This is a genomic window from Nonomuraea sp. NPDC059007 (assembly GCF_042740555.1).
In the GTDB taxonomy this organism is placed as follows: domain Bacteria; phylum Actinomycetota; class Actinomycetes; order Streptosporangiales; family Streptosporangiaceae; genus Nonomuraea.
Window position 1 is genome coordinate 1 of the sequence record NZ_JBHYJD010000065.1, and the last position, 53,090, is coordinate 53,090.

57 protein-coding genes and 1 pseudogene are annotated in these 53,090 nt (G+C 70.4%); 25 read left to right on the plus strand and 33 right to left on the minus strand.

Annotated elements, in window-relative coordinates; all coding sequences use genetic code 11:
* Positions 1-78 precede the first annotated feature (78 nt).
* Genes ACFWY5_RS51700 through ACFWY5_RS51730 form a run of 7 tightly spaced genes read right to left on the minus strand, consistent with a single transcriptional unit; the run spans position 79 to position 5,887 of the window.
* Complete coding sequence (locus ACFWY5_RS51700; protein WP_379639449.1) at positions 79-1,014, minus strand: hypothetical protein; 936 nt, start codon at positions 1,012-1,014, stop codon at positions 79-81.
* Positions 1,011-1,952, minus strand: coding sequence for an NADH-quinone oxidoreductase subunit H (locus ACFWY5_RS51705; RefSeq protein WP_379615338.1), 942 nt, complete (start codon positions 1,950-1,952; stop codon positions 1,011-1,013). Before ACFWY5_RS51705 ends, ACFWY5_RS51700 begins: the two co-directional genes overlap by 4 nt.
* 5 nt (positions 1,953-1,957) lie before the next feature.
* Positions 1,958-2,479, minus strand: coding sequence for an NADH-quinone oxidoreductase subunit C (locus ACFWY5_RS51710; protein ID WP_379615340.1), 522 nt, complete (start codon positions 2,477-2,479; stop codon positions 1,958-1,960).
* Positions 2,476-2,985 (minus strand): NADH-quinone oxidoreductase subunit B, encoded by a 510-nt coding sequence (locus tag ACFWY5_RS51715; protein ID WP_379615455.1) that lies wholly within the window; start codon positions 2,983-2,985, stop codon positions 2,476-2,478. The genes ACFWY5_RS51710 and ACFWY5_RS51715 overlap by 4 nt, the downstream gene beginning before the upstream one ends.
* 57 nt (positions 2,986-3,042) lie before the next feature.
* Positions 3,043-4,131: a M48 family metallopeptidase gene (locus ACFWY5_RS51720; protein WP_379639450.1), complete on the minus strand. Its 1,089-nt coding sequence runs from the start codon at positions 4,129-4,131 to the stop codon at positions 3,043-3,045.
* 18 nt (positions 4,132-4,149) lie between these two features.
* A complete protein-coding gene (locus ACFWY5_RS51725) occupies positions 4,150-4,521 on the minus strand; it encodes an NADH-quinone oxidoreductase subunit A (RefSeq protein WP_379615344.1) in 372 nt (123 codons plus the stop codon).
* Positions 4,522-4,540: 19 nt separating this feature from the next.
* Positions 4,541-5,887, minus strand: a complete 1,347-nt coding sequence (locus tag ACFWY5_RS51730; RefSeq protein ID WP_379639452.1) for a glutamate-1-semialdehyde 2,1-aminomutase — start codon at positions 5,885-5,887, stop codon at positions 4,541-4,543.
* A gap of 112 nt (positions 5,888-5,999) precedes the next feature.
* Between ACFWY5_RS51730 and ACFWY5_RS51735 the strand changes: the two genes are divergently transcribed.
* The 5 genes from ACFWY5_RS51735 (at position 6,000) to ACFWY5_RS51755 (ending at position 12,030) form a co-directional block, all read left to right on the plus strand.
* Complete coding sequence (locus ACFWY5_RS51735) at positions 6,000-7,460, plus strand: polysaccharide deacetylase family protein (RefSeq protein WP_379639453.1); 1,461 nt, start codon at positions 6,000-6,002, stop codon at positions 7,458-7,460.
* A gap of 33 nt (positions 7,461-7,493) precedes the next feature.
* Positions 7,494-7,568, plus strand: a complete 75-nt coding sequence (locus ACFWY5_RS51740; protein ID WP_376773454.1) for a putative leader peptide — start codon at positions 7,494-7,496, stop codon at positions 7,566-7,568.
* Between the two features lie 195 nt (positions 7,569-7,763).
* Complete coding sequence (locus ACFWY5_RS51745; RefSeq protein ID WP_379615350.1) at positions 7,764-9,599, plus strand: 2-oxoacid:acceptor oxidoreductase subunit alpha; 1,836 nt, start codon at positions 7,764-7,766, stop codon at positions 9,597-9,599.
* The gene (locus tag ACFWY5_RS51750) at positions 9,596-10,642 is read left to right on the plus strand and encodes a 2-oxoacid:ferredoxin oxidoreductase subunit beta (protein ID WP_379615353.1); all 1,047 of its coding nucleotides are present in this window, start codon (positions 9,596-9,598) and stop codon (positions 10,640-10,642) included. Before ACFWY5_RS51745 ends, ACFWY5_RS51750 begins: the two co-directional genes overlap by 4 nt.
* Before the next feature lie 506 nt (positions 10,643-11,148).
* Positions 11,149-12,030, plus strand: a complete 882-nt coding sequence (locus ACFWY5_RS51755) for an NAD-dependent epimerase/dehydratase family protein (protein WP_379639454.1) — start codon at positions 11,149-11,151, stop codon at positions 12,028-12,030.
* Between the two features lie 38 nt (positions 12,031-12,068).
* Here the strand turns inward: ACFWY5_RS51755 and ACFWY5_RS51760 are convergent, their stop codons facing one another.
* Positions 12,069-12,476 (minus strand): hypothetical protein, encoded by a 408-nt coding sequence (locus ACFWY5_RS51760; protein ID WP_379615358.1) that lies wholly within the window; start codon positions 12,474-12,476, stop codon positions 12,069-12,071.
* Positions 12,477-12,575: 99 nt separating this feature from the next.
* Between ACFWY5_RS51760 and ACFWY5_RS51765 the strand changes: the two genes are divergently transcribed.
* Genes ACFWY5_RS51765 through ACFWY5_RS51790 form a run of 6 tightly spaced genes read left to right on the plus strand, consistent with a single transcriptional unit; the run spans position 12,576 to position 17,202 of the window.
* Entirely contained in the window at positions 12,576-13,085 is a 510-nt protein-coding gene (locus tag ACFWY5_RS51765) for a carboxymuconolactone decarboxylase family protein (RefSeq protein ID WP_379615360.1), read from the plus strand.
* Entirely contained in the window at positions 13,069-13,776 is a 708-nt protein-coding gene (locus tag ACFWY5_RS51770) for a hypothetical protein (RefSeq protein ID WP_379615362.1), read from the plus strand. Before ACFWY5_RS51765 ends, ACFWY5_RS51770 begins: the two co-directional genes overlap by 17 nt.
* On the plus strand, positions 13,773-14,618 hold the full coding sequence (locus ACFWY5_RS51775) for a Gfo/Idh/MocA family protein (protein ID WP_379639455.1): 846 nt from the start codon (positions 13,773-13,775) through the stop codon (positions 14,616-14,618). Before ACFWY5_RS51770 ends, ACFWY5_RS51775 begins: the two co-directional genes overlap by 4 nt.
* A gap of 48 nt (positions 14,619-14,666) precedes the next feature.
* Positions 14,667-15,323 (plus strand): polysaccharide deacetylase family protein, encoded by a 657-nt coding sequence (locus tag ACFWY5_RS51780; RefSeq protein ID WP_379639456.1) that lies wholly within the window; start codon positions 14,667-14,669, stop codon positions 15,321-15,323.
* Complete coding sequence (locus ACFWY5_RS51785) at positions 15,320-16,213, plus strand: glycosyltransferase family 2 protein (protein WP_379615368.1); 894 nt, start codon at positions 15,320-15,322, stop codon at positions 16,211-16,213. The genes ACFWY5_RS51780 and ACFWY5_RS51785 overlap by 4 nt, the downstream gene beginning before the upstream one ends.
* Positions 16,210-17,202 carry a GNAT family N-acetyltransferase gene (locus tag ACFWY5_RS51790; protein ID WP_379639457.1) on the plus strand — a complete coding sequence of 331 codons (993 nt, stop codon included), beginning with the start codon at positions 16,210-16,212 and terminating at the stop codon, positions 17,200-17,202. Before ACFWY5_RS51785 ends, ACFWY5_RS51790 begins: the two co-directional genes overlap by 4 nt.
* Here ACFWY5_RS51790 and ACFWY5_RS51795 read toward each other — a convergent pair.
* On the minus strand, positions 17,194-18,243 hold the full coding sequence (locus tag ACFWY5_RS51795) for an acyltransferase family protein (protein WP_379615372.1): 1,050 nt from the start codon (positions 18,241-18,243) through the stop codon (positions 17,194-17,196). The two genes, ACFWY5_RS51790 and ACFWY5_RS51795, sit on opposite strands and share 9 nt — an antisense overlap.
* A 108-nt stretch (positions 18,244-18,351) precedes the next feature.
* On the opposite strand from ACFWY5_RS51795, the gene ACFWY5_RS51800 reads away from it, so the two are divergent.
* Together ACFWY5_RS51800 and ACFWY5_RS51805 are read left to right on the plus strand one after the other, a co-directional pair.
* A complete protein-coding gene (locus ACFWY5_RS51800; protein WP_379639458.1) occupies positions 18,352-19,665 on the plus strand; it encodes a nucleotide sugar dehydrogenase in 1,314 nt (437 codons plus the stop codon).
* A 37-nt stretch (positions 19,666-19,702) separates the two neighbouring features.
* Positions 19,703-20,845 carry a glycosyltransferase family 4 protein gene (locus tag ACFWY5_RS51805; RefSeq protein WP_379639459.1) on the plus strand — a complete coding sequence of 381 codons (1,143 nt, stop codon included), beginning with the start codon at positions 19,703-19,705 and terminating at the stop codon, positions 20,843-20,845.
* A 2-nt stretch (positions 20,846-20,847) separates the two neighbouring features.
* Here ACFWY5_RS51805 and ACFWY5_RS51810 read toward each other — a convergent pair whose 3' ends face one another.
* The gene (locus ACFWY5_RS51810) at positions 20,848-21,678 is read right to left on the minus strand and encodes a glycosyltransferase (protein ID WP_379639461.1); all 831 of its coding nucleotides are present in this window, start codon (positions 21,676-21,678) and stop codon (positions 20,848-20,850) included.
* 26 nt (positions 21,679-21,704) lie between these two features.
* On the opposite strand from ACFWY5_RS51810, the gene ACFWY5_RS51815 reads away from it, so the two are divergent.
* Positions 21,705-22,250, plus strand: coding sequence for a dTDP-4-dehydrorhamnose 3,5-epimerase family protein (locus ACFWY5_RS51815; protein ID WP_379615381.1), 546 nt, complete (start codon positions 21,705-21,707; stop codon positions 22,248-22,250).
* 13 nt (positions 22,251-22,263) lie between these two features.
* Positions 22,264-23,304, plus strand: a complete 1,041-nt coding sequence (locus ACFWY5_RS51820; RefSeq protein WP_379615383.1) for a hypothetical protein — start codon at positions 22,264-22,266, stop codon at positions 23,302-23,304.
* Here the strand turns inward: ACFWY5_RS51820 and ACFWY5_RS51825 are convergent.
* The 12 genes from ACFWY5_RS51825 to ACFWY5_RS51880 form a co-directional block, all read right to left on the minus strand.
* Positions 23,259-24,653 (minus strand): O-antigen ligase family protein, encoded by a 1,395-nt coding sequence (locus ACFWY5_RS51825; RefSeq protein WP_379639462.1) that lies wholly within the window; start codon positions 24,651-24,653, stop codon positions 23,259-23,261. The two genes, ACFWY5_RS51820 and ACFWY5_RS51825, sit on opposite strands and share 46 nt — an antisense overlap.
* Positions 24,654-24,655: 2 nt before the next feature.
* Positions 24,656-25,360: a hypothetical protein gene (locus ACFWY5_RS51830; protein WP_379615387.1), complete on the minus strand. Its 705-nt coding sequence runs from the start codon at positions 25,358-25,360 to the stop codon at positions 24,656-24,658.
* Between the two features lie 10 nt (positions 25,361-25,370).
* Entirely contained in the window at positions 25,371-26,240 is an 870-nt protein-coding gene (locus ACFWY5_RS51835) for a hypothetical protein (RefSeq protein ID WP_379639463.1), read from the minus strand.
* A 72-nt stretch (positions 26,241-26,312) separates the two neighbouring features.
* A complete protein-coding gene (locus tag ACFWY5_RS51840; RefSeq protein WP_379639464.1) occupies positions 26,313-27,179 on the minus strand; it encodes a hypothetical protein in 867 nt (288 codons plus the stop codon).
* 68 nt (positions 27,180-27,247) lie between these two features.
* Positions 27,248-28,108, minus strand: a complete 861-nt coding sequence (locus ACFWY5_RS51845) for a glycosyltransferase family 2 protein (protein WP_379615393.1) — start codon at positions 28,106-28,108, stop codon at positions 27,248-27,250.
* Positions 28,105-29,541 carry a lipopolysaccharide biosynthesis protein gene (locus ACFWY5_RS51850; protein WP_379615395.1) on the minus strand — a complete coding sequence of 479 codons (1,437 nt, stop codon included), beginning with the start codon at positions 29,539-29,541 and terminating at the stop codon, positions 28,105-28,107. The genes ACFWY5_RS51845 and ACFWY5_RS51850 overlap by 4 nt, the downstream gene beginning before the upstream one ends.
* Positions 29,538-30,500: a hypothetical protein gene (locus ACFWY5_RS51855; RefSeq protein WP_379615458.1), complete on the minus strand. Its 963-nt coding sequence runs from the start codon at positions 30,498-30,500 to the stop codon at positions 29,538-29,540. The genes ACFWY5_RS51850 and ACFWY5_RS51855 overlap by 4 nt, the downstream gene beginning before the upstream one ends.
* Positions 30,500-31,738 (minus strand): DUF4910 domain-containing protein, encoded by a 1,239-nt coding sequence (locus ACFWY5_RS51860; protein WP_379639466.1) that lies wholly within the window; start codon positions 31,736-31,738, stop codon positions 30,500-30,502. The genes ACFWY5_RS51855 and ACFWY5_RS51860 overlap by 1 nt, the downstream gene beginning before the upstream one ends.
* Positions 31,735-32,754, minus strand: a complete 1,020-nt coding sequence (locus ACFWY5_RS51865) for an NAD-dependent epimerase/dehydratase family protein (RefSeq protein ID WP_379639467.1) — start codon at positions 32,752-32,754, stop codon at positions 31,735-31,737. The genes ACFWY5_RS51860 and ACFWY5_RS51865 overlap by 4 nt, the downstream gene beginning before the upstream one ends.
* Position 32,755: 1 nt before the next feature.
* Positions 32,756-33,394, minus strand: coding sequence for a PIG-L deacetylase family protein (locus ACFWY5_RS51870; protein WP_379639468.1), 639 nt, complete (start codon positions 33,392-33,394; stop codon positions 32,756-32,758).
* Positions 33,391-34,152 (minus strand): glucose-1-phosphate cytidylyltransferase, encoded by a 762-nt coding sequence (locus tag ACFWY5_RS51875; protein WP_379639470.1) that lies wholly within the window; start codon positions 34,150-34,152, stop codon positions 33,391-33,393. Before ACFWY5_RS51875 ends, ACFWY5_RS51870 begins: the two co-directional genes overlap by 4 nt.
* Entirely contained in the window at positions 34,149-35,354 is a 1,206-nt protein-coding gene (locus ACFWY5_RS51880; protein WP_379639471.1) for a methyltransferase domain-containing protein, read from the minus strand. The genes ACFWY5_RS51875 and ACFWY5_RS51880 overlap by 4 nt, the downstream gene beginning before the upstream one ends.
* A 123-nt stretch (positions 35,355-35,477) precedes the next feature.
* Between ACFWY5_RS51880 and ACFWY5_RS51885 the strand changes: the two genes are divergently transcribed.
* Positions 35,478-36,053: a dTDP-4-dehydrorhamnose 3,5-epimerase family protein gene (locus tag ACFWY5_RS51885; RefSeq protein WP_379639472.1), complete on the plus strand. Its 576-nt coding sequence runs from the start codon at positions 35,478-35,480 to the stop codon at positions 36,051-36,053.
* Here ACFWY5_RS51885 and rfbD read toward each other — a convergent pair.
* The 6 genes from rfbD to ACFWY5_RS51915 form a co-directional block, all read right to left on the minus strand.
* Entirely contained in the window at positions 36,035-36,886 is an 852-nt protein-coding gene (gene rfbD, locus ACFWY5_RS51890) for a dTDP-4-dehydrorhamnose reductase (protein ID WP_379639473.1), read from the minus strand. The two genes, ACFWY5_RS51885 and rfbD, sit on opposite strands and share 19 nt — an antisense overlap.
* Entirely contained in the window at positions 36,886-37,815 is a 930-nt protein-coding gene (rfbB, locus tag ACFWY5_RS51895) for a dTDP-glucose 4,6-dehydratase (protein ID WP_379615411.1), read from the minus strand. The genes rfbD and rfbB overlap by 1 nt, the downstream gene beginning before the upstream one ends.
* A 54-nt stretch (positions 37,816-37,869) precedes the next feature.
* Positions 37,870-38,955, minus strand: coding sequence for a glucose-1-phosphate thymidylyltransferase (locus tag ACFWY5_RS51900; protein ID WP_379639474.1), 1,086 nt, complete (start codon positions 38,953-38,955; stop codon positions 37,870-37,872).
* Between the two features lie 2 nt (positions 38,956-38,957).
* On the minus strand, positions 38,958-40,412 hold the full coding sequence (locus ACFWY5_RS51905) for a sugar transferase (protein WP_379615415.1): 1,455 nt from the start codon (positions 40,410-40,412) through the stop codon (positions 38,958-38,960).
* Between the two features lie 269 nt (positions 40,413-40,681).
* Entirely contained in the window at positions 40,682-41,032 is a 351-nt protein-coding gene (locus ACFWY5_RS51910; protein WP_379615417.1) for a hypothetical protein, read from the minus strand.
* 89 nt (positions 41,033-41,121) lie between these two features.
* Positions 41,122-41,484, minus strand: a complete 363-nt coding sequence (locus ACFWY5_RS51915; protein WP_379615419.1) for an MmcQ/YjbR family DNA-binding protein — start codon at positions 41,482-41,484, stop codon at positions 41,122-41,124.
* Positions 41,485-41,569: 85 nt separating this feature from the next.
* Between ACFWY5_RS51915 and ACFWY5_RS51920 the strand changes: the two genes are divergently transcribed.
* Genes ACFWY5_RS51920 through ACFWY5_RS51930 form a run of 3 tightly spaced genes read left to right on the plus strand, consistent with a single transcriptional unit; the run spans position 41,570 to position 43,227 of the window.
* The gene (locus ACFWY5_RS51920; protein ID WP_379639475.1) at positions 41,570-42,394 is read left to right on the plus strand and encodes a YbaB/EbfC family nucleoid-associated protein; all 825 of its coding nucleotides are present in this window, start codon (positions 41,570-41,572) and stop codon (positions 42,392-42,394) included.
* Between the two features lie 9 nt (positions 42,395-42,403).
* Positions 42,404-42,727, plus strand: coding sequence for a hypothetical protein (locus ACFWY5_RS51925; protein WP_379639476.1), 324 nt, complete (start codon positions 42,404-42,406; stop codon positions 42,725-42,727).
* A gap of 5 nt (positions 42,728-42,732) precedes the next feature.
* Entirely contained in the window at positions 42,733-43,227 is a 495-nt protein-coding gene (locus ACFWY5_RS51930; RefSeq protein WP_379615425.1) for a hypothetical protein, read from the plus strand.
* A gap of 3 nt (positions 43,228-43,230) precedes the next feature.
* Here the strand turns inward: ACFWY5_RS51930 and ACFWY5_RS51935 are convergent, their stop codons facing one another.
* Both ACFWY5_RS51935 and ACFWY5_RS51940 read right to left on the minus strand, forming a co-directional pair.
* Complete coding sequence (locus ACFWY5_RS51935) at positions 43,231-43,527, minus strand: YrhB domain-containing protein (RefSeq protein ID WP_379639477.1); 297 nt, start codon at positions 43,525-43,527, stop codon at positions 43,231-43,233.
* A 14-nt stretch (positions 43,528-43,541) separates the two neighbouring features.
* Positions 43,542-44,240, minus strand: a complete 699-nt coding sequence (locus ACFWY5_RS51940; RefSeq protein WP_379615429.1) for a toxin glutamine deamidase domain-containing protein — start codon at positions 44,238-44,240, stop codon at positions 43,542-43,544.
* Between the two features lie 32 nt (positions 44,241-44,272).
* On the opposite strand from ACFWY5_RS51940, the gene ACFWY5_RS51945 reads away from it, so the two are divergent.
* Both ACFWY5_RS51945 and ACFWY5_RS51950 read left to right on the plus strand, forming a co-directional pair.
* The gene (locus ACFWY5_RS51945; RefSeq protein WP_379639478.1) at positions 44,273-47,314 is read left to right on the plus strand and encodes a BTAD domain-containing putative transcriptional regulator; all 3,042 of its coding nucleotides are present in this window, start codon (positions 44,273-44,275) and stop codon (positions 47,312-47,314) included.
* 52 nt (positions 47,315-47,366) lie between these two features.
* Positions 47,367-48,611: an FAD-dependent monooxygenase gene (locus tag ACFWY5_RS51950; protein ID WP_379639479.1), complete on the plus strand. Its 1,245-nt coding sequence runs from the start codon at positions 47,367-47,369 to the stop codon at positions 48,609-48,611.
* On the opposite strand, the gene ACFWY5_RS51955 is transcribed toward ACFWY5_RS51950, so the two are convergent.
* Both ACFWY5_RS51955 and ACFWY5_RS51960 read right to left on the minus strand, forming a co-directional pair.
* Positions 48,497-49,306, minus strand: a complete 810-nt coding sequence (locus ACFWY5_RS51955; protein WP_379639480.1) for an aminoglycoside adenylyltransferase domain-containing protein — start codon at positions 49,304-49,306, stop codon at positions 48,497-48,499. The genes ACFWY5_RS51950 and ACFWY5_RS51955 overlap by 115 nt on opposite strands.
* Positions 49,303-49,938 (minus strand): TetR/AcrR family transcriptional regulator, encoded by a 636-nt coding sequence (locus tag ACFWY5_RS51960; RefSeq protein ID WP_379615437.1) that lies wholly within the window; start codon positions 49,936-49,938, stop codon positions 49,303-49,305. Before ACFWY5_RS51960 ends, ACFWY5_RS51955 begins: the two co-directional genes overlap by 4 nt.
* 106 nt (positions 49,939-50,044) lie before the next feature.
* On the opposite strand from ACFWY5_RS51960, the gene ACFWY5_RS51965 reads away from it, so the two are divergent.
* Complete coding sequence (locus ACFWY5_RS51965; protein WP_379615439.1) at positions 50,045-50,530, plus strand: GNAT family N-acetyltransferase; 486 nt, start codon at positions 50,045-50,047, stop codon at positions 50,528-50,530.
* On the opposite strand, the gene ACFWY5_RS51970 is transcribed toward ACFWY5_RS51965, so the two are convergent.
* Positions 50,527-50,904 carry a hypothetical protein gene (locus ACFWY5_RS51970; RefSeq protein ID WP_379615441.1) on the minus strand — a complete coding sequence of 126 codons (378 nt, stop codon included), beginning with the start codon at positions 50,902-50,904 and terminating at the stop codon, positions 50,527-50,529. The two genes, ACFWY5_RS51965 and ACFWY5_RS51970, sit on opposite strands and share 4 nt — an antisense overlap.
* A gap of 81 nt (positions 50,905-50,985) precedes the next feature.
* Between ACFWY5_RS51970 and ACFWY5_RS51975 the strand changes: the two genes are divergently transcribed.
* The 3 genes and pseudogenes from ACFWY5_RS51975 to ACFWY5_RS51985 all read left to right on the plus strand — a co-directional run.
* Complete coding sequence (locus ACFWY5_RS51975) at positions 50,986-51,846, plus strand: DMT family transporter (protein ID WP_379639481.1); 861 nt, start codon at positions 50,986-50,988, stop codon at positions 51,844-51,846.
* Positions 51,847-51,855: 9 nt separating this feature from the next.
* Positions 51,856-52,470, plus strand: coding sequence for a GntR family transcriptional regulator (locus ACFWY5_RS51980; protein ID WP_379639482.1), 615 nt, complete (start codon positions 51,856-51,858; stop codon positions 52,468-52,470).
* Positions 52,471-52,728: 258 nt separating this feature from the next.
* Positions 52,729-53,090, plus strand: a pseudogene (locus tag ACFWY5_RS51985) (hypothetical protein); the annotation flags it as partial.

A 53,090-nucleotide genomic window follows, 5' to 3' on the forward strand; every position in this document is an offset into this window, starting at 1 on the left:
CGCCGCCATCTGGCACAACTGGAACACCGGCGCACCCGTAAAACGGTCCCTGACCGCCTACGACCACTAACCCGAATTTCACATCAGCGATCTAGTGGGTGTCAGGGCGGCGGCCGGAGAAGGTAGCGGGTCTGCAGACGCAGGGGAAGCGGGCGCGGACACGGACGGCGCGGGAGGGGACGGCGCGGACACCGACGGCGCGGGGGTGGAGGGTGCAGACGTGGAGGGTGCGGGCGGCGCGGGTGGGGGCGGCGTGGAGGGTGCGGGTGGGGGCGGTGGGGCAGAAGTGGGGGAAGTCGAGGGTGGGGCGAGGGGTGGGTGGGGGGTTACGGGGAGGGCGGTCAGGGTTTGGGGGCCGCGGTTGATGAACAGGATGCCGGACGTCAGCCTGAGGTGCAGGCCGCCCACCGACCCCACCATCACCCCCTTACGCACACTCCGCCGCGTAAGGCGCTCACGCACAGGCGCCAGAAACAACAACAACGGACTGAACAAGAAGATCAGCCACTTGACCTCGACCACATCGATCAGCAGCCGCCCGATCGCCGAGAACCCCCGCCACACGTACCAGAACCCGTTCGACGTCAGGTAGATCATGATCCCGAGGGCCGCCACCCCCAGCCCGATCGCCACCGGCTTACGCCAGCGCGCGGCCGGTGCGGGCGGAACGCCGACGATGCGCCTCCACCCAGGCGCGCGGGCGGCCAGCGCAGCCCGGACCCGGGCGGCGGGAGCGTCGAGCGCCGCGTGCAGCGGAACACCGCCCGCCTGCGCGAAGGCCAGGACGTCTTCCCATTCGCCGGGCAGGTCGGCGAGGACGAGCCCGTCCTGGTCGAGCACCGCCAGCCCGCTCACGGTCCGCTCGTACGCGGGCAGGCCGTCGGCGCCGACGGTCGTCTGCTCGTAGCGGTAGTGGAGGAGGGCGGCGGGCGTGAGCCGTACCGGAGAAGGGGAGATGAGCAGTTCGCCCGCGGACCAGGACAGGACCGTCAGACCGGAGCGCAACTCGCTCAAAGCAGCACCTTCACGACACCCGTCAGCGCGAGCTGGACCAGGGCCAGCGGCACCAGTCCGACCCAGGCCAGCTTCTGCAGCTGGTCCTCGCGCAGCCGGGGGAAGCTGACGCGCAGCCAGATCACCACGAAGGCCAGCAGGAACACCTTGATCAGCGTCCAGATCCACCCGGCCAGGAGGGGGCCGTGCCAGCCGCCGAGGAACAACACGGTGGTCAGGAAGGAGAGCACGACGATGCCCGCGTACTCGGCGAGCATGAACAGGGCGAACCGCATCCCGGTGTACTCGGTCATCGGGCCCATGATGATCTCGGACTCGGCGATGGGCATGTCGAACGGCGGGCGGCGCAGCTCGGCGAGACCGGCGAGGAAGAAGACGACGCCGCCGATGGCCTGCCACGGCAGCCACCACCACTGCCACTGGTCCAGGATGCCGGGCAGCGAGAGGGTTCCGGCGGCCATGGCGACGGAGGAGGCGGCCAGCACGAGCGGCAGCTCGTACGACATGAGCTGGGCGGCCGAGCGCATGCCGCCGAGCACGGAGTATTTGTTGGCCGAGGCCCACCCGGCCATGATCGAGCCGAGCACGCCGATGCCCATGACGGCCAGCACGAAGAACAGGCCGAGGTCGAGGTTGACGCCGAAACCGTTCTTGTCGATGGGGATGACGATCAGCACGACCAGGTACGGCACCAGCGCCACACCAGGGGCGATCATGAAGACGCGGCGGTCGGCCGCGGCCGGGATGACGTCTTCCTTCTGGGCGAACTTGACCCCGTCGGCGATGAGCTGGGCCCAGCCGTGGAAACCCCCGGCGTACATGGGCCCGAGCCGTGACTGCATGTGCGCCATGACCTTGTGCTCGGTCTGTCCGATGATGAGCGGCAGGAGCAGGAACACCGCGAGGATGACGGCGAAGCGCAAGATCACATCAAGCATGTGGCCTAACCTCCAGTGCCCCAGTCGGCGGGTACTCCGGGTGGGAGGATCTTACGGCGGCCGGGCGAGGACTCGCCGGGTTCCTTGGCACCGGGCCAGGCCTTGGCCACGCGGGCGGCCAGGATGAAGTCCTTGCGCAGCGGGTGGCCCTCGAAGCCGTCGGGCAGGAGCAGCGGAACGAGGTAGGGATGGTCGTCGAAGGTGACGCCGAACATCTCGTACGTCTCGCGCTCGTGCCAGTTGGCGCCGCGGTAGACGCCGACGGCCGAGGCCAGCCGCGGCTCGGCGCGTGGCACCCAGGTGCGCAGCAGGAGCCGGGCGCGTTCGGCGGGGTTGTAGACGTGGGCGACGACGGTGAAGCCTTCCGGCGGGTCGTCGACGCCGGTCAGCCAGTCGAAGAACTCGTAGCCGAGTTCGTCGCGGGCGTAGGTGAGGGCCTCGGTCCAGTCGGCGGCGGCGACGTCGACGGTGTGCTCGCCGTACGACTCGCTGAGCTGGGCCCGCTCGCCCCAGGAAGAGAAGCTCACACGTCCTCCTTGTGGGCGCGCGACCAGATGTAGCGGTCGCTGAGCTTCTCCCCCGCGATCTTCTCCTGAAGCTTCATGATCCCGTAGAGCAGCGCCTCTGGCCTGGGCGGGCAGCCGGGCACGTAGACGTCGACGGGGATGATCTGGTCGACGCCGTTGGTGACGCAGTAGGAGTCCCAGTAGGGGCCGCCGGAGTTGGAGCAGGCGCCGAAGGAGATCACGTACTTGGGGTCGGGCATCTGCTCGTAGAGCCGCTTGACGGCGGGCGCCATCTTGTCGGTGACGGTGCCCGACACGATCATGAGGTCGGCCTGCCTGGGCCCGTTGGCGAATGGGATGACGCCGAACCTGATGAAGTCGTGGCGGCTGGTCGAGGTGGCGATGAACTCGATCGCGCAGCAGGCCAGGCCGAAGTTGAACACCCACAGCGAGTAGCGCCGCCCCCAGTTGAGGATGAACCGCATGGGTTTGGGTGCCAGCCGCGAGATCGGCCCCACGGTGGGCATCGGAAGATCGGCCATGTGACCATTCTCGCGCGGGTGGCGGCGGAAGAGTAGAGCCCCCTACATGTACAGCGCGGCGCGGGCGTTGTCGACGATCTCGCTCGCGATCCGCCGCGCGGCCTCGTCGAGCTCGCGGTCGATGGGCTCCATCCGTGGCGCGCGCACCATCGGTTCCGTGTACGGCCGGCCGGCCAGCAGGTCGCGGCGCAGGTGGGTGGGCGGATGGGTGGTGTCCACGCGCGCCTCCTGCCGCCGCGCGGCCAGGCGGCGCCGGTCGCGCTCGTCCTCGGGCATCTCGGCCACGTAGGCCCTGACCGCGTCCCACAGGTCCCCGCGTACCTGATGGGCCTGGGTGCCGAGGTAGTCGGCGAGGTGGGGCAGCGCCCAGAGCCCCTTGTCGATCGCGGCGAGCGCGGCCTCCGATCCGGCCACGCGCAGGGAGATGAGGTCGGCCCGGTATTCGGCACGCTGCGTGGCCCGGTAGGTGATGCGTTCGAGCGCCGTGTGGAACCCGCCGGCGACCAGCCGCAGCGGCGCCACGGCGATCTTGCCGAAGGTGAGGTGGTCGCCGTCCGTCCTGGTGGTCTCGTGCAGTTCGGCCAGCGCGCCCAGCGCGGAGCCGACGACGAACCCGTGCCGGGTGTCCTGGTTGACCGAGTGGGCGACCTCGTGCCCGAGCATCGCGATCCGCTCCTGCGGGGTCAGCGCGAGCCAGAACGGGTAGCCGAGTTCCAGGAAGCGCCTGCGCAGCGGGCCGTAGGTGCCGTAGGCGGCGTTGACCTCGCCGGAGACGACGATCATGTGGGGGCGGGGCGCGCGCAGCGCGGTGGCGATCTCGTCCACGAGCCGGAAGAGCTCGGGCGCGTCGGTACGGCCCAGCGCCACCCCGTCAGGCAGTTTCCCCGGCCGCGGCGCCATGAGCCAGGCCAGCCCGAGCGCCCCGGCGCCGAGGATGATCCCGATGAACCCGGGCCGCGTGATCAGCCAGATCCCGGCGGCGACGAGGGCGAGCGTCAGCAGGTGCACCAGCAGCGCGGCGGCGTAGGAGGCCAGTCGGGCGAGGCGGCCGCCGGTGGCGCAACCGTCGCCGACCTCGTCGGGGAGCTCTTCGGCCGGCCGCGTGCGCGGCCGGTCCCGCCATGAGGTCATGGGGCACTTTATCTGGGGCTAGGTCCAGGTCAGGACGCGCTTGCGCCAGGCGTACAGGATGCCGAGCGCGATGAAGCCGAGGAAGACGAACATCTCCACGAGCGTGGTCATGCCGTAGCCGGGGGCGGCGAAGACCGTGGCCCAGGGGAACAGGAAGACGGCGTCGACCGCGAAGACCACGTAGAGGTAGGTGAAGACGTAGTAGCGGATCTGGGACTGGGCCCAGCCGTCGCCCACCGGGTCCACTCCGCATTCGTAGGTGGTCAGCTTCTCCGCGGTCGGGCGGGTGGGGCGCAGGAGACGGTTGGCCATGAGCGCGCCGGCCACGATGGCCACGCCGATGAGCAGCAGCGCGGCGACCAGAGCGTAGTTGCCGTAGTAGCCGTCCATGGGCTGATCGTAACCTTCGTCAGCGCACCCGGCGAGGGGCGGCGCGGCTGCGGAGGGCGGGGGCCACCGGGGCTCCGTTGAGGAAGCGGCCGATGCCGTCCTCCAGGGCCTTGCCGTACACGAGCAGGGCGGCGCGCGCGGCCTCGACGGTGAGCTCGATGTCGTCGGGGGTGTGCGCGGCGGAGACCACGAACGACTGGCACAGGACGCCGTGCCGCAGGAGTTCTTGCAGGAAGAGCGTGCGGAACGGCTGTGACGGCTGCCCTTCGGCGTCCTTGGTGGTGAAGATCAGGCAGGAGGGGCGGCCGACGACCGCGACGTGGGCGGCGAGGCCGAGTTCGCGGGCGGCGGAGTTGACGCCGTCGGCGAGTGCGCGCCCGCGTTCCTCCATGACGCCGACAGGGTCGTGCTCGGTGTAGGCGCGGATGACCGCGCGCAGGGCGGTCAGCGACACCGTCTCCGCGCCGTGGGTGGACGACAGCAGGAAGACGCGGTCCCGGTCGGTACGCAGGCCGCCGAGCTCCATGACCTCGCGGCGGCCGGTCAGCGCGGAGACGGGGAAGCCGTTGCCGATGGCCTTGCCCCAGCAGGCGAGGTCGGGGCGGACGCCGTAGAACTCCTGGGCGCCGGGGTAGGCCCAGCGGTACCCGGTGATCATCTCGTCGAAGACGAGGAGCGCGCCGCGTTCCGTGCACAGGGCGCGTACGCCTTCGAGGAAGCCGGACTCGGGCTCGGCCAGGGCGGTGGCGGCCTCCATGATGACGCAGGCGATCTGCCCGGGGTGCCGGTCGAACAGCGCGCGCAGCGAGCCGAGGTCGTTGTAGGCGAAGCGGAGGGTCTGCTTCCTGGTCGACTCGGGCACGCCGGCGTTCATCTCCAGCGCGCCGACGAACCAGTCCTCGGTGGCGAAGAACGGCTGCGCGCAGACGGCGACCAGGTCGCGGCCGGTGTAGGCGCGGGACAGGCGAACGGCGCCGGAGGTGGCGTCGGAGCCGTTCTTGGCGAACTTCACCATGTCGGCGCCGGGCAGCGGGGCGAGGAAGTCCTCGGCGGCCCGCAGTTCGAGCTCGGTGGGGCGGCTGAAGCTCAGGCCCTGGTCGAGCACCTCGCGCACGGCGTCCAGCACCGGTTGATAGGCGTGCCCGAGCGTGACCGAGCGCAGGCCCATGCCGTACTCGACGAAGCAGTTGCCGTCGGCGTCCCACACCCGCGCGCCCGCGCCGCGTACGAGTACCGGCGCCATGCCCTCCGGGTACTGGTCGTCACCGCGCGCGTAGGTGTGCGCGCCGCCCGGCACCAGGTCATGGAGCTTGCGCTGAAGAAGGGTCGACTGGATGAACCCCGTAGACGGTCCTAGATCCCGCACCCATCACATCGTAGGCACGCAACTCCTTTACGTACATACCCCACTAAAGGCTCGACTCCAAGATTCCCAAGGGAAGGTAAAGCGCTCAAAGGGCACCCATAGCCTGGCCCGCATGCACAAAATGCGATTCTTCGGAGGAATCGCGCTGATTGCCGTATCCGTCGCCGGTTGCGGCATGACCACCGCCTCCCCCGAGGGCGACCATAAGGTCCCCGCCGAGCCGACGAAGATCGATTTCGTGACCCCGTCGGCAGTCAACGGGCTCGTCACCAAGACCCTCGGCGAGGGGGACGGCAGCGGCCGGTACGTGCACATCACCTACCCCGAGATCAAGGGAGCCGGCCCGCTCAACGACAAGGTCAGGCAGGAGGCGGAGCGCCAGCTGCGTGCCTTCCGCGAGTCCACCGTCAAGCACGGACCGGCCCCCCGGCCCGAGCTCAACGTGGACTGGCAACTGCCCGTCGCCTCCGACGCCGCCATCGCCGTACGGCTGCGCACGGGCGAGTTCTACGGCGCCAACTGGGGCAACGCCAACCGGACGTTCTGGTACGACGGCCGGACCAAGCAGGCCTTCCCCTCCACCGGGCTGCTCGACGGCGAGGCGGCGCTGGGCGGGCTGGCCGAGAAGGTGAGCCGGCGGCTGGAGGCCCGCGGGTCCGGCGGGGTGGGGGCGAATCCCGAACTGTTCGACTCGATGGCCTTCAACCGCGACGGGGATCTCGTGGTGGAGTTCGACGACTGCCAGGTCGGCGCCTGCTCCTTGGGGAGGGTGGCGGAAGCCGTACCGGCTGCCGAGGTGGAGCCGCTGCTGTCGGCGGCGGGACGGCGGGCGCGGGAGGCGGCCCGCGCGGCCGCGCCGCCGACGCCGGAGACCACGCCGAAGGTGACGCCCACGCACAGCCCGGAGGCGACCAGCAACCAGGCGGGCACGGTCGACTGCGCGAAGGCGAAGTGCGTCGCGCTCACCTTCGACGACGGGCCGGGGCCGCACACCGCGCTGCTGCTGGACACGTTGCGCGACGCGGGGGCGCGCGCGACGTTCTTCACGGTCGGCGTCAACGCCGCGGCCCGGCCGGACCTCCTGCGCCGGATGAGCGGCGAGGGACACCTGGTGGGCAGCCACAGCTGGGCGCACCGGGACCTGTCGAAGCTGTCGAGCAGCAAGATCGCCGACTCGCTGATCCGGACCGAGGACACGCTGACGGCCACGCTCGGTGAGCGGCCAACGCTGGTCCGGCCGCCGTACGGGGCGGTCAGCAAGGATGTGCTGGCGGTTGCGAAGGAGCTCGGGGTCTCGCTGGTCAACTGGGACGTCGACACCCGCGACTGGCGTGACAGGAAGGCGGGGGTCGTGGCCAAGCGGGCGGTCAAGGGCGCGCATCCTGGGGCGATCATCCTGATGCACGACATTCATCGCACGACCGTTGAGGCGGTTCCGGACATCCTCAAAAGACTGCGCGGGAAGGGTTACACCTTCGTCACCGTTCCAGAGTTGTACGGCTCTGCTGGGATGCAGGCCGGACGCCTGTACCTGTCGGGGGCGAGCGGTTCACGCAAGCAACCCCTGACGTAGCCTGAGCTTTGGGGGGACGTATAGTTGGCGCTCGTGACCCGAACCACCCTCTTCGCCCGCCTGCACGTCGATCTCGGCAGGCTCGCGTCCGGGCTGTGTCACCCTTAGTCGTTCTCCCCCGCCACCCCTAACTTTCAACGCGTTTACCCGCATTGTGCGGCGAGGAAACGTCTTGACCCTCCCGAGGATCTAGCATGGAAACAGAGACCGCGCCCGCTCCCGCGCAATGGCGCGTCGAGGAGGACTCGTGACCGAGCGTAGCGAGGGCACCCGCGAGCACACCGCGCCGACCAAGGAGGCGCCGTGACGAAGCAGGTTCAGCAACTCGACCGTGTGATCATCAGATTCGCCGGTGACTCCGGCGACGGCATGCAGCTCACCGGCGACCGCTTCACCGCGGGCACCGCGGAGTTCGGCAACGACCTGTCCACGTTGCCCAACTTCCCCGCCGAGATCCGCGCCCCCGCAGGAACGCTGCCGGGCGTGTCCAGCTTCCAGCTGCACTTCGCCGACCACGACATCCTCACGCCGGGGGACGCTCCGAACGTCCTGGTGGCGATGAACCCCGCCGCGCTCAAGGCCAACCTCGGCGATCTTCCCCGGGGCGCGGACATCATCGCCAACACCGACGAGTTCACCAAGCGCAACCTGCAGAAGGTCGGCTACGAGGGCAACCCCCTCGAGGACGACACGCTGTCGGAGTGGCGGGTGCACGCGGTGCCGCTGACCTCCCTCACGGTCAAGGCCCTGGAGGGCTTCGACCTGTCGAAGAAGGACGCCGAGCGCTCGAAGAACATGTTCGCGCTCGGCCTGCTGTCGTGGCTCTACCACCGGCCGACCGAGCACACGATCACGTTCCTGGAGCAGAAGTTCGCGAAGAAGCCCGAGATCGCCAAGGCGAACATCGCGGCCTTCCAGGCGGGCTGGAACTTCGGCGAGACGACCGAGTCGTTCTCGGTCTCCTACGAGATCAAGCCGGCCAAGCTGGCGCCGGGTGTCTACCGCAACATCTCCGGCAACCAGGCGCTCGCCTACGGCCTCATCGCCGCGAGTGTGCAGGCCAAGCTGCCGCTGTTCCTCGGCTCCTACCCGATCACCCCGGCCAGCGACATCCTGCACGAGCTGTCCAAGCACAAGAAGTTCGGCGTGCGGACGTTCCAGGCCGAGGACGAGATCGCCGGCGTCGGCGCCGCCCTGGGCGCGGCCTTCGGCGGCGCGCTGGGCGTGACCACCACGTCGGGTCCCGGCGTCGTGCTGAAGGGCGAGACGGTCGGCCTCGCGGTCATGACCGAACTGCCGCTCATCCTGGTGGACGTGCAGCGCGCGGGCCCCTCCACCGGCATGCCGACCAAGACCGAGCAGACCGACCTGCTGATGGCCATGTTCGGCCGCAACGGCGAGTCGCCGGTGCCGATCGTGGCGCCCAGTTCGCCGAGCGACTGCTTCGACGCGGCCATCGAGGCCGCGCGGATCGCGGTGAAGTACCGCACGCCGGTCTATCTGCTGTCCGACGGCTACCTGGCCAACGGCTCCGAGCCGTGGCGCCTGCCCGAGGTCTCCGACCTGCCGGACATCTCCACCGAGTTCGCGGTCAAGAACGGCGACGAGGAGTTCCTGCCCTACAAGCGGGACACCGAGACGCTCGCCCGCGCCTGGGCCATCCCCGGCACGCCGGGCCTGGAGCACCGCATCGGCGGCATCGAGAAGGCCGAGGGCAGCGGCAACATCTCCTACGACCCCAACAACCACGACCTCATGGTCCGGCTGCGCCAAGCCAAGATCGACGGGATCGACGTCCCCGATCTGGAGGTCGACGACGTCCACGACGGCACCAAGGTGCTGGTGCTGGGCTGGGGCTCGACGTACGGGCCCATCGCGGCGGCGGTGCGGCGGATCAGGAAGGCCGGCGGCAAGGTCGCCCAGGCCCACCTGCGCCACCTCAACCCGCTGCCCGCCAACGTCGGCGAGGTGCTCAAGAGCTACGACAAGGTGCTGCTGCCCGAGATCAACCTGGGACAGCTGGCCCTGCTCCTGCGCGCGAAGTTCCTGGTGGACATCATCAGCTACAACCGCGTACGCGGGCTTCCGTTCAAGGCCGAGGAGCTGGCCGGAGTCATTCAGGACGTGATTGAGAAATGACCGAGCTGGTCAACGGCAAGGGGCTGAACCTCATCCCCAAGACCGACGTGAAGCAGACACTCAAGGACTTCAAGTCCGACCAGGAGGTGCGCTGGTGCCCGGGTTGCGGTGACTACGCGATCCTGGCCGCGGTGCAGAGCTTCCTGCCGGAGCTGGGGCTCAAGCGGGAGAACATCGTCTTCGTCTCCGGCATCGGCTGCTCCTCGCGGTTCCCGTACTACCTCAACACCTACGGTTTCCACTCGATCCACGGCCGCGCGCCGGCGATCGCGACGGGGCTGGCGGCCAGCCGTCCCGACCTGTCGGTGTGGGTGATCACGGGCGACGGCGACGCGCTGTCGATCGGCGGCAACCACCTCATCCACGCGCTGCGCCGCAACGTCAACCTGAACGTCCTGCTGTTCAACAACAGGATCTACGGTCTGACCAAGGGCCAGTACTCGCCCACCTCCGAAGTCGGCAAGATCACCAAGTCGACGCCGATGGGTTCGCTGGACAAGCCGTTCAACCCGATCTCGCTGGCCATCGGCGCCGAGGCCTCGTTCGTGGCACGCACGATCGACTCCGACCGCAAGCACCTGCAGTCGGTACTGCGCGAGGCCACCGCGCACCGGGGCACGTCGCTGGTGGAGATCTACCAGAACTGCAACATCTTCAACGACAACGCCTTCGAGCCGCTCAAGGACCCCGAGGTCCGCGACGACATCACGCTGCGCATGGAGCACGACCAGCCGATCGTGAGCACCTCCAAGGCCGTGGTCAGGGCGGCCAACGGCGGCATCGAGGTGGTCGCGCGCGATTCGGTGAGCGAGGACCAGATCCTCGTCCACGACGCGCACAACCCGGACCCGTCGCTCGCGTTCGCGCTCAGCAGGCTCGACGAGCCCGCGTTCGAGCACGTGCCGATCGGCATCTTCCGGCAGGTGGACCGCCCGGCCTACGACGTGCTCATGGCCGAGCAGCTGGAGCAGGCGGCGGCCGGGAAGGGCCCGGGAGATCTCAGCGAGCTTCTGCTGGGCGGAGACACCTGGCGCATCGGCTGAGCCGAGCTGACAATGTCTCCGTAGCGGAACCTCTGTCGCGGAGACTCACTTGGCTGCCAAGAGCGTGCTGTCTGCCGTCTTGCTCTTGGCGGCCACCTTTCTCGGCTTACCGGCGGTAGCACCACCGCCGGTCGTAGCCGTGCACGTCACCGTCGTGGAGTCCGAGCAAGCGCCGGTCGAACCCGACTGCGGCGGCCACCCGTGCCGCCTGACCAGGACTCCACGGCACGCTTGGCCCGCGCACTGCTCGCCCAAGCGCTCCTCGCCCGTCGCCACGGCCACCGCCGCCGCGCGCCCGCAACGGCGCCGCCAGGAGATCCGCAGGTACGTCCCGCGACGCCGCGCGCGAAGTCACCGCCGCCTCGCACGGGCGGGACCCGACCCCGATCCCCACCATCCCGGCCACCCCCCGCCCAGTCCGAGGGGGCCGCCGCCCCTCCGTTCAGGCACGTTCCGACATGTCATGAAGGAGGGAAAAGAGAATGCCGCAATGGCAAGGAACTCGCGTGCTGGTCACCGGCGCCAGCGGGTTCATCGGATCGCACCTCGCGCGCAGGCTCGAACTGCTCGGCGCCGAGGTGCACGCGGTGAGCAGGCAGCCGCAGCCGCAGGTCGGAGCCGAGATCTGGCACCAGTGCGACCTGCGCGAGGCCGCGCCCACCGCCGACCTCCTGGGCACGATCCGGCCCGGCCTGGTCTTCCACCTGGCCAGTGAGGTCACCGGCATCAGGGACGTCGGCATGGTCAGAGCCATGCTGGACGGCAACCTGGTCGCCGCGGTCAACCTGCTCACGGCCGCGGCGGGACAGCCCATGAAGCTGGTCTTCGCCGGGTCCATCGAGGAAATGCGCTCCGCGGAGAGCGTGCCGCACTCGCCGTACTCCGCGGCCAAGTCCGCGGCCACGGTGTACGCCCGGCTCTTCCACCATCTGTGGTCGGTGGACGTGTCCGTGCTGCGCATCGCGATGGTGTACGGCCCCGGCCAGCGGGACATCGCCAAGCTGGTGCCGTACGTGACCACGGAGCTGCTCAACGGACGTTCTGCCCGGATCGGCAGCGGCTCCCGGCTGGTCGACTGGATCTACATCGACGACGTGATCGAGGCGTTCGTCGCGGCGGCGGAGAGCGAGAAGGCCGCCGGTGGCATGTACGACGTGGGCAGCGGGGTGGGCGTGTCCATCAGGGACACGATCGAGCTGCTCCATCGTCTGGCCGCCAGCCCGATCACGCCCCAGTACGGCGCGCTGCCCGACCGGCAGCTCGACCGCGCCCATATCGCCGACGTCGGCCCCGCCGGGACGACACTCGGCTGGCAGCCCAGGACCTCACTCGTCGACGGGCTGAAGAACACGATCGCCTGGTACGCCGACCAGCAGCGAAAGTCCTGATCAGGGGTGGCAGACCGGCGACCCCGGCCTGCCACCGCTCAGACGCTCTCCGGCGCCAGCCGCCGCATCGACGGCAGCTGGCTGAGCTGAAGGACGCTGTAGCCGAACAACAGCACGCCCAAGGGGAGATGCAGGGTCACCGCCTGCGCGATGCCCAGCGCGATCTGCGCCAGGACGAGAACGAAGAACCCGGCCGAGTACAGGACGGGCCGGGCGGCGCCGCCGCCCCGCCGCCACACCAGGATCACCGCGACCAGGTGCACCAGCGCCGCGGCGAACACCGAGTACGCCGAGGCGCTGTGCAGCGCCCGTCCGCTGGGCGCGGTCAGCAGCAACCCGGCGGTGATCGGGGCGCTGAAAAGGGTCACGGCTTGCAGGATGATCGCGACACGCAGAAACACGGGTGACTCCTCGACGGCCAGGACGGCGCTGGATGGATCTGTCATGAGTCCGACGCCGTAGCCCGCCGAAATGTGAGGCCTCACATTCCCCGCGGCTGTGTCGTCGGACCTCCAAGACACCCGCCGACCCTAGGGAGAAGCCCCATGTCCGCATCCATCGAGTCCCGCCTGCCCGACCCCATGCAGTTCTTCCCCGAGGTGGGAACGGTCGCCGGCGCCATGTCCAAGGCCGCCCACAACGGTGCGATCCCGGCCCTCACCATCATCCTGGTCCAGCTGCGCGCCGGGCAGATCGCCGGCAGCACGTACCACACCGTCCGGCAGACCGAACTGCTGCGCAAGGCCGGGGAGACGGAGGAGCGCATCGCCGCCCTGCCGTCCTGGCGGGACGCCCCGTACTTCACCGACGCCGAGCGGGTCGCGCTGGAACTCGTGGAGGCCGTCCTCACCCCGAACCCGACCGGGGAGCGCGTCCCCGACGAGCTGTACGCCAGGGCGGCGGCCCTCTACGACGACAAGGCGCTCTGGACGCTCATCCTCACGATCGGCCAGATCTGCTTCTTCATTCCGGTCGCCCTCATCGCCAAGCCGATCCCCGGCCGGCCGCTCGGAAAGAACTACAGCAAGGTGGCCGAAGGTGGCCTACCTGGGTAGAACGCTGGCGCGGTGGCAGCCCGTAGGCGAAGATGACGCGGTGGGATCTCCCTTGCGGAACTTATTCGTCGACGGTCCAAATTCCGTCGCGGCAAAGGCGCGGGCGCGCCGCTGGCGGTGGGTGGCGGAAAGCTTTCCCGACCTGGGACAGATGAACGTCATCGACCTCGGCGGCACCGCCACCGCCTGGATGCGCGCCCCGATCAAACCGGCCAGCGTCCACGTCATCAACCTGGCGCACGATGACCAGGAGCTGCCGAGCTGGCTCAGGACGGAAGTGGGCGACGCCTGTGACCTGCCCAAACGCATTCTGGGCGACGACTACGACCTGGTCTTCTCCAACGCGGTGATCGAGCACGTGGGCGGCTACGCCAGGCGGCAGGCGTTCGCGGACGCGGTGCACTCGCTCGCCGGGCGGTTCTGGGTCCAGACGCCCTACAGATACTTTCCGGTCGAGCCGCATGTGCTTTTTCCTTTCTACCAATTCCTGCCGCTGAACGTCCGGGCCCGGATCAACCGGCGCTGGCCGCTGGTGCACACCAAGTCCCCCGACTGGCCGGCCGCGCTCCAGGACGCGCTGGAAATCGAGCTGATCGGCCGCGCGGAAATGGCGCTGCTTTTCCCCACCGCGCGGATGAGGGCCGAAAGGGTGGCGGGGCTCACCAAATCGCTGATCGCGATCAAGGCGTGACCGTCTCGGTCGGGCTGGCCGGCGCCGGGCCGTGGGCGCGGGCGTTTCACGCGCCGACGTTCGCCGCGGGTCCAGAAACCCGGCTGGCGGGTGTCTGGTCGCGCGATCCCGGCAACGCGGCGCGGATCGGCGTGCCGGTGTTCGCCACGTTCGACGAGCTTTTGGAACGTTGCGACGCCGTGGTCTTCGCCGTACCGCCGGATGTGCAGGCGACGCTGGCGGTCCTGGCGGCGCGGGCGGGCCGGGCCGTACTGCTGGAAAAGCCGCTCGCGCTCGACGTCGCGGCGGCGGAGCGGGTGGCGGCGGAGGTCGGGCGGGCGGGCGTGCCGAGCATGCTGACGCTGACCAACCGCTTCCGTCCCGGCGTGCGCGCGTTCCTGCGCGCGTGCGCCGGGACCAGCCTGTACGGCGGGCGGGCCTGCCAGCTCACCAACGAGTTCCGCGACGGCACGTTCGCCCACAGCCCATGGCGCGACAGGGGCGGCGTCCTGTACAACACCGGCCCGCACGGCCTCGACCTGCTCGACGCCGCCCTCGGCACGATCAAGGAGGTCAGCTCGGCCGGCTCGGCCGTGCACATGCTGACCTGCCTGCACGAGGGCGGCGCGGTCAGCCAGCTGACGCTGTCGGGCCAGGTGCCGGGCGTCGGCAAGCGCACGGTCTACGAGATGTACGGCCCGCACGGCGAGCTCCGCCTGGACCTGGCCGACCTGGCCGGCGACTCCGGGCCGACCAGGGCGGCGCTGCGCGCGGAGTTCGCCGCGGCGGTGCGCGAGTGGCGTCCCCATGAGATCGACGTGAACAGGGGCCTGCACCTGCAAAAACTGCTGGCCGCGGTGTAACGGGGCCATCCGCCGCCCGATTACCTAAAGCTGACCTGGGAGGGGCATGTGGGGGATTCGGTCGTCAACCTGACCGTGCACGGCATCGGCGAGACCCGCCGGGCGCTCGATCCGGGCGAGGATCTGACCTGGGTGAGCGTGGAACGGTTCGAGCAGGTCATGGACGCGGTGGTGGGCCGGCCCGACGTGCGGATCACCTTCGACGACGGCAACGCCTCCGACCTGGAGATCGCGCTGCCGAGGTTGCTGGAGCGGGGACTGCAGGCCGAGTTCTTCGTGCTGGCCGGCGAGCTCGGCAAGCCGGGCCGCCTGGACGAGGACGGGGTGCGGGCGCTGGTGGCCTCCGGGATGCGGGTGGGCTCGCACGGCTGGGCGCACCGCGACTGGCGGCGCGTATCGGCGCGCGAGGCCGAGCAGGAACTGGCCCAGGCGCACGCGGTGCTGAGCGAGGTGTCCGGGCGCCGGGTGTCGCGGGTGGCGATCCCGTTCGGCTCCTACGACCGCCGCGTGCTGGCCAGGCTCCGGCGGGCGGGGGTGAGCCGGGCGTACACCAGCGACGGCGGGCGGGCCAGGCCCGGCGGCTGGCTGCAGGCGCGCACCAGCCTCAAGCACGATCTGGACAGCGCGTGGATCGAGCGGGTCCTGCACGCCGGGACGTCGCTGCGCGATCTGGGCGCCCGCCTCTACAAAAGGACACGCCGTTGAAGCGGATCGCGGTGGTGATCGTCACCTACAACAGCGCCGACGTGATCGACGGCTGCCTGCGCTCGATCGTCGCGGGTTCGGAGGGCGTGAAACTCATCGACGTGGTGGTCGCCGACAACGCCTCCAAGGACGACAGCGTGGCGCTGGCGAAGGCGGGCGGGGCGCGGGTGGTGGAGGTGGGCTCGAACGCGGGGTACGCGGCGGGCTTCAACGCCGCCGTCGCCGCGCTCGACCTGGGGGAACTGGACGCCGTCTACCTGATCAACCCGGACTGCCGGCTGCGGCCGGGGTCCATCCTGCCGCTGGCTGAGGCGGCCTGGCGGGGGATCGCGGCGCCGTACATGGTGAATCCGGACGGCTCGCTGCAGCCGTCGCTGCGGCGGATGCCGTCGATCGGCCGGGCCGCGGTGGAGGCGGCCATCGGCGGGATCAGGGCGGGCCGGCTCGGCAGGCTGGGCGAGCTGGTGACGCACCCGAGCGAGTACGCCGAAGCGCGCGAGGTCGCCTGGGCGACCGGCGCGGCGCTGTGCATGTCGGCGAAGATGCTGGCCGAGCTCGGTCCGTGGGAGGAGTCGTTCCTGCTCTACAGCGAGGAGACCGAGTACTGCCTGCGCGCCGCCGACCACGGCTGGGCCACCTGGTACGAGCCGGCGTCGGTGATCGAGCACATCGGCGGCGACTCGGCGGTCAACCCGTCGCTGGCGGCGCTGCTGATGATCAACAAGGTGACGTTGTTCCGGCGCCGGCGCGGCCCGCTGGCCGGGGGCCTGTACTTCCTGATCGTGCTGCTCGGCGAGGCGGCGCGGGCGCTGACCGGGCGCAGGACCTCGCGCGAGTGCGTGGCCTGGCTGCTGCGGCCGTCCCGGCGCTGGAAGAGCCTGCCGCAATGAGGCTGCTGCCCTTCCACGAGCTCACGCTGGAACAGCTCGACACCTGGCACGGGCTGCGCGCGGCCAATCCGGCGCTGGACAGTCCCTTCTTCCATCCGCGCTTCGCCGGGGCGGTGCACGCGAGCGGCCGGGCCGTGCACGTGGCCGTGGGCGAGGGCGCGCTGCTGGCCTGCCATCGGATCGGCTCGACGCTGCGTCCCGCCGGGTGGCCGGGTGCCGACTTCCAGGGGCCGCTGCTGGCGCCGGGGACCGCCTTCGAGCCGCTGCGGCTGCTCGGCAAGGGGGTGACGGGGTTCGAGTTCGACCACCTGGTGGAGGGGGTGGCGGGCTTCGAGCGGTGGACGGTCACGCGGCGGGCCTCGCCGTACGTGGAGGTGGAGGGCGGGCTCGACGGCTACCTCGCGCGCGCGTCGAAGGCGGGCAAGGACAACATGGGGCAGGCGCGCAGGCGCGCGGCCAAGGCCGGGCGCGAGCTGGGGCCGGTGCGCTTCGCCGCCGACAGCCTGGACGAGGACGCGCTGGCTCAGGTGATCGACCTGAAGCGGGCCCAGTACCGGGCGACGGGCGCGCGCGACTACTTCGCCGAGTCCGGCCGCACGGACCTGCTCAAGCTGCTCCTGCACACCCGCGAGCCGGACTTCTCGGGCATCCTGTCGACCCTGCACGCCGGCCCGCACCTGCTGGCCGCGCACTTCGGGATCAGGTCGGGCGGGGTGCTGCACTGGTGGTTCCCCGTCTACGACCCCGGCCACGCCAAGCTGGCGCCGGGCTGGATCCTGCTGCGTGAGCTGGTGCTGGCGGCGCCGTCCCTGGGCGTGGAGCGCATCGACCTCGGGCGCGGCGACGACGAGTACAAACGCCGCGCCAAGACGGGCGAGACGACCGTAGGTCAAGGTCTGGTCACCCGAAATCCGGTACGGCGGGCCGCCCGCACCGCCCTGGAGCGGGCCAGGCCCACGCTGAGCCGGATGAAGCGCCGCCTAACGTAGCCGCCGCTCCAGCGGCCGTTCGACATACCGGTAGAGCGCCCACGAGGCGGCGAGCGCGAGCGCGAGCATGCCCGCGACCGCCAGCAGCACGACGGGAACCGGCCGGTCGCCACCGACCAGCCGCCCCGCCACTCTGATCACCGGCTGGTGGACGAGGTAGAAGGCGAAGGAGATCTCCCCCAGCCACACCATGGGCCGCGAGGCCAGGAACGAGACCCGCTCCCCCAGGTTGTCACTGGTCGCCGCGGCCGCGATCAGCAGCGCGAACGGCCCCGCCGTCCACGCCACCCACCCCCAGCGCTCCCACACGAACGGCACCGTGGCATAGGCGGCCAGCGCGATCACCGCCGCGACCGGCAGGCCGGGCCCCCGCCAGCGCCCGGAGGCGACCAGCAACGCCAGCGCGATGCCCAGCGCGAACTCCAGCGCCCGCGTGACCGGGAAGATCCAGACGAACCAGTAGGCGATCTCGTCACCCATCGGCTGCGACAGCAGCGGCACCGCCCAGATGCCCGCGAGTATCCCGCCCGCCACCCAGCCCAGCAGGTGCGCGGGCACCCGTCGCAGCAACGGCAGCAGCACCGGGAAGGCAGCGTAGAACGCGAGCTCGCACGACAGCGACCAGGCGGGTGTGTTGCCGCCGAAGTAGTAGGCCTCGACCGGCACCCAGCTCTGCAGCAGCACCAGCCCGCTCAGCGCGGGACCGGCGGAGACGGCGGCGCCGGAGACGGCCAGCAACGCCAGGACGGCGAGCCAGGTCAGGACGTGGTTGGGCAGGACACGCGCCGCCCTGCGCCGCCAGAAGACGCCGGAGGAGGTGCCGGGCCGCGCCGACCAGGTCAGCACCATCCCGGACAGGATAAAGAAGAAGGGGACACCGGCGGCGCCCGCGGAGAAAAGGGCGGACAGCACCGCCTTCAACGCCGGGTCGCTGGTGAGCCCGGCCGCGTGGATATGGAAACCGAAGACCGCGAAGGCGGCGATCCACCGTAACCCGGTCAGTGAATCCAGCCTCTTGCGAGTTACTACGAGCTCGCTCATCACCCGTAAATATCACGACCTGCCGCCTCTCGTAACGTTCCAAGCGCAGGTATCGATATCCGAGACGTGGGCGGGGGGATGCGCTGCCCTTGCTTGTCTGGAGGGCAGATGAGGATCAGCGTCTTCGGCCTCGGATACGTCGGCTGCGTCTCGGCCGCGTGTCTCGCTTCGATGGGCCACGAGGTCGTCGGAGTGGACGTCAATCCGGAGAAGGTCGAGCTCATCTCCCGCGGGCTCGCGCCCGTGGTGGAGGAGCGGATCGGCGAGCTCACGCGGGAGGTGGTGCAGGATGGCAGGCTGCGCGCCACCACCGACGCGGTCGCGGCCCTGGCGGCCAGCGACCTCTCGCTGATCTGCGTGGGAACGCCGTCGGCGGCGAACGGAAGCCTGTCGACGGCCTTCCTGGAGCGTGTGGCCGAGCAGATCGGGCGGGCGATCGACGGGACGCGCAGGCACACGGTCGTCTTCCGCAGCACCATGCTGCCGGGCACCTGCGCGGACCTGCTCGTCCCGATTCTGGAGCGCGCCTCGGGCCTGAAGGCGGGGACACATTTCGGGGTGGCGGTGAATCCCGAGTTCCTGCGCGAGGGCACCAGCGTGCGCGACTTCTTCGACCCGCCGAAAACGGTGATCGGGGAATCCGATCGCGAGACGGGCGATCTGGTCGCCGCGTTATACCGGGATTTACCGGGTGAGGTATTCCGCGTCCCGATTCCCGTCGCCGAGATGACGAAATATGCCGACAACGCGTTCCATGCGGTGAAAATTGGTTTCGCCAATGAGATCGGCGCCATCTCCCAGGCCCTCGGCATCGACTCCCACCGCGTCATGGACATCTTCCTGGCCGACAGGAAGCTCAACGTCTCCCCCGCCTATCTGCGCCCCGGCTTCGCCTTCGGCGGCTCCTGCCTGCCCAAGGACCTGCGCGGCCTGGTCTACGCCGCGCGCCGGGCCGACGTCTCCGTACCGCTGCTCTCCCACGTGCTGCCCGCCAACGAGGCGCACCTGCGGCGCGCGCTCGACCTGGTCATCGGCGCCGACCGGCGCAAGGTCGGGCTGTTCGGGCTGTCGTTCAAGCCCGGCACCGACGACCTGCGCGAGAGCCCGCTCGTCGAGATGGCCGAGCACCTGCTCGGCAAGGGCTACGACCTGCGCATCTACGACGCGAACGTCACCCTGTCGCGGCTGATGGGCGCCAACCGCGCCTACGTCGAGCAGCGCCTGCCGCACCTGGCCGACCTGCTCACCGACTCCGCGCAGGAGGTGCTCGACCACGCCGAGGTGTGCGTGGTCGGCTGCAAGGACCAGGCCGTGCTCGACGTGCTCACGCGCGCCGGGGACCGCCCGGTCATCGACCTCGTCCGCCTGCCCGACGCCGAGCGGCGGCGGGCTGAACCTGGATATGTGGGCCTTGGCTGGTAGGAAAGCGCTGATCCTTGTCGAGAACCTCTCCGTGCCGATGGACCGGCGTGTCTGGCAGGAGAGCACGACGCTGCGCGACGCGGGCTGGGAGGTGCACGTCATCTGCCCGCAGGGCGCCAAACAGGACACCGAGCCGTACGCCGTCATCGACGGCATCACCATCCACCGCTACCCGCTGACCGCCGCGACCGGCGGCCCCAAGGGCTACCTCAAGGAGTACGGCACCGCCCTGTGGCACACGTTACGCCTGTCCAGGCGCGTGGGCCCGGTCCACGTGGTCCACGGCTGCAACCCGCCCGACTTCTTCTTCCTCGTCGCCCTCCTGGCCAAGCTGCGCTGGCGCAGCCGTTACGTCTTCGACCAGCACGACCTCATCCCCGAGCTGTACGAGTCCCGCTTCACCCGCGGCCGCGACCTGCTCTACCGGGCGGTCTGCGCCCTGGAGAGGGCCACCTACCGGGTCGCCGACGTCGTCATCGCCACCAACGAGTCCTACCGGCAGGTGGCGCTCACCCGCGGCGGCAAGCGGCCGGAGGACGTCTTCGTCGTCCGCAGCGCCCCCGTCGTCGAGCGCTTCCACCAGGTACCGCCCGAGCCCGAGCTGAAAAAGGGCCGCCCCCACCTGCTGTGCTACCTGGGCGTCATGGGGCCGCAGGACGGCGTCGACTACGCGCTGCGCGCCCTGGCCAAGCTCCGTGACGAGCTGGGCCGCGACGACTGGCACGCGGTCTTCGTCGGCGGCGGCGACACGTTCGAGGCCATGGTCGAGCTGTCGAGGACGCTCGGGCTGGAGGACGTGGTGGAGTTCACCGGCCGCATCCCCGACGCGGACCTGCTGCGCTATCTGTCCACGGCGGACGTCTGCCTGGCGCCCGACCCGCTCAACCCGCTCAACGACGTCTCCACGATGAACAAGATCATGGAGTACATGGCGATGGCCCGGCCGATCGTCTCCTTCGACCTGCGCGAGGCCAGGGTCTCGGCGGGCGAGGCGGCCCGGTACGCGCCGCCCAACGACGAGTCGGAGTTCGCCAAGCTGATCGCGCTGCTGCTGGACGACCCGGACGAGCGCCGCAGGATGGGCGAGATCGGGCAGGCCCGGGTGTCGGGGCCGCTGTCCTGGGCGAACTCGCGTACCGCGCTGCTGGCCGCCTACGAGGCCGCCGTCGCCTCGTCATGAGCTCAGCGGCTGCTGGCGTCGGTTCCCCAGTCGGCGGGGCGGCCGCGCCGTACCCGGGTCAGGAGACGGTCGGCGAGGAGGACGGCGAGGTAGCAGCCGGCGTCGAGCACGCTCACCCGGCCGGCGCGCAGCAGCGCGCCCAGATCGCCCAGCCGCAGCGGCACCGCGTTGACCGGCCGGCCGAGGTCGGCGAGCTGCCGGTTGCCCAGCCGCACCCGCACGCGGCGGCGCAGGTGCGCGCGGACCGAGCGCGCGGGACGCACCACCGAGCTCGCTCCGTCCACGACCACGCGCTCGTGCGGCGCGAAGCTCGCGTGCACCCAGCCGTCGTCGGACAGCACGTCGGGCAGCGGGAAGACGCGGGCGTGCCCCTCCTTGCCCAGCGCGTAGACGCCGACGCCGGCCAGCGCGCGGTGCGGCGCCACGAGCGCGTCGTGCACGCGGTGCACCCGCCCGGCCACCCACGTGGCGCCCTCCAGATCCCAGACCGGCCTGGGCGCGGCGGCCAGCACGCCCGGCCGGGCCAGCGCGGCCGCGAGCGCGCGGGCGGAGTCCGCGTCGAGCCCCACGTCGGCGTCGGCGTAGATCCGCGGAAAGGCGCCGCAGGCGGCGTCGCCCATCCGCAACGCGTTGGCCTTGCCCACGACCGGCGTCTCCAGCACCCGCACGCCGGGGCGCGCGGCGGCCGATACGGTGGCGTCGGCGCAGGCGTTGGCCACCACGATCACCTCGAACTCGCCCGGAGCCGCGCCGCCGAGCAGCCGGTCGAGTCCGGCCGCGATGACCGCTTCCTCGTTGTGCGCGGGGATGACGATGCTGGCGACGGGATTCACCTGTCGTTCCCTTCGGAAGGCCGACCATGAGAGTAGAGCGGACCGCCCTGGACGGGGTCCTGCTGTTCGTTCCGACACCGCACCGTGACGATCGGGGCCTGTTCACGCGGACGTTCGACGCGGTGCTCGCGGCCGAGCACGGCATCGACCCGGCCGCGTTCGTGCAGGACAGCCAGTCGCGCTCGCGCCGGGGCACGATTCGCGGAATGCACGGGCGGGCCGGGCGCGGTGAGGCCAAACTGGTGAGATGTGCGCGAGGGGCGGTCCGTGACATGCTCGTCGACATCCGGCCGGGTTCGCCGACGTTCGGCCGGAGCCAGGCGGTCACGCTCGACGACGAGAGCTTCGTGACCCTCTACGTGCCCGCTGGATTCCTGCACGGTTTCCAGGCCCTGACCGAGCAGACCGACGTCTGCTACCGCATCGACCGCGAGCACGACCCGTCCGAGGACCTCTCGGTCCGCTACGACGACCCGGACCTCAAGATCGACTGGCCGCTGCCCGCCGCGGCGGTCAGCGCGCGTGACCTCGCCGCCGGATCGTGGGCGGGACTGCTCGACCGCCTGACCTGAAGGAGTGGCTGCGATGCGACGGTTGTTCAAGGTCCTGCCCGTGCTCGCCGCGCTGGTGATGACGGCGGCGTGCACGGCCGCGGGCGGCCAGGTGCCGTCGAGCGGGGCCCTGACCCCGCGGGGCGGGCCGACCGTCACCGTCACGGTGACCGCCTCGGCGAACCCGTCGCCGAGCGCCTCCCCGCTGACCGGCACCGGCAAGCCGCAGCCGACGCCGAAGGCCACGAGCAGGCCGACCGCGCTGGGCCCGCGCCAGGTCGTCGCGCCCGACGGCCGCGCCTGCCCCGACCACCCGACGGCCGCCTGCACCGGCGTGCCGCCCGGCACCAAGCTCACCGAGGCCGTGCTCAACGACAGCGGCCAGGCCCACCGCGTCGACATGGCCGGGCGGCGGCTCGACCGCGTGCACATCAAGGGCGACCTGGTCGTCCTGGCCGACGACGTGGTGATCACCAACAGCGTGATCGACGGCCGCATACTCAACGAGAAGGACAGGAAGCTCAAGCGCTTCACGATCAGCGACAGCACGGTCGGCCCCGAGCAGGGCTGCGACAGCCTGCCCGGTATCGGGGACGGCGAGTTCACCGCGGTCCGCGTGCACGTACGCAACCACGGCGACGGCATCCGCTTCTCCGGCGACAACATCGTCGTCCAGGACTCCTTCATCGACCTGTGCTCCAACCCGAAGGACCACTCCGACGGCATCCAGGGCTACTACGGCAGAAGCAACCTGTTCTTCGACCACAACACCATCGACCAGCGCGGCGTCGTCGACCACAACGCGCCGATCTTCATCCCGCGCACGCAGAACCCCGACGCGGAGAACGTCGTGATGACCAACAACCTGCTGATGGGCGGCACGTTCAGCATCCAGCTCTGGGACATCGGCGGGTACGTGATCTTCCGCAACAACCTGCTCGTCGACAACACCTGGGACTACAAACCGGCGGAGGTCGAGTGCGCCACCGTCGACTGGCGCGACAACAAGCTCGTGACCATCGACGACGCCTACCGGGTGACCGGGGTGGTCGGGCCGCTGGACTGCATGGGCTGAGCCTCCTGCCTGGCGACGCGCAGCAGCGCGCCGCAGGCTCCGATCAGCAGGAACATCAGGCCGGTCACGGTGGCGAAGGCGAGCAGGTCGAAGGTGGCCGAGGCCACGATCGGGGCCAGCATGACACCGCCCAGCGTGAGTCCGAGGTCGCGGACGTGCGGGTCCTTGCTGAGCCTTCTGGCCCACAGCCCGGCCGCGATGCCCAGCGCCATCATGATCACGTAGATGGCGGTGCCGATCAGGCCCAGGTCGATGGCGGTCTGCATGTACTGGTTGTCGAACACCTGATATTTCGGGAAATACCAGCTACCGGTGCCGCGCCCCAGCCACAGATGTCGCTCGATCTCGGCGATGGCGATGCCGTAGTCGTGCGTGCGGTACTGCACGCTGGAGTCGGTGAAGAAGTTGACGAACAGGTCGAGGAAGGTGCCCAGCAGGCCGGGCACCGCCACCTTCATCACCGCCAGGAAGCCGGCGAGCACGGCCAGCGCCCGCAGCCGCCGCTTCCACGTCCATCCGCACACCAGCACCGCGCCGATCGCCACCAGGCTCAGCACCGCCGAGCGCGAGACCGAGAACATCAGCCCGGCCCCGATCATCGCCGTACACGCCCACCAGCGCAGGTACGGCTGGCCCAGGGCCTTGGCGCGCAGCGCGTAGTGCGCGGCGATCGGCAGCAGCATCGCGCTGATCACGCCGAACTCGATCGGGTGCGCGGTGGTCGCGGCGACCCTGCGTACCGAGCCGCGCTCGAAGACGTACAGGTCCTCCCAGCTCAGCCGGAGTCCGGGCAGCACCAGGTAGCGCGTGATGTCGAAGCCGGTCACGAACTGGATGGCGCCGATGACGCCGATGATCGCGCCACCGGCCACCGCCGCCTTCAGCACGAGGTTCAGCCGCTCGATCCCGCGTACGCCGTCGCAGACCAGCAGCCCGATGCCCAGGTTGGCCAGCAGCAGGAAGAGGTTCTGGTCGGCCAGGTTCAGCTCGTCGGAGGGCAGCCAGTGGTAGGTGCCGTAGCCGTAGCTGACCAGGTTCGCGGTGAAGAACAGGAACAGGCCGGAACGTGCCATGTTGCGGCCCTTGGCCGCCCCGAGCGTGGTGGTCAGCTGGGTGATCAGCCACAGCACCAGCCCGATCATGCCGATGATCGCCGCCGGCGTGACCGACAGCGGCAGCCCGCGCACGATGAGCGCGGCCGGCGTCGTCAGCAGGATCACGATGTAGATGCAGGCGATCGTGGCCCCGTCGGCGCGCGGGCCGGCGAACATCCCGTCGATGTCGGCCACCTGCACCGGCCGGTGCCCGTTGAGGCTGGGCAATCCGGTGGGCCGGAAGTCGATGGCCATGGTCAGGGCACCCGCTCGGGCATGACCACCTCGGGCAGGCCCGCGTCCTTGGCCACCCGCCTGCGCCGGGCCAGCGCGAAGCTCTCCGCGGCGTAGGCGGAGGTCAGCGCGGCCATGCCGCCGAGCGCCAGCGCCACGACCATGGCCCGCGACTTGCGGGCCAGCCGGGGCTCAGGCGCGGTGGGCGCCACGACGTCGGTGACCACGATGTAGGTCGTGGCCGGGGCGGCGACCTGCATCTCCCGCTCGCGCAGTTCCACCCGCGCGCGGGCGCTGACCCGCTGCACCAGCTCACGCGACAGGTCCGGCGACGGGCTCTCCACCTCGATGTACACCAGCGGCCCGTTGGCCATCGCCTCCAGGTTGCTGCTGCCGTTGTTGACGCTCAGCTCGACCGCGCCACCGGGGGGCGCGCCCAGTTCGGTGGCCACGTCGGGCGAGTTGAGCGCGGCGATGAGGATCGAGGCCGTGGCGGTCAGCCCGCGCTCGGTGACGATCAGCGGGTTGAGCTCCGGGTTGGGCTCCTTGGGGTTGTACGGCAGCACCCCGCCGTTCTTGGGCAGGGTCAGGGCGATCACGGCGTTCGACGCGTACTGCACCGGCACCGTGCGGTAGACCGCGAGCGAGGCGAAGATCGCCAGCGCGAACGCGGGCAGCACCACGTACCAGCGCCGGAACAGCACGCCGATCGTGCTCCAGAAGTCCATGGCGCTCCCGTCAGCCGCCGCGCTCGGTGGCCACGGCGTCCTCGGGCTCGCTGTCGTCCTCCGGCTCCTCCGCCTTGGCCTTGCCGTTGCCGTTGGAGGTCTCCTCCGCGACCACGGCGGGGAAGGAGTCGGTCGGCATGTCGTCCTCGTCCGCGACGGGCTCCGGGCGTTTGTCCGGAATCTGCGCGTGGACCACCAGTTCCTTCTCCGGTACGGCCGGCGCCCGCGCCACCCGCCGCCGGGCACGACGGCGCTCCAGCCCGTACACGATGCTGATGCCGAGGAACATCGCGATCACGAAGCCCATCGCGGCGCCCATGAACTTGTCCATGGCGTCCGACTCGGGCGGTGTGGGCGGCACGATGTCCATGAGCACCACGTACGTGGCCGTCGGCGCGCCCAGCTCCCGTTGCCGGCCGTCGAGCTCGCGGATCAGCCGCTCACGCGCCTTGGCCACGACGTCGGCCGACGCCCTGGCCGAGGTGCTGGTGGCCTCCACGTAGAGGAACGGCCCGTCCATGCCGATGAGCCGGGGGCTGGTGCTGCCGTCGTTGACGACCAGCTCGGTGGGCCCGTCCTTGGGCGCGCCCAGCTCGGCCCGCGTCTCCTCGACGCTCAGCGCGAGCACCAGCGTGGCGACGGCGGTGCTGAGCCCCTCGGTCTGGATGAGCAGCGGGTTGCCGCCGCCGCCCGGGTTGACCGCGTTGCGGTTGACGATGCCGCCGTTGACCGGCGGGGACACCATCATGATGGTGCTCGACATGTAGCGGACCGGGATGACGGCGAAGGTCGCCGCCGCGACGCCTACGGCGGCCAAGGCGACTGGGATCCCAATGCGCTTCTGCAGGAGGAGGCGCAGGAGCGCCTTCCAGAAATTCACGTGCCGGTCTCCCCCTCAGTGCCCGGGACGCAGGCCCCCAACACGATTTCATCGTTCCAATGGGGCTTGTCGTTACATAGCACGCGCGGCTTCCGGTATCCGCTCAAGGTCGCTCGCCCGCATGAAATCGCCCAGCGTGGTGCCGCTGCACTCGGCGTCGACGTTCGGGGCGCCCCTTCCGGCCAGAACGTCGTCCAGGTTCACGGTCCGGAAGTCGACGCTGAACCTGGTGCGCCCGGAGGTGTTGGGCACGGTCGAGTGCAGTTGCGCGCCGGAGAACATCAGGATCCCGCCGGGCTCGGGCACGATCCTGATCTCGGGCTGCAGGTCGAGCGGTTCCTCCGGCTTGGGCTGCTCGCGGGTGTCGGAGTGGATGTGGCGCGCGGCCGTGGGCCGGCCGACGCGGTTCCACTCGCCGTAGTCGTAGCGGGCGCTGCCGTTGGCCACGGGCCGGTCGAAGTAGCGCGGGTGGAAGGCCATGACGTTCTCCGGCACCACCTCGAACACCGGGATCCACCAGTTGACCTGGCTGAAGGGCGCCGAATACCAGCAGTCGCGGTGGGCGTGGTAGGCGTAGGAGATGCCCGAGTCGAGGTAGCGGTCGGAGGTGGACGTCCGTAATCGGGGGACGTCGAAGTAGGTACGTTCCAGGTTCATGCCCATCTCCTCGAAGATCCTGGGCAGGATCTCCTTGCACCGCGGGTGGTGGATGAACCGCGGCTTCAGATCGGACAGCAGTCCGGCGAACTCCTCCACGGGCATGTCGAACTGCGCGGTCTCCGGGTCCCGGCCCGCGAAGGCCTCGTCGATCAGCTCTCGCGCGAACCCGATCAGCTCGGTCGAGGCCGCCGTGGCCGGAAAGGTGAAGATCTCCCCCTTGAAGATGAGATCCCGGCGAGCGTCGTCGTCAAAAGTGCTGCTGGAGAAGACTGACGTCATGGGTTGAACTTTCTCGTGCTCCCCGCCCCAATTAATTGCTATATACCTCGGCAATATGGGGCGATCCGTTACATGCCCGGAATAAGGCGCATGAGACGGCGCGTACGGCGGCGCAGCAACATCCGCTGCCGAGCCGCGTAGTGCTTGTAGACCGCGGCCCGCGCCCGCCGGCGCTGGTCGGCGTCGAGCCCGGCCTCCTCGGCGGCGCGCAGCAGCTCGCGGGTGAAGATCACATTGGCGAAGACGCCGCGCCAGGTCGGCAGCTCGTGCCGCTTGGACATCTTCACCATGCGGGCCGGAATCCAGATCCGGGCCGCCAGCACCTCGTTGACGTGCGCCCACGGCCCGGCCAGGGCGTAGCGGGCCGCCGCCAGCTCGTCCTCGCGCACCAGGATTGGCCGCGGGATGCTCACCGCCACATCGCGCCGCATGAGCCCGTACAGCGGGTCGATGATCGTGTAGCTCTCGGTCAGCAGCCGCAGAAGCTCGGCGAAACGCTCGACCGGGTCGTCGGAACCCAGCTCGGTGCCCTCGTAGCGAGCCGTGGTGGTCACGCCTTCCGTGGTGTACGCGGTCTGGTGCGTCACCAGGACGACCCGCGGGTCACGCTCGAACTCGCGCAGCACGCGCGAGACGTAGTTCGGCTCGATCCGGTCGTCGTCGCCGATCCAGCGGAAGTACTCGCCCGTCGACAACTCCATCGCGGTCATGAAATTGGGGATGGTCCCCAGATTGCGCGGCTGACGGTGGTAGAGCACGCGCTCGTCGCCCGCCGCCAGCTCGCGGCAGATCTCCTGTGTGCCGTCCGTGGAGGCGTTGTCGGAGATGACCAGCTGGATGTCGGTGTGATCCTGGGCCAGGATCGATCGCACAGTCTCGGCCAGATGCTCGGCGCCGTTGTAGACGGGCAGGCCGATGGAGACGGTCATGACGCGACTTCCTTCTTCCCGAAAGAGGGCATCTTCCTGAGAACGGGCACGACGACAAGGGTGTAGACGAGCATGGCGGCGCCGCCGGCGGTGATCAGCTCGACCACCGCAGGAGCACTCACCAGACGCTCGATCACGTACGCGGTGGCGGTGGCGAGCACAGCCGCGAGCGTCGGACGCAGCAGCGACGGCAGGATGCCGCCCAGGTCCACGCCCGCTCTGCGCAGGAAGAACACGGCCAGCGGCATCGCCGCGGCGACCGACGCGATCGCCTGGCCGATGGCCGCGCCCCTGATCCCGTCCAGATGCGCGCCGGCGATCAGCGCGGGCAGCAGCACGAAGGCGTGGCCGAGGTTCATCCAGACAGTCGCCTTGGTGGCGCCCTGCGCGGTGAGGATGTCGTAGGTCAGCGCGACCAGCATCCTCACCACCATGACCACCGCCAGCCAGCGCAGCACGCCGGCCGACTGGCCCCACTTCTCGCCATAGAGGAGGTCGATGAGCGGGTGCGCGAGGGTCGCCATGATCACGGCGAACGGCAGGATCGCGGTGTAGAGCAGTGGGGTGGCCCGCCGTACCCCGTCGGACAGGCGTTCACCGCCGTCCTCGGCCAGGCGGGAGAACCCGGGGATGGCCACGTTCCTGATCGCGTTGCCGATCAGGCCGGGCACCCAGCTGGAGACGTTGAACGCGAGCAGGAAGTAGCCGAGCCAGTCCGGGCCCATGACCGCGCCGACCACGATGTAACCGGCGTTGAGCAGCACGCTCTCCAGCCCGACGCCCGCCGCGGAGGGCAGGCCGAACTTCATCAGCTTGACCGCGATCGGCCGGTCGAAGGCGATCCTGCCGGGCAGCTTGGCCCAGAAGAAGACGATCACGCCGGTGATGACCGCCGCCACGACCTGGCCCCACGCGAAGCTGTACGCCCCCGCGCCCGCCTTGGCCAGCGAGATGGCCACGGCCGCGTTGGCCACGAAGCCGATCGCGATGGCGGTGGTCAGCTTGTCCTGCTCGAAGCGGCGCAGCATGGCCGCGCTGCGTACCGCGGTGAACGCCTCCACCAGGATGATCGCGGTCAGCAGCCGGACCACGCCGGTGGCCTCCGGCGCGCCGGAGGCGGCGGCGTAGTAGGGGGCGCCGAGCCAGAAGATCCCGTAGAGGATGATCGCCGAGACGAACGAGAGCAGGGTCGCGGTCGGCGTGACGTCTTCGAGCTTGCCACGCCACTGCACGACCGCGGCCATGATGCCGAGGTCCTTGACCGTCATGACGAACGCGGTGGCGGCCATGGCCACCGCGAACACGCCGAAGTCCTCGGGGGTCAGCAGACGGGCCAGAACCAGGCCCATGGTGAACGACCCGGCCCGGGTGATCAGATTCCCGACCAGGCCCCAGCGCAAGCCACGCCCGGCCTGCTGACCTATGGATGTCACGGATGGTTCTCGCTCTCGTTGACACGTTCCAGCCAGATCTCCCGCCAGAACGGCACGAACTCCCGCGGGCAGTTGACGCTGTAGGCGCCCGCGCAGACGATGTCCTCGAGCGTGATGCACGGGCTCTTCATGGTCAGCAACTCGCCTGTACGCTCGTCGACGCAGACCTCCACCCGTGAGCGGACCCTGGTCACCTTGCCGCAGTGCCTGGCCATCTCCTCTTCGAAACCCAGGCCCCTGTTGTTACGGTTGGCGTCCAACGTCGCGAGGATGTCGGCCTTCGGCCGGACCCGTACGAGCTCGCCCGGCTTGAGGTCGAGTTCGCCGGACGGGGTGCGTTTGAGCGTGCCCGGCGGCACGAAACCCCAGTTGATGCCGTTCTTGATGCGTAACGGCCTGGGCAGTTTGCGGGAGAAGCGCTGCCAGTGGTTGAACAGGCCGACCGTGATCGTGCGCACGGTCGCGAGCACGCCCGCGTTGCCGGTCTTCACATCGGTCACGTACTGGCTGACGTCGCTGAAACGCACGCAGGTCGGCGCCGCCCGCAGCAGTTCGGTGGCCTGGCAGGCGAAGCGGTCGGGACCTTTCAGCGTGTTGGCGTCCAGCAGCGGCAGCAGCTTCGGCGCCGGCCTGGCCGCCCCCTCCGGATCCGCGGGCGTGACCTTCTTCAGCCAGTCGTGCTTCCAGTAGATGGAGCAGGCCGTCCCGCACCCGCCGTGCGCGCCGCCGTCGCAGCGCGCCCCGGTCAGATGTACGGCATGCTCCATCCTGCGCATGCGTCCCTTCTCGATCGTGTCGCAGAGCTTGTGCGCCACTTTGTGCACGGTCATGCGCTGCCCGCAGTACTTGAGCATCTCCGGCATGAACGGCAGGCTGTCCAGCTCGCCCCGATCGTCCAGGGTGGCCAGGATCTCTTCTTCGCTCCGAACTTCCACCAGGTCCCCGACCCGGAGCTCCATCACGTCTTCTCCTTCAACAAGCTCGCGCCATGCAGCGCGACAGCGGCCTGGGCCACCGCCGAGAACGGCAGGTTCGCGCGCTCGGCGATGTCGAGCAGGGTGTGTTCGCCGTCGGAGAGGTTCAGCACCCATAACATCGCCATCTGGGCCTGTTTCGTGTCACTCCTTCCGCCCAGTGATGCGTAGAGGCCCCTCCGGCCTAGTTGCGGCTCGCCGTACGGGCTGAGGTTGAGGTAGGCGCGGTTGCCCTCCAGGACCTCGACCACCTGTTCGAGGGTGTCGAGGGTGTCGGCCATGGCCTCCTCGGTGACGAAGCCCGGGTTGTCGCCCGAGGTGTGGTACTCGGGGTAGCCGGCGTACGGGGTCCTGGTCAGACCGCCTACCGGCAGGTTGAAGCCGGGCGAGCAGTACTGGCGTTCGTCGTAGCCGTAGGGCGAGAAGTCGAGCAGGGTGTGCGGCCGTTCGCGCAGCACGTGGGCGACGGCCCGGTCGATCGGGGCGTCGCCGCGCCTGCTGCGTTTGTACGTGAGCGGGCCGGGGTCGCCGGCGCAGGCCAGGGTGAGGCCGTGCTTGATCCGCTCGGTCCGCCCGCGGTTGCGGGCCAGCCAGGTGATCGCGCCGATGGTGCCGGGCGCGAAGATGAACCGGTAGGTGTAGCGGGGGCTGACCAGGCTCTTCGCCAGCTCGACCGCGACCGCGATGCCGGCCAGGTTGTCGTTGGCCAGCGACGGGTGGCAGGTGTGGCAGGAGATCAGCACCTCGTCGTCGAGCTCGCCGGGGACGACGTGCTCTGCGTAGGTCAGGCTGCCGTCGCTCAGCGTCGAGTCGATGAGCACCTCGTAGGGGCCCTCGTCCATGGCGTCGAGCGTCTCCTGCGTGAGGCAGAAGCCCCAGGTCTGGGTGTAGTAGCTGGTGCGGTAGGGCACCAGGCCGGGCAGCGTGTGCAGCCTCGGGCGCAGTTCATCCAGCGTGAACGTGCCGCGCACGGGCACGCTGTAGCCGACCACGTGCAGGTTGAGCTCCCGGAAGTCGACCACCTTGCGGCCGGATCGGTCCTTGATCCAGGCGTCGCGGATGTTCCATTCCTGCGGCACGTTCCAGTCGAGCACCTGGGTGCCGGTCGGCACCTCGGAGACCGTCAGCGGCAGGTGTTCGCCGATGATCGCCAGCGTCTCGCGGACGCCGTCGCCGGTGATGCTGCGGCAGATCGGATAAAGGCGCTCAACCAGTTGCTTCACGGGCGCAAGGTCCCGTCCACCGTCCCCGCGCCCTGCCGGTCGGCCAGGCGGGCCAGGCGGGTGAAGCGGCGCTCGAAGGCGTGCTTGTCCAGGCCGTGCCGCTGGTAGGCCTCGACCAGCTCGGCGGCTCCCGCGGCCACGGTCCAGCCCGCGTCGAAGCCGGGCATGGCCTGCCGGATCCTGGCGAAGTCCACGCGGTAGGAGCGCGGGTCGTTGCCCGCCTCGCCGGTGATCGTCAGCCGCGAGCCGGGCACCGCGTCCGCCACCTCCCGCGCGATCTCGGCCACCGTCACGTTGTTGCGCTCGGTGCCGACGTTGAAGGGCTGATCGTGTACGGCCCCGCGCGGCGCGACCAGCGCGAGGGCGAAGGCCTGGGCGATGTCCAGGGCGTGCACCAGCGGCCGCCAGGGCGTACCGTCCGACAGCACGCGCACCTCCCCGGTCAGGAACGCGTGCCCGACCAGGTTGTTCAGCACGATGTCGGCCCGGAGCCTGGGCGAGAAGCCGAAGGCGGTGGCGTTGCGCATGTACACCGGCGAGAAGTTGTCGTCGGCCAGCTTGGCCAGGTCCTCCTCCACGCGTACCTTCGACTCGGCGTACGGGGTCACCGGCTTCAGCGGGGCGTCCTCGTTGACCAGGCCGTCGCCGCCGGAGGCGCCGTAGACCGAGCAGGTGGAGGCGTAGAGGAAACGGCGCACGCCGGCGGCCTTGGCCAGTTCGGCCAGCCGTACCGAGGCATGGTGGTTGATGTCGTAGGTCAACTGTGGCGCCAGGGAGCCCAGCGGGTCGTTCGACAGCGCCGCCAGGTGGGCCACCGCGTCGATGCCGGTGAAGACCTCGGGCCCGGCGTCACGCAGGTCGACGGTGTGGCCGGGCGGGTCGTCCGGCGCCGGGCCCAGCACGCAGTCGGCGAACAGGCCCGAGTCAAGGCCGGTCACCTCATGGCCGGCCGCGCGCAGGACCGGGGCCATCACGGTGCCCAGATAGCCTTGGTGTCCGGTCAGAAGTACCCGCATGTCAGTCTCCAGCCAGGTCGATCGTCAGCTTGTTCACGTGGAAGGCCTCGGCGTAGCGGCTGTTGCACTCGATGCCGCGCAGGCGCATCAGGCCGAGGAAGGCCTCGCGGTCGAACCAGGCACGCCGGCGCTGCGAGGGGTAGAGCAGGTGGAGCAGGTCTGTCTTGCGCTCGGCCAGCTCGGGCGCGATCGGATGGTAGGCGTTGGGGCGGCCCATGTCGCCGTCCCACTTGGCGATCTCGTAGCCGAGCGTGAGGTGGTCGCGGAACGTCGTCGGCACGAGCTGGGCCAGGCCCCGGTGGTCCTGGTGGGCGTCGCCGGTCCAGGGGGCCAGGATCAGGTCGGGGTCGGTGGCGGCGCGCAGGTCCTCCAGCGCGTCCTTGGCGCGCTCCCAGTGGGCGGGCAGCCGGCCGTCCGGGATGTTCAGGACGGTGACGTGCACCTCGGCCTCCGGGCAGAACGCCTTCAGCGCGGCCCGCTCCTCGTCCTCCCTGGACGTGCCGCCGCCGGACAGGACGAGCGCGTCCACGCGGGTCGCGCCCAGCGTGAGCAGCGTGGCGCCGGCGCCGATCGCGAGGTCGTCGCAATGGGCGCCGAGTGCCACGATCCGCCCGGTACGGCCCGGCCTGAGTCCGATCATGCTTCCCACAGTGCCCACGGGCGCTCGCCCCGGCTCCACGAGTTGTCCAGTTCCAGACGCTGGTTGACGGTGTCGCTCGGGCGCCAGTAGCCGCGGTGCCGGTAGGCCAGGAGGCGGCCGCGCTTGGCCAGCTCCATGCAGCCGTCGGCGACCAGGTCGCCGCCCTCCGGGATGTGGTCGAAGATCTCCTGGCGCAGCACGAAGAAGCCGCCGTTGATCCACAGCGGCATCTCACTGACCGGGGTGATGCCGCCGACCAGGCCCTCCTCGCCCATCTCGATGACGTGGAAGGTGTTGGACGTCGGCGGGACCACCATCATGGACGCGCCGGCGCCGGAGGCGGCGAAACTGTCGATGATCTTGGGTAACGGCGCGTCGGCCACCACGTCGGCGTAGTTGGCCAGGAACATCTCATCGCCGTCCAGCCGCTCGCGCACCCGGCGCAGCCGCTCGCCGATCGGCGAGTCGAGGCCGGTGTCCACCAGCGAGATGCGCCAGTCGGAGATGTCCGTCTCCAGCATCTCGACCGTGCCGTCGCGCAGCGCGAACTGGTAGGTCAGGAAGAAGTCCTTGATGTGCTGGGCACCGTAGCCCAGGCACAGGATGAAGTCCTTGTGGCCGAAGTGCGCGTAGTAGCGCATCACATGCCACAGCAGCGGCCGGGGCCCGACGAGCTGCATGGGCTTGGGGATGTCGCCGCCCACGCCCTCGTGCCGCATACGCGTGCCGCGCCCGCCGCAGAACAGGACGACCTTCACTCGACGACCTCCAGCCTGGGGATCGGGAAGACCAGCCGGCCACCCCACTCGCGGACGAAGGAGAGCTGCTCGACCAGCTCGTCACGCAGGTTCCACGGCAGGACCAGCACGTAGTCCGGCCGGTCGGTCTCGATCGCCTCCGGGGGCAGGATCGGGATACGGCTACCGGGGGTGAACCTGCCGTGCTTGTACGGGTTGCGATCCACCGTGTACGCCAGCAGGTCCGGCCGGATGCCGCAGTGGTTGAGCAGGGTGTTGCCCTTGCCCGGCGCGCCGTACCCGACGACGGTCTTGCCCGCGTCGGCGGCGTCGATGAGGAAGCGCAGCAGGTCGCGCCGGACCTTGGCGACGCGGGCGGCGAAGTTCGCGTACCCGGAGATCTCATGCAATCCGGCGGCCTTCTCCTTCTCCAGGACGTCCGCCACCCGCTCCGACGGCTCTCCCGACGGCTTCGCCCACAGCCGGATCGAGCCGCCGTGCGTCGGCAGCAGTTCCACGTCCACCAGCGTCAGCCCGCCACTGGCCAGCGCGCGCTGCGCCGAGGCGACCGTGTAGTACTGGAAGTGCTCGTGGTAGATCGTGTCGTACTGGTTCAGCTCCATGAGCGTGAGCAGGTGCTGCACCTCGATCGCGACCAGGCCGTCGTCGGCCACCAGCGCCCGCAGGCCCCGGGTGAAGCCGACCACGTCCGGGATGTGCGCGTAGACGTTGTTGGCGACGACCACGTCGGCGGGACCGTGCTCCTCGCGCACCCGCCGCCCCACCTCGGGCGAGAGGAACTCGGTGAGCGTCGGCACGCCCTTCTCCACCGCGGCCGCGCCCACGTTGGCCGACGGCTCGATGCCCAGGCAGCGCACCCCGCGCTCGACCACGTGTTGCAGGAGGTAGCCGTCGTTGCTGGCCACCTCCACCACGAACGAGTCCGGCCAGAGCGTCAGCCCGTCCACGAAGCGGCGGGCGTGCTCGACCCAGGAGGAGGAGTAGGAGGAGAAGTACGCGTACTCGGTGAAGGTGTCCTCGGGGGTGATCAGCGGCGGGAGCTGGGCCAGCCAGCAGTCGGTGCACACCCGCAGATGCAGCGGGAAGGTCTGCTCGGGCTGGTCGAGGCGGTCGGCGGTGAGGAACAGCTCGCACGGCGGCGTCGCGCCGAGGTCCACGACACCGGCCATCGCACCCGACCCGCACAGACGGCAAACGATCATGTCAGCTCACTCCCGCGTGTTCGTCGGACATGGCGGACGGATCGTTACAACTGCTGCCCGCGGAGGAGACGGTGGTCATTTCGACCTAGCCCTTTCAGGAGTGTTTGTGTGATGCTGCGCCCCATGAAGCCCCTGAGCATCGACGGTGCGTGGGAGTTCACCCCGCGCATCCACGCCGACCCTCGCGGCGCCTTCCTGGAGGCGTACCGAACCGCCGACCTGCCCAGGCCCTTCGACACCGTGCAGGTCAACTGCTCGGTCTCCAAAGCGGGCGTCCTGCGGGGCGTGCACTTCGCCGACGTACCTCCCGGACAGGCGAAATACGTGATGTGCGTGTCCGGCGCGATCCTCGACGTCGTCGTGGACCTGCGCGAGGGCTCCCCGGACTTCGGCCGCTGGGAGGCCGTGCGGCTCGACTCCGACGAGCGCAGGGCCGTGCTCATCGCCGAAGGGCTCGGCCACGCCTTCCTCGCGCTGAGCGAGCAGGCCACCGTGCTCTACCTGTGCTCCTCCGGCTACAACCCGGGAGGCGAGCACGGCGTCCACCCCCTCGACCCCGACCTGGGCATCACGTGGCCGGTGGACGAGCCGCTGCTGTCGGACAAGGACGCGGCCGCGCCCACGCTGAAGGCGGCGCTGGAGTCCGGGCTCCTGCCTTCCTACGCCGCGTGCCAGAAGTTCTACGCGGGACTGCACTGACGACCAGCTCTCGTGGCCAGCACCGGCCAGGCGGCGTGCAGTGCGGCCCGCCAGTCGCGCAGCGGTTCGCCTCTGGTGCAGGCGAGCAGGCTGTTGGCCGGGCGCGCGGCGGGCATCGGGTAGTCGGCCGTGGTGATCGGCCTGACCCGGTCGGGGCTCGTGCCGAGCAGCGTGAAGATCTCGCGGGCGAAGCCGTACCAGGTGGTCTCGCCGGCGCTGGTGCCGTGGTAGACGCCCGGCGGCTGGTCCGACTGGGCCAGCCGGACCAGGTAGTCGGCCAGGTCGGCGGTCCAGGTGGGCTGGCCGCGCTGGTCGTCGACCACGTTCACGAACTCGCGCTCACCGGCCAGGCGGATCATGGTCTTGACGAAGTTACGGCCGGCCGAGCCGTACAGCCAGGCGGTCCTGACCACGTAGTGACCGGCGGCGGCGACCTCGCCGGCCAGCTTGCCGCGCCCGTAGGCGTTGAGCGGGTTCGGTTCGTCATCCTCCCGGTACGGCCGCGCCGACCGCCCGTCGAAGACATAGTCCGTCGAAAGCTGCACTAATCGCGCCCCGGCCCGCACGCAGGCGGCGGCCAGCACCTCGACCGCCCTGCCGTTGACCGCCATGGCCTCGTCCTCGTGTTTCTCGGCGTCGTCCACGGCCGTCCAGGCGGCGCAGTTGACCACCGCTCTGGGCCGGTAGGCGCAGACGAAGTCGCGCACCGCGCGCGGCTCGCACAGGTCGAGGTCGGCGCGGGTGAGCGCGATCACCGGCTCCCCGGTGAGCGCGATCCGCTCCAGCACGTCGGTGGCGAGCATGCCGCCGCCACCGGTGATCAGCCAGCGCATCAGTCGTTCCACCGGTCCCCGTGCTCGGCGTACCAGCGGACGGTGTCCTTCAGGCCCTGGTCGAAGGCGACCTCGGCCCGGTAGCCGAGCGCGCGCAGCTTCGAGTCGTCGAGCGAGTAGCGCCGGTCGTGGCCCTTGCGGTCGCTCACGTACTCGACCATGTCCCAGTCCCTGCCGCAGGCGTCGAGCAGGCGTCCGGTCAGCTCCACGTTGGTCAGTTCGGCGGTGCCGGCGATGTGGTAGACCTCGCCCGGCTCGCCCTTTTCCGCCACGAGCCGGATGCCGGCGCAGTGGTCGCTCACGTGGACCCAGTCGCGGACGTTGCCGCCGTCGCCGTACAGCGGGACCTTCCTGCCCTTGAGCAGGTTCGTCACGAAGAGCGGGATGAGCTTCTCCGGGTACTGGCGCGGGCCGTAGTTGTTACCGCAGCGGGTGATGGAGACGTCCAGGCCGTGGGTGATGGCGTAGGCGCGGGCGATCAGGTCGCCGCCGGCCTTCGCCGCCGCGTACGGCGAGCGGGGCTGCAACGGCGCGTCCTCGGTCCACGAGCCGATGTCCACCGAGCCGTAGACCTCGTCGGTGGAGACCTGGACCACTTTGCGCGTACCGGCTCTGAGACAGGCGTCGAGCAGCGTCTGGGTGCCGAGCACGTTGGTGCGCACGAACTCGGCGGCGCCGTCGATAGAGCGGTCCACGTGCGACTCGGCGGCGAAGTTCACCACCAGGTCGTGGCCGGGCACCACCTCGTCGAGCAGGGCGCCGTCGCAGATGTCGCCGTGCACGAACGTGTGGCGCACCTCGTCGAGGTTGCGCCGGTCGCCGGCGTAGGTGAGCTTGTCGAGGACGGTGATCTCGGCCCGGTCGTCCACGCACATGCGCGCGTACGCCGAGCCGATGAACCCCGCACCCCCAGTAATAAGGATCTTCATGAGTTCGACTCCGTCGACCTCATGAAATTCATGCTGCGTTTAATTATTCTCTCACTACGTTCGATCATGGATCTGGACCTTGCTGTGATCGCCCAGCACGAGGCGGTGGGCTCTGGGGGTGTTCGGGGCGGGGGTGACCTGGACGTCGTGGCCGATGAGCGAGGCCTCGATCCGCCGCACGCCCTCGATGGAGGCCCTGGGCAGCACGATGGAGTACTCGATCTCACTGTCGGCGATGACGCAGTCGGCGCCGATCGAGGTGAAGGGGCCGACGTAGCTGTCGGTGACGCGCGCGCCCGCGCCGATGACGGCGGGCCCGACGATGCGCGAGCGCTCCACGCGGGCGCCGGCCTCCAGCCGCACCCGGCCGATGAGCTCGCTGTCCACGCTCTCCCCCTGTACGTCCTCTCCCTGCCCGGTCGGCTCCATCGACTCCAGCACCAGCCGGTTGACCTCCAGCATGTCCTCGACGTTGCCGGTGTCCTTCCAGTAGCCGGTGACGGTCGTGGACTCGACGTGGTAGCCGCGGTCGATGAGCCATTGGATGGCGTCGGTGATCTCCAGCTCGCCGCGCCAGGACGGTTTGAGCTCGGCCACCGCCTCGTGCACGGTGGCGGTGAAGAGGTAGACGCCGACCAGGGCCAGGTCGCTCTTGGGGTGCTGCGGCTTCTCCTCCAGGCTCTTGACGCCGCCGTCGGGATTGAGTTCGGCGACGCCGAACTGGCGGGGGTCGCCGACGCGGGTCAGCATGATCTGCGCGTCCGGCTTTTTGGCCATAAATCCGGACACGATGTCGTTGATGCCGCCGACGAGGAAGTTGTCGCCCAGGTACATGACGAAGTCGTCGCCGGCCAGGAAGTCGCGGGCGATCAGCACCGCGTGCGCCAGCCCGAGCGGCGCCTCCTGCCGCAGGTAGGTGACCTCCAGCCCGAAGGCGGAGCCGTCGCCGACCGCCGCCTCGATCTCGGCGTGCGTGTCACCGACCACGATGCCCAGCTCCCGGATGCCCGCCGCGGCGATCGCCTCCAGCCCGTAGAACAGGACCGGCTTGTTGGCGACGGGCACCAGTTGCTTGGCCGAGGTGTGGGTGATCGGCCTGAGCCGGGTCCCCGACCCTCCGGCGAGGACGAGTGCTTTCACGGCTAGTAGGCCCCTTCTCCACGGGTGACGACCGACCAGGTCTTCCAGAGGATCTGCAGGTCGAGAATGAGCGACCAGTTCTCGACGTACCTGAGGTCGAGCCGTACCGACTCCTCCCAGGTTAGGTCGGAACGGCCACTGACCTGCCACAACCCGGTCATGCCCGGCTTGACGACCAGGCGCCGCCGTACGTCTATGCCGTACTTGGCGACCTCTTCCGGCAGCGGCGGGCGCGGGCCGACCAGCGACATGTCCCCGGCGACGACGTTGAGCAACTGGGGCAGCTCGTCGATGGAGTATCGGCGCAGGAAGGCGCCCACCCGCGTGATCCGTGGATCGTTCCTAATCTTGAAGAGCACGCCGTCGAACTCGTTCTCGTCGAGAAGCGTGTCCTTGAGTTGCTCCGCGTTTACCACCATGGTCCGAAATTTCAGGACCTTGAAGGTCGTGCCGTCCCTGCCCACCCGCGTCTGGCGGAACAACGCGGGCCCGTGGCTGGTCAGCCGGATCGCGAGCGCGATGCCCAGCAGCGGAATCGACAGCAGCAGCACCGCGAGCGCCGCGACCACCCGGTCGAAGGCGTTCTTCACCACCCGCTTGGCCCCGCCGAACTCCGGATGCTCCACGTGCAGCAGCGGCATCCCGGCGACCGGCCGGATGCTGATGCGCGGCCCGGCCACTTCCATGAGCGCAGGAGCCACGAACAGATCGGTCTTGGCCGTTTCCAGGCTCCACGCCATCCTGCGCAGCGTGGTCCCGTCGAGTTCGGGACAGGCCAGCACCGCGACGGCGTCCGCCCCGACCTCGGCCACGACGTCGGCCACGTCGGCGAAGGAGCCGAGCACCGGCGTCCCCTCGAGATCGGCGTCCAGCGTGCCGGGCGGCAGGCACGCGCCCACGACCACCATGCCGTGGTGCGGCTGGCGGCGGAAGGTCACCACCAGGTCGATCACCGCCTCCCGGTGGCCGACCGCGATGACGTGGCGCATGTAGTCGCCGACCGCCCGCCTGCTGTGCAGGCGTTTGCGCATGCGGTAGCGGAAGTACAGCGTGGCCATGACGGCCAGCGGCAGCGTCGCCATGACGAAACTTCTGGCGACGGCCGTCTGGGTGGCGTAGGCGCCGATGGCCACCGCGGCCATCAGCCCGACACCGCCGTTGAACACCGCGCGGAACTCGTCAGTGCCCTCGCCGTGGGCTCGCTGACGGTACGCGCCGCCCAGCATCAGGGCCAGTGGCCAGGCCACCAGCAGCCCGATGCCCAGCGCGAACTCCTCCGCCGGGATGTACGCGCCGAAGCCGAGCCGCACCCCGAACACGAAGGCACAGCAGACCACCGCGCAGACGACGTCGCCCAGTAATAAGAGCCGTAGATACGCCCGCGTCCAGATACTGGATGCGTGACGCGGCACGGCATGGAGGAGCACGACATCGGACTCCCCTATCCCCACCCTCATAACACCCCACCTGCAACTCTCGGCACCGCAATAACGTGACGTTCCTTGAAGCGCATGGGTTTACCCACATCCCACATGAACTCAAGGGCGGCGGCCCCCACTAAAGAGTAAAGATCGATTCCATGCTGGGGAATAACGCACTATGTCCACAATCGGACGCCAGGGAGCAGATTTCTGACCTTGACGGAACGATCCAAAGATGCAGCGAGGAACAGGAGAAATGCCTGTTTGACCACTGGAAACCCAGCGATAGCGCCAGAATTCAGGAGCTAGTCATACTCAAGATCTGGCAATGCGGACGGCGGATCCGGACTGCGCCACACGACCACAACCCCGTCCTGCACAGACTCCGCCGCGACGGCCAGCCGATCAAGATCGAAGTCCGGCAGATACCGCAGGCGCGCCAGAAACGTCGCGTCGGTCGCCGACCTCGGCACGACGCAGCCCTCGCCGTCGCGATCCAGCAGGATATAGAGGACGTCGGCCCCGGGCTCGGTGACAACCCGCACCTCGACCACGTCCTCCCACGCCAGCGCCTCGACGCTGCCGTCGGCGTAGTGACGGGTGACGCCCTCCTCGGTGACGTACACGTAGGAGTCCGGCATCGGGTTGCCGTGCATGGGCGCGATTCTCGCGACTCGGGGCCACGTCCCGCAAGGGCCTGCGCTTATAGGTGCTTATGGGACCACCGTGAACCGCGTACCGGCGATCACGGGCTGTCGACGAGCCCCAGCGTGGCCTCGAACGCCGTCACCATCTCCTGCGGCGCCGTCAGGCACCACGCCTCGGCGACCAGCTCCCACAGCTCGTCGGCGTCGATCCGGGCCAGGTGCACGACGACCCAGCCGAACCGCCCCGCGGTGAACTGCACCTCGAACACCTCGGGCCGCTCGGCCACCAGCGCGAGCTGCTCCTCGATGGTGGCCTTGAGCCCGACCGTCTCCGTGCGCTCCCACAGGTAGCCGAACCCGCGTCCGTGGACCTTCATGCTGGTCCAGTCGCCGCCGTCGCCGAGCTTGTGCTCGGGCAGCCGCCGCAGCATCTCCAGGAACTCGTCAACGGTTACGCCCATGCCAACAGGTCTAGCAGAGCCGTCCGACATTTGCCGTATCAAGGGCGAGAAGCGGCCTTTGTCAGGCTGAGGTAATGTTTGTCCGGTGCCGGAGCCTCTTGACGACACGGAACTCGATCGGCTGACGGCCGACACCCGCGCACTGATCGACTCGTTGCGCACGGGTGCGGCGGGCGCGGCGCCGTACGGCGAAGGCACGAGCGAGGACGGCCGGGTACGCGTCACCGTCGCACGCGGCGCCGTCGAGGACATCAGGCTGGACCCCCGCCTTCTCCGGCTGCCGCCGGGCGAGGTGGCGGAGCTGGTGCTCAGGGCCGTCAACGAGGCGATCGAGCAGGTGCAAGGCGCCCGCAGCGCCCCGGACGTCCCCGATCTGGCGGCTATGTCGCAGATGTTGCGCCAGGCGCGCGACGAGGCCCTGTTCCAGATGGATACGATCTCGCGCGGCATCGCCTCGGCGATGGCCGAGCTGCACGGCCGTACCCGGGTCGAGGGCGCGGCGGACGCGCGCAGCCTCGGCCTCGACCAGCTCCTCGAACTCGCCCAGACCTTCCTGGACATGGCGGCCGAGGGACAGCAGCGGCCGGTCGAGCCGCCGCGCGGCGAGGGCCTCGCGCTCAAGGGCCAGGTACGCGCGCTCGCGGCCGACGGCCGCCTGGAGGCACTGGAGATCGGGGCGAAGGCGATGTCCGCCGGTACGCACGAGCTGGCCGAGCACCTGCGAACCGCCGTCAACGAGGCGTTCGCCGACCTGCGGGCCAAGCGTGCCGAGAGCGAGGCGGCGACCGGCGTGTACCGCGAGGACCTCGACCAGCGGGCCCGCCAGCTCCAGGACCTCAGCCTCGACCAGATGCACCGGGCCACGCGGGCGCTGCGCGACATCATGTCCAGCGTCCGGAGTCCGGACTAGGAGGTGGCCGTGGAAGACAGCCTGCACAGACCCGCGCGGACGCAGGGCGCCGCCGGCGAGGTCGGCACCTCGGCCGACGAGCTGCGGGCGCAACTGGACAACTTCCGCCGCGAGGTCGAAGGCGACGGCGGCGCACTCGGCGGCGACGACCTCGGCATGCTCATCGGCGCCGTCTACGCGGCCATCCACGAGATGGCGTTCGGCTCCTACAGCGAGAACACCGACGATCTGAAGGCCGTCGCCGCAGACATCGAGACCATGGGGGCGAACCAGAAAATGGGCGAGGATCTGAATCTCATCGAGGTCAACAACGTCAAGAAGCTGCTCGGGTAGGCGCCATGGGGATGCAGCCTCCGGCCGGGCTCGGCAAGGTCATGTACTCGCTGGGCCGCCACTGGCCGATGACCGACGAGGAGTACCTGTTCAAGATCGGCCTCGCCTGGATGGCGCTGGGCCGGGACATGGGCACGGCGGTGAACAAGAGCGAGACCCCGGCCGCCGGGGTGTGGACGGAGCAGAAGGGCGACGGCGTCACCGCCTTCCGCCAGGCGTGGAACGCCGAGGACTCCCCCCAGGGCAACCTGCGCGACGGCACGACCGGCGCCGGCGTCATCGGCCTCGGGCTGATGATCCTGGCCGCGATCGTCCTCATCCTGAAGATCAACTTCATCGTTCAGCTGATCCAGCTCGTCATCCAGCTCCAGATCGCCATCGCCGCGGCCCCTGCCACGATGGGCGCCTCGACGGCGCGCATGCCGATCATCATGGAGATCACCGGCCGCCTGCTCGACCTGTGCGTCACCATCGCGATGAACGGGGTCATCGGCGGCTGAGGCTCAGGGCGCCTTCCCGCTCTCGTAGGCCTCCAGCGCGGACTCGCGGGTGTGGAAGGACGGGAAGTCGATGATCCGCCCGTCCTCGCGCAGCACCAGCAGCGGCCCGGCGCCGGCCAGACCCTCGCCGGGGTCACGGGTACGCAGGTAGGACACCGTCGTATAGGTGAACAGCCACCCGTAGGGCCGCTCGATCGTGGCCGCGTCGTCGACCGCGACCTCCTCGGCGCCCTCCAGGTCCGGGAACTCCCTGGCGACGAAGTCGCGCGCGACGCGTTCGGCCGCCTCTCTGCTGATCATCGGTGGCCGCCTCCTCACGCGGTGCGGAAGAACTCGAACGAGCTGAACTGGGTGTGCGGATTCGTCGGCGACATCAGCTTGTACTGCCCGTCCAGGTAAGTCACCTTGCCGTTGATGTTGGCGACATTGTAGATGTGCGCGTTGCCGTTCTCGCGGCTCGCCATGATGATGCCGCGCGATCCCGGGTTGGCGGCGATCGTGCTTTCCGCGGCGTCGAGGGAGTCGTTCCGCGTCGTGCCCTCGATCGCCCTCCTCTGGTAGATGCCCCGTGCCTGGGGCATCGGCGAGCCCGGGAGCGGACCGGCGACCGCCACCCGCCTGGCGAGCACGTCGTCCACGGCCAGGGCCGTCTCGGGACAGTTTCTGCGGCTGTTGGTCGGGTTGATGTGCTGCAGCATCTGCCGGATCCTGATGTACGACAACGGCTTCCCGGCCGCCTCCCGCTGGAGACGGGCGATCTCCTGGTGCGCCTGGCGCATCCCGGCCTGCTGCGCGGCCGTCAGCGGCGCCGTGGCGCGCTCAAGCTCGTCGACCTGCCGTGGGCGGAGGTTCGCCAGCGGCACGGGACCACGACCCGGCGACCTGGAAGGAACCCGGCCCGGCCCGGCCGCCATCTGCGGGCGGCGGCCCTTGCGTGCCGCGCGTCCGCGTTTGAGCCAGGGAGCGGCGACACGGAACAACCCGAGGCGCACGACACCACCGAACTTCGCCATTGGGGATTTATAGCAGTCAGTAGGCTGGGGGCATGTCGGCTCCCCGGTTCGGAGTCCTGGGGCCGTTGGAGGTCAGGGGCGAGGATGGCGAACCCGTCGCGCTCGGCGGTCCCCGTCCCCGAGCGCTGCTGGCTCTCCTCCTGCTGGACGCGGGCAGGCTGGTCAGCACCGAGCGTCTCATCGACGGCCAGTGGGGCGAGGACCCGCCGGCCGGGGCGGTCAACGCGATCCAGGCCCACGTCTCCCGGCTGCGGCGGCAGCTCCCGCCCGACCTGATCGAGTTCCACGGCAGCGGCTACCGGCTCGCGGTCGACCCCGACGACGTCGACGCCCACCGCTTCGAGCACCTGGCCGCCGAGGGCCGCGCGCTACTGGCCGCCGCCCAGCCCGAACGCGCCGCCGCCACGCTCCGGCAGGCCCTCGCGCTGTGGCGCGGCCCCGCCCTGCCGGAAGTGGCCCACGCCGGCGCGCAGATCGCCCGCCTCGACGAGGTACGGCTGGCCGCGACGGAAGACCTGATCGAGGCCGAACTGGCCCTCCCCGCGGGCACCTCCGTCGGCTCCCTGAGGCAACTCGTCTCCGCGCACCCGCTGCGCGAGCGGCTGCGCGGCCAGCTCATGCGCGCGCTGCACGCGGGCGGCCAGCAGGCCGCGGCCCTGGAGGTCTACGAGGAGGGACGCAGGCTGCTCGCCGACGAGCTGGGCGCCGACCCCTCACCCGAGCTGGCCGGACTCCACGTGGCGATGCTACGCGCCGACGCGCCCCGCGCGAGCCGCCGGCTGCCCGCTCCCCTGACCAGCTTCGTCGGCCGCGAGGCCGAGCTGGACCGGCTCGCCGCCCTGGCCGGCGCCCGGCTGGTCACGATCACCGGGCCGGGCGGCACCGGCAAGACGCGACTGGCGGTGGAGTCCGCCCGCCGGGGTGGCCGGGACGTCTGCTTCGTCGACCTGTCGGCGGTGGCCGACGACGGGCTGGTCCCGCACGCGGTGATGGGCGCGCTGGGCGTGCGCGAGACCGGGCTGGGGCTGCTCCAGCCGCCGGACCCCGTCGAACGGGTCGTGTCCGCGCTGGCCGACCGGGACCTGCTGCTCGTCCTGGACAACTGCGAGCACGTGGTCGCCGCGGCCGCGCTGCTGACCAGGCGGCTGCTCGACGCCAGCCCGAAGCTGTCCGTCCTGGCCACCAGCCGCGAGCCGCTCGGACTGACCGGCGAGGTACTGGTCCCGCTGGCCCCGCTGGCGCTGCCGGCCGCCGGCGCGGAGCCGGGCGAGTGGGCACGGGCCCCGGCCGTGCGGCTGTTCACCGAGCGGGCCTCGGCCGTGCGTCCCGGGTTCGAGCCGGGGCCCGAGGTCGTGGAGATCTGCACGGCGCTCGACGGCTCGCCGCTGGCGATCGAGCTGGCGGCGGCGCGCCTGCGCTCCTTCACCGTGGCGGAGATCGCCGCGCGGCTGGCCGAGCACGGCCGGTTCAAGCTGCTCTCGCGCGGCGACCGGACCGCCGCGGCCAGGCACCGGACACTGCGCGCCGTCGTCGACTGGAGCTGGAGCCTGCTCAGCCACGAGGAGCAGGTGGTGGCAAGGCGGCTGAGCGTGTTCGCGGGCGGGGCCGGGCTGGAGGCCGTCGAGCGGGTCTGCGGCGACGGCGAGGTGCTGGCCGACCTGGTGGACAAGTCCTTCGTGGAGGCGGCCGACGGGCGGTACCGGATGTTCGAGACGGTCCGTCTGTTCTGCGCCGAGAAGCTGGAAGAGGCCGGCGATCCCGCCCGCGACGTGCATGCCGCCTATTTCCTGGAACTGGTGCGGGAAGCCGACCCCTGGCTGCTGCGGGCCGAGCAGCTCGACTGGCTGGCCCGGCTCTCCGCCGAGCAGGCCAACCTCCAGGCGGCGCTGCGGCATGCCGTACGCCACGATCCGGGAACGGGGCTGCGGCTGGTCGGGGCGCAGGCGGCCTACTGGTTCCTGAGCGGCCGGCGCGGGCAGGCCGCCGCGTCGGCGCGGGAACTGCTTGACCGGGTGGGTGAGCCTCCTGCCGAGCTGGTCGAGGAGTACGTGCTGTGCGTGCTGCTGGCCGTACCGGATGTGCGGCAGGAGCAGTGGGCGCGGGCGGAGGCGATCATGAACGTGCTGGACCGCACGCTGCGCTACCCGTTCGGGACCGTCCTGTGGGGCATGGTCGCCGGGCCCGGCGCTCCCGGCGTCGACCGGAGGCGGCGGGGGCGGATGCTCGGTCCCGAGCCGTGGAGCAGGGCGGTGTCCGTGCTCGGCGAGGCGCTGGTCGACCAGCTCGACGGGCGGCTGGCCGAGGCCGAGCGCGGGCTGGAGTCGGCGCTGGCCAGCTTCACCGCCCTGGGCGAGCGGTGGGGCATGGCGCAGGGCCTGGAGTCGCTGGCGACGCTGGCGAGCTGGCGCGGCGAGTGGGCGCGGGCGCGCGAGCTGTGGCAGCGGGCACTCGACCTGATCGGCGAGCTGGGCGCGGACGACGAGGTCGTGGACATCCTGTGCCGCCGGGCCGGCGGGCTGCTGCGCGAGGGCGACCAGGACGCCGCCGCCGCCGACCTGGCCAGAGCCGCCGAGCTGGCGCGCGTGACCGGGCGGCCGGCGATCGTGGAGTTCACGCTGGGCGAGCTGGCCGAGCGGCGCGGCGACCCGGCCCCGGCCCGCGAACACTACGAGAGGGCGCTGGCCGTCGCCCAGCCCGGCGTCTTCGCCACCGAGGGCCTGCGTCCGCACGCGCAGACCGCCCTCGCGCGCCTGGCCGCACGCGACGGCGACCACGCGCGAGCACGCGCACTGCACGCCGAGGCGCTCACGGGCATCTCGCGGTCGCTCGCCGGCGACCTGGCCACCGTGGTCGAGGGCCACGCCGACCTGGCCCTTCTCGACGGTACGGCGGAGCGTGCCGCCTACCTCCTGGGCGCGGCGGCGACGCTGCGCGGCACCGCGGTCACCGGCGACCGCGCCGTGGCCGAGGTGGCCGCGGCGGCTACGCGGTCGATCGGCGCCGAGCGGTTCGCCGCGCAGTACGCGAAGGGGGCGGCGCTGAGCAGGGACCAGGCGCTGACAGTGCTGTCGTAACCGTCAGCCGGCCGTCGCCGGACTGTCAGCGCCCCCGCCGAAGCTCGTGGACATGAAGAACAGCAACGTCCTCATCTCCGGCGCGAGTATCGGCGGCCCCGCCCTCGCCTACTGGCTGGCCCGCCACGGCTTCAACGTGACCGTCGTGGAGAAGTCGCCCGCGCTGCGTCCCGGCGGCCAGGCCGTCGACTTCAAGGGCGAGACGCACCGGCTCGTGCTGGAGCGCACGGGCATCCTGCGGGAGGTGTCGCGGCACCAGACCGGCGGCACCGACCAGCAGATCGTCGACGCCGCCGGGCGTGAGCTGGCGGTGATACCCGGTTCCTTCACCGGCGGCGACCTCGAGATCGAGCGCGGCGAGCTGTCCCGCATCCTGTACGACATCAGCGTGGCGGCCGGCGCGCGCTACGTCTTCGGCGACTCCATCACCTCGCTGACCGAGACCGGGGGCGGCGTGCACGTCACCTTCGAGCGGGGCGCGCCGCGCACCTACGACCTGGTCGTGGGCGCGGACGGCATCCACTCCAACGTCCGCAGGCTGGCCTTCGGCCCCGAGTCCGACTATGTCACCCATCTCGGCCACTACTACGCGCTGGCCGATCTGCCGGAGCGGTTCGACGGGCCGGCGCAGATGTACAACGAGCCGGGGCGGATGATCGCCTCGGGCGGGCCGAAGGCGGGGGCGTTCTTCGTCTTCGCCGCCGGCGAGCTGTCCTTCGACCGCCACTCGGCCGAGGACATGAAGCGGGTCCTGGTGGAGGCCTACCGCGGTATCGGCTGGCGGGGCGCGGAGATCGTGGCCGCGGCGGCGGACGTCTACCTCGACTCCATCAGCCAGGTCCGTCTCGACCACTACACCAAGGGCCGCGTGGCGCTGATCGGCGACGCCGCCTATGGCAACACACTGGGCGGGTTCGGCACCGGTCTGGCGATGGTCGCGGCGTACGTGCTGGCGGGCGAGCTGGCCGCGACCGGCGGCGAGTACCGGGCCGCCTACCAGGCCTACGAGGACGCCTTCCTCGGCTACGCCAAGATCGCGCGCGACGGCAACGCCGGTACTTTCCTGGCGCCGACCACCAGGCGCGGGATCAGGATACGCAACTGGATCTTCAAGTACCGCTTCCTGCTGCGAGCCATGACGAAGATCGGCGACCGGGCGGCCACGGACATCGAGCTGAAGGACTACCCGAGCCCCGAGCCGCCGCTCGACAGCCGCTCGGCGTCGGCGATCACGTCGAGGACGAAGCCCGCGGCCTCGCGGGGGCGCACGGCGGCGGGCGGGCCGCCGCGCCAGTAGGCGAGGGCGTCGCGCAGGAACGGGTGCCAGCGGGCGTCGAAGACGTCGAGCGCGTACTCTCCGGCCGCCTCCTTCGAGATCACCTCGCCGGTGGCGATCGTGTGGTGCAACCGGGGCGGCCCCAGCGCCGTCCAGGCCATGCCCGTCCTCCGGCCGATCAGCGACGGCTTCGCGCGGCGGGCCGTCCGCTCCGCCAGGCCCTTCCAGTAGCCGCGCAGGTTCGCGAGGTTCCACTCCTTCAGCCGCGCGGGCTCCGGGTCGAGGCCCAGCTCCGCCGGCTCGGCGCCGCGCACCGCGATGCCGTGCTCGCGCAGGGTCTTCCAGGTGACCGGGTTCACGTCGAAGGCGGCGCCGGCGCTGAAGTCGGAGCCGCTGTGGGAGGCGACGGGTCTGATCTGGGTGACGGGCCGGGTGAGTTCCTCGCGAGGGACGAACACGCCGTTGACGGTGCCCGGGATCGCCCAGTTTCCGCGGGCCAGCTGGCGCAGGCCGTCCGGGGTGTTGGCCGTCCACTGCAGGGCGCGCAGGCGGGGCAGGCTGATCGTGCCCTCGGTGACGGCCACGAAGTCGATGTCGCTGCGGCCCCGGCGGAAGGCGCCCAGGGCGGTGGATCCGACCACGTAGAAGCCGGTGATCCTGCCGGGGAGCAGGCGATCGGCGAGCGAGAGGTAGCGGCGGACCTCCGGCACGATCATCCGCGGGTCGCCGCCTTGCGCAGCCGGCCGCGTACGGCCCGCCGTACCAGAGGGCCCATCTCGTCCAGGACGCTCACCAGGACGGCGAGCTGTTCGAGCGAGTCCAGCGCCTTCGCGGCGCCGTCGGCGTCGACCCCCTCGTACAGTTCCAGCCCGATGAACGCGGCGGCGACCGAGCGCGCCAGCCCGGACACGTCCACGAGCTCGGCCAGCGGCGTCTCGCGCAGCACCCGCTCCAGCGTCCGCTCCAGCTCCACGACCCACAGGTTGAGTCCGGCCGCGGTCGCGGGGGCCAGCTTGTCGTCGGTCTGGCTGCCGGCCAGCAGTTGCGCGAGCACGGCGATGTTGCCGGACTCCTGCTCCTCGTCGTGGATGGCGCGGCCGAGTTCGAGCAGTTCGGTCAGGGTCGTGACGGCGGCGAAGCGCTCGCGGTAGTGGGCCACCCGCTCGGTGGAGCCGTTCTCGCACGCCTCGGCGAGCAGTTGGTCGACACTGCCGAAGTGGTAGAACACCAGCGCCTGGTTGACTCCGGCCGTGGCGGCGATCGTGCGGGCGGAGACGCCCGCGATGCCCTGGGCGCGCAGCGTCGCGAGGGCCGCGTCGAGCAGCTTGGCGCGGGTGGTGGTGGACATCGGTCTCCTCGTTGGGTTTCCCAGGGTAGATGGGGCTGAGCGACCGCTCAAGTCAACGCCTGTGATGGGGTATATCCGTATAAGTCGGTAGTAGGGGGGATATTTCTTGACAGGGATAGAGCTGCGAGAGTGGCGGGACGCGGACGCCCCCGTGGTGCTCCAAGCCTTCCAGTCCGAGGACATGCGCAGGCAGGCGCCGTGGCCCATGGTCACCCTCAAGGACGCCCAAGGCTGGATCGCCGCCTGGGAAGGAGTCGGGCACGCGTTCGCGGTGACACTGGACGGCCAGGTCGCGGGCAACGTCGCCGTCACCGGCATCGACCGCCACCTCAACGGCTGGGTCTCCTACTGGACCATCCCCGAGGCCCGCGGCAGGGGTGTGGCCGCCATCGCCACCTCCATGCTGGCCGAGTGGGCGTTCAAGGAGCGCGGCCTGTTCCGCCTCGAACTCGGCCACCGCGTCAACAACCCCGCCTCCTGCAAGGTCGCCCTCAAGGCCGGATTCCCGGCCGAGGGCATCGAGCGCGCCAAGCTCAGCTACGACGGCGTCCGCTACGACGTCGAACGCCACGCCCGCCTGGCCACCGACTAGCGCAGATCCTCCAATAACCGGTCGAGCAGCCGCACCGCGGGCCCGGCCACCTCGATCGTGTACTCATCGAGCAGGACCAGCGCCTCCTCCAGCGTCGGCACGCTGGTGCGCGGCAGCTCGACCAGCGGCTCGTCCTCCGCGATCACCTCGCCGTCCACGCGGTACGCGCCGTCGGCCACCGCGACCGAGACGGCGAAGCGCACCTCCCGCCCGTCGGGCAGCGTGAAGACGGTGCCGGCGACCGCGCCGGCGGGTGGGGCGAGGTAGGTGAACGGGGCGCTGCGCACGAACGGATGACGCAGCTCGGCGAGGGTTCCCGCGGCCCGGCTCAGCGCCGAGAGCAGGGCGGCCGCGGCCAGACTCTCGCTGTCCACGCACCTGAGCGTAGATCAGCGACGTCACTCCCGCCACCTGATCCCCTGGACAGGATTGTCTGTTTGTCAGACAATCCTGGTATGCGCAATGGTCCGTCCGCCGTCGTCGGCGCCGCCGTCCTCTGGGGTACGGCAGGCACCGCCGGCCTCCTCGTCTCCGCGGACTCGGTGGCGCTGGCCGCCGCCCGCCTGGTCATCGGCGGCGCGGCGCTGGCCCTGCTGGCCGCATCGGAGCTGAGATCCGCCCTGCGCCCAAGCCTTCTGCTGGGCGCGGTGGCGGTGGCGGCGTACCAGCTGTGCTTCTTCGCGGCCATCAGCCGCACCGGCGTCGCGATCGGCAGCGTCGTCGCCATCGGCAGCGGCCCCGTCTTCACCGGCCTGCTGTCCTGGCTGCTCCATAGCCAACGCCCCAGCGCACGCTGGTCAGCCGCCACGACCGCCGCGATCGCCGGCTGTGCGGCCCTGATCGCCGGCGGCGGCGACGCCCAGGCCGGCGGGCAGGTGCTCTCCGGCATCCTGTTCGCCCTGGCCGGCGGCCTCCTCTACGCCTACTACGCGGTCACCGCCGCCCGAGCCATCTCCCGCGGCCTGCCGTCCAACGCCGTGATGGGCGTCCTGTTCGGCGGCGCCGCCGCGATCATGCTCCCCGTCCTCCTGTGGCAAGGCGTGGACTGGCTCACCACCCCGGCCAACCTGGCGGCCGTCCTCTACCTGGGCCTCGGCACCACCGCATTCGCCTATTTCCTGTACGGCAGAGGCCTGCGCACCACCCCCGTCGCCACAGCCGCCACCCTGGCACTGGCCGAACCCGCCGTGGCCGCACTCCTGGGCGTGGTGGTCCTCGGCGAACACCTGGCCCTGCTCTCCATCCTCGGCCTCGCCCTGCTGGCGATCAGCCTGGTGACCGTAGCCCTTCCCGAACCCCGTACGGTGAGCCGCTAGAGTGCCATGGTGCCGTTCAGACCCGTGTCCACCGTCGACGCGCTGGCCGAAGCGCTACGCGGCCGAATCCTGTCCGGCGAGCTGGACCCCGGCACCTCCCTCCCCGAACAGGAGATCGCGGCCACCTATGGCGTGGCCCGCCCGACGGTCCGCGAGGCCTTGGCCGTACTGGTCCACGAGGGCCTGCTCCGCCGCGAACGCAACCGCAGCGCCCAGGTCCGCCTGGTAACCCTGGAGGATCTGAGCGACCTCATGTACGTCCGCCGCCCGCTGGAAGACCTGATGGCCAGAGCGTTGGCCGGCCGAAGAGTGGAGGCCGCGGACTCAGCGCTGGCAAGACTGGAGTCGCTCCCGGAAGAAGCCCCGTGGTCCGCGATAGTGGCCGAACACATGGCGTTGCACCAGGCACTGATCGAGGCGGTGGGCAGCCCCCGCCTGGAACGCCTCTACAGCGCGTTGGCCGCCGAAACCCAGCTCGGAGTGGTCCGCCTACGCGAGGTCTACAAGGACCGCGACCGCCTGATCACCGAACACCGAGACCTCCTGAACGCAATAGCCACCGGCCCAGCAGAAGCCGCCCAAGCCGCAGTAGCCACCCACCTCAACCACTCCTGGGGCGCATAGAAAAGCAAGGCCCTCCGCTCGGACGCACCCCCGACGGGCGGTTAGCGCCCGAAACGACACCCAAGCGGTGCGATGCGTACATCGAACCGGGCAGCTGGCCGTACCAGCAGCACCAGCGGGCAGGACTTCTCCGTCAGGGGGCGTGGCCGTACCGCGCCCACCAGCGGTTTTCCACGTACCTCACGTTGTTGGAGAACCCGTCATGACCTCTGCCGTTCCTCGCGCTTCCACTGCGAGCACACCCGCGCCAAGAGCAGGGTGTACGCCCTCGTCGAGCGCTCCGGCCGGCCCGCGACCCTGCATGCCGTACTGACCTGCACCGATCCCGCCCTCGCTCAGCACGCCGCCTACCTTCTCTCCTCAGTGCTGGAGAACGGCCTGGGCCCCGCCGCCCGCGCTGAGTCGGAGCGGATCGCGGCGGCTCTGCCCGACGCGCCCGCCGCCTCCTTCCGTCGTACGCTGACCGATGCCGTGAACGGGACCTGGGCCGACGCCCCCGAGTTGGCCGCCACGTGGGAGTCCCTGCGGCGGGGCCGCGGCGACTCGGCCGGCCTCGGTGACGACCTTGAGAGCCGCACGCCGGGCGACGCCCGCCTCGACGCCTTCCCGGGGCCGGTCGT

Excerpts from the sequence above, each read along its gene's own strand:
- ACFWY5_RS51705 (WP_379615338.1), bottom strand. The coding sequence starts at position 1,952 with ATGCTTGATGTGATCTTGCGCTTCGCCGTCATCCTCGCGGTGTTCCTG.
- ACFWY5_RS51715 (WP_379615455.1), bottom strand. The coding sequence starts at position 2,985 with ATGCCCACCGTGGGGCCGATCTCGCGGCTGGCACCCAAACCCATGCGG.
- ACFWY5_RS51720 (WP_379639450.1), bottom strand. The coding sequence starts at position 4,131 with ATGACCTCATGGCGGGACCGGCCGCGCACGCGGCCGGCCGAAGAGCTC.
- ACFWY5_RS51725 (WP_379615344.1), bottom strand. The coding sequence starts at position 4,521 with ATGGACGGCTACTACGGCAACTACGCTCTGGTCGCCGCGCTGCTGCTC.
- ACFWY5_RS51735 (WP_379639453.1), top strand. The coding sequence starts at position 6,000 with ATGCACAAAATGCGATTCTTCGGAGGAATCGCGCTGATTGCCGTATCC.
- ACFWY5_RS51750 (WP_379615353.1), top strand. The coding sequence starts at position 9,596 with ATGACCGAGCTGGTCAACGGCAAGGGGCTGAACCTCATCCCCAAGACC.
- ACFWY5_RS51760 (WP_379615358.1), bottom strand. The coding sequence starts at position 12,476 with ATGACAGATCCATCCAGCGCCGTCCTGGCCGTCGAGGAGTCACCCGTG.
- ACFWY5_RS51765 (WP_379615360.1), top strand. The coding sequence starts at position 12,576 with ATGTCCGCATCCATCGAGTCCCGCCTGCCCGACCCCATGCAGTTCTTC.
- ACFWY5_RS51790 (WP_379639457.1), top strand. The coding sequence starts at position 16,210 with ATGAGGCTGCTGCCCTTCCACGAGCTCACGCTGGAACAGCTCGACACC.
- ACFWY5_RS51795 (WP_379615372.1), bottom strand. The coding sequence starts at position 18,243 with ATGAGCGAGCTCGTAGTAACTCGCAAGAGGCTGGATTCACTGACCGGG.
- ACFWY5_RS51800 (WP_379639458.1), top strand. The coding sequence starts at position 18,352 with ATGAGGATCAGCGTCTTCGGCCTCGGATACGTCGGCTGCGTCTCGGCC.
- ACFWY5_RS51805 (WP_379639459.1), top strand. The coding sequence starts at position 19,703 with ATGGACCGGCGTGTCTGGCAGGAGAGCACGACGCTGCGCGACGCGGGC.
- ACFWY5_RS51815 (WP_379615381.1), top strand. The coding sequence starts at position 21,705 with ATGAGAGTAGAGCGGACCGCCCTGGACGGGGTCCTGCTGTTCGTTCCG.
- ACFWY5_RS51820 (WP_379615383.1), top strand. The coding sequence starts at position 22,264 with ATGCGACGGTTGTTCAAGGTCCTGCCCGTGCTCGCCGCGCTGGTGATG.
- ACFWY5_RS51825 (WP_379639462.1), bottom strand. The coding sequence starts at position 24,653 with ATGGCCATCGACTTCCGGCCCACCGGATTGCCCAGCCTCAACGGGCAC.
- ACFWY5_RS51830 (WP_379615387.1), bottom strand. The coding sequence starts at position 25,360 with ATGGACTTCTGGAGCACGATCGGCGTGCTGTTCCGGCGCTGGTACGTG.
- ACFWY5_RS51840 (WP_379639464.1), bottom strand. The coding sequence starts at position 27,179 with ATGACGTCAGTCTTCTCCAGCAGCACTTTTGACGACGACGCTCGCCGG.
- ACFWY5_RS51845 (WP_379615393.1), bottom strand. The coding sequence starts at position 28,108 with ATGACCGTCTCCATCGGCCTGCCCGTCTACAACGGCGCCGAGCATCTG.
- ACFWY5_RS51855 (WP_379615458.1), bottom strand. The coding sequence starts at position 30,500 with ATGGAGCTCCGGGTCGGGGACCTGGTGGAAGTTCGGAGCGAAGAAGAG.
- ACFWY5_RS51865 (WP_379639467.1), bottom strand. The coding sequence starts at position 32,754 with ATGCGGGTACTTCTGACCGGACACCAAGGCTATCTGGGCACCGTGATG.
- ACFWY5_RS51870 (WP_379639468.1), bottom strand. The coding sequence starts at position 33,394 with ATGATCGGACTCAGGCCGGGCCGTACCGGGCGGATCGTGGCACTCGGC.
- ACFWY5_RS51880 (WP_379639471.1), bottom strand. The coding sequence starts at position 35,354 with ATGATCGTTTGCCGTCTGTGCGGGTCGGGTGCGATGGCCGGTGTCGTG.
- ACFWY5_RS51885 (WP_379639472.1), top strand. The coding sequence starts at position 35,478 with ATGAAGCCCCTGAGCATCGACGGTGCGTGGGAGTTCACCCCGCGCATC.
- rfbD (WP_379639473.1), bottom strand. The coding sequence starts at position 36,886 with ATGCGCTGGCTGATCACCGGTGGCGGCGGCATGCTCGCCACCGACGTG.
- rfbB (WP_379615411.1), bottom strand. The coding sequence starts at position 37,815 with ATGAAGATCCTTATTACTGGGGGTGCGGGGTTCATCGGCTCGGCGTAC.
- ACFWY5_RS51905 (WP_379615415.1), bottom strand. The coding sequence starts at position 40,412 with ATGAGGGTGGGGATAGGGGAGTCCGATGTCGTGCTCCTCCATGCCGTG.
- ACFWY5_RS51910 (WP_379615417.1), bottom strand. The coding sequence starts at position 41,032 with ATGCACGGCAACCCGATGCCGGACTCCTACGTGTACGTCACCGAGGAG.
- ACFWY5_RS51915 (WP_379615419.1), bottom strand. The coding sequence starts at position 41,484 with ATGGGCGTAACCGTTGACGAGTTCCTGGAGATGCTGCGGCGGCTGCCC.
- ACFWY5_RS51930 (WP_379615425.1), top strand. The coding sequence starts at position 42,733 with ATGGGGATGCAGCCTCCGGCCGGGCTCGGCAAGGTCATGTACTCGCTG.
- ACFWY5_RS51935 (WP_379639477.1), bottom strand. The coding sequence starts at position 43,527 with ATGATCAGCAGAGAGGCGGCCGAACGCGTCGCGCGCGACTTCGTCGCC.
- ACFWY5_RS51940 (WP_379615429.1), bottom strand. The coding sequence starts at position 44,240 with ATGGCGAAGTTCGGTGGTGTCGTGCGCCTCGGGTTGTTCCGTGTCGCC.
- ACFWY5_RS51945 (WP_379639478.1), top strand. The coding sequence starts at position 44,273 with ATGTCGGCTCCCCGGTTCGGAGTCCTGGGGCCGTTGGAGGTCAGGGGC.
- ACFWY5_RS51950 (WP_379639479.1), top strand. The coding sequence starts at position 47,367 with ATGAAGAACAGCAACGTCCTCATCTCCGGCGCGAGTATCGGCGGCCCC.
- ACFWY5_RS51955 (WP_379639480.1), bottom strand. The coding sequence starts at position 49,306 with ATGATCGTGCCGGAGGTCCGCCGCTACCTCTCGCTCGCCGATCGCCTG.
- ACFWY5_RS51960 (WP_379615437.1), bottom strand. The coding sequence starts at position 49,938 with ATGTCCACCACCACCCGCGCCAAGCTGCTCGACGCGGCCCTCGCGACG.
- ACFWY5_RS51975 (WP_379639481.1), top strand. The coding sequence starts at position 50,986 with ATGCGCAATGGTCCGTCCGCCGTCGTCGGCGCCGCCGTCCTCTGGGGT.